The 57,671-nt window shown below is 37.4% G+C and carries 53 protein-coding genes (2 of these 53 cut by a window edge); 43 read left to right on the forward strand and 10 right to left on the reverse strand.

Annotated features, from left to right (window positions below):
- The 21 genes from Q0590_RS26145 to Q0590_RS26245 all read left to right on the forward strand — a co-directional run.
- Nucleotides 1–151, forward strand: partial view of a polysaccharide biosynthesis/export family protein gene (locus Q0590_RS26145; protein WP_302040588.1) — the 3' portion only. Its footprint begins 656 nt before the window's first position; 151 of the gene's 807 nt are visible here — the last part of the coding sequence; its start codon lies beyond the left edge, outside the window; it ends in the stop codon at nt 149–151.
- A 1-nt stretch (nt 152) separates the two neighbouring features.
- On the forward strand, nt 153–2,519 hold the full coding sequence (locus Q0590_RS26150; RefSeq protein ID WP_302040589.1) for a GumC family protein: 2,367 nt from the start codon (nt 153–155) through the stop codon (nt 2,517–2,519).
- Nucleotides 2,520–2,552: 33 nt separating this feature from the next.
- Nucleotides 2,553–4,388, forward strand: coding sequence for an asparagine synthase (glutamine-hydrolyzing) (gene asnB, locus Q0590_RS26155; RefSeq protein ID WP_302040590.1), 1,836 nt, complete (start codon nt 2,553–2,555; stop codon nt 4,386–4,388).
- A gap of 100 nt (nt 4,389–4,488) precedes the next feature.
- Entirely contained in the window at nt 4,489–5,631 is a 1,143-nt protein-coding gene (locus Q0590_RS26160) for a glycosyltransferase family 4 protein (protein ID WP_302040591.1), read from the forward strand.
- A gap of 70 nt (nt 5,632–5,701) precedes the next feature.
- On the forward strand, nt 5,702–6,532 hold the full coding sequence (locus Q0590_RS26165) for an ABC transporter permease (RefSeq protein ID WP_302040592.1): 831 nt from the start codon (nt 5,702–5,704) through the stop codon (nt 6,530–6,532).
- A 73-nt stretch (nt 6,533–6,605) separates the two neighbouring features.
- Nucleotides 6,606–7,460, forward strand: coding sequence for a glycosyltransferase (locus Q0590_RS26170; protein WP_302040593.1), 855 nt, complete (start codon nt 6,606–6,608; stop codon nt 7,458–7,460).
- Nucleotides 7,438–8,748, forward strand: a complete 1,311-nt coding sequence (locus Q0590_RS26175; RefSeq protein WP_302040594.1) for an ABC transporter ATP-binding protein — start codon at nt 7,438–7,440, stop codon at nt 8,746–8,748. The genes Q0590_RS26170 and Q0590_RS26175 overlap by 23 nt, the downstream gene beginning before the upstream one ends.
- 30 nt (nt 8,749–8,778) lie before the next feature.
- Nucleotides 8,779–9,489 (forward strand): hypothetical protein, encoded by a 711-nt coding sequence (locus Q0590_RS26180; protein ID WP_302040595.1) that lies wholly within the window; start codon nt 8,779–8,781, stop codon nt 9,487–9,489.
- Nucleotides 9,490–9,500: 11 nt separating this feature from the next.
- On the forward strand, nt 9,501–10,646 hold the full coding sequence (locus tag Q0590_RS26185) for a glycosyltransferase family protein (protein WP_302040596.1): 1,146 nt from the start codon (nt 9,501–9,503) through the stop codon (nt 10,644–10,646).
- 6 nt (nt 10,647–10,652) lie between these two features.
- Entirely contained in the window at nt 10,653–11,540 is an 888-nt protein-coding gene (locus Q0590_RS26190; RefSeq protein WP_302040597.1) for an FkbM family methyltransferase, read from the forward strand.
- Nucleotides 11,541–12,533 carry a hypothetical protein gene (locus tag Q0590_RS26195; protein ID WP_302040598.1) on the forward strand — a complete coding sequence of 331 codons (993 nt, stop codon included), beginning with the start codon at nt 11,541–11,543 and terminating at the stop codon, nt 12,531–12,533.
- Entirely contained in the window at nt 12,530–13,762 is a 1,233-nt protein-coding gene (locus Q0590_RS26200) for a glycosyltransferase (protein ID WP_302040599.1), read from the forward strand. The genes Q0590_RS26195 and Q0590_RS26200 overlap by 4 nt, the downstream gene beginning before the upstream one ends.
- Before the next feature lie 35 nt (nt 13,763–13,797).
- The gene (locus Q0590_RS26205; protein WP_302040600.1) at nt 13,798–14,769 is read left to right on the forward strand and encodes a glycosyltransferase family A protein; all 972 of its coding nucleotides are present in this window, start codon (nt 13,798–13,800) and stop codon (nt 14,767–14,769) included.
- Between the two features lie 12 nt (nt 14,770–14,781).
- Nucleotides 14,782–16,107 (forward strand): glycosyltransferase, encoded by a 1,326-nt coding sequence (locus Q0590_RS26210; RefSeq protein WP_302040601.1) that lies wholly within the window; start codon nt 14,782–14,784, stop codon nt 16,105–16,107.
- An 807-nt stretch (nt 16,108–16,914) separates the two neighbouring features.
- A complete protein-coding gene (locus tag Q0590_RS26215) occupies nt 16,915–18,072 on the forward strand; it encodes a glycosyltransferase family 4 protein (protein WP_302040602.1) in 1,158 nt (385 codons plus the stop codon).
- 47 nt (nt 18,073–18,119) lie between these two features.
- On the forward strand, nt 18,120–19,118 hold the full coding sequence (locus Q0590_RS26220; protein WP_302040603.1) for an acyltransferase family protein: 999 nt from the start codon (nt 18,120–18,122) through the stop codon (nt 19,116–19,118).
- A gap of 11 nt (nt 19,119–19,129) precedes the next feature.
- A complete protein-coding gene (locus Q0590_RS26225; protein WP_302040604.1) occupies nt 19,130–20,548 on the forward strand; it encodes an exosortase Y-associated Wzy-like protein in 1,419 nt (472 codons plus the stop codon).
- A gap of 12 nt (nt 20,549–20,560) precedes the next feature.
- Nucleotides 20,561–21,766, forward strand: coding sequence for a glycosyltransferase (locus tag Q0590_RS26230; protein WP_302040605.1), 1,206 nt, complete (start codon nt 20,561–20,563; stop codon nt 21,764–21,766).
- The gene (locus Q0590_RS26235; protein ID WP_302040606.1) at nt 21,738–22,778 is read left to right on the forward strand and encodes an acyltransferase family protein; all 1,041 of its coding nucleotides are present in this window, start codon (nt 21,738–21,740) and stop codon (nt 22,776–22,778) included. Before Q0590_RS26230 ends, Q0590_RS26235 begins: the two co-directional genes overlap by 29 nt.
- 130 nt (nt 22,779–22,908) lie before the next feature.
- Nucleotides 22,909–23,784 carry a glycosyltransferase family 2 protein gene (locus Q0590_RS26240; RefSeq protein WP_302040607.1) on the forward strand — a complete coding sequence of 292 codons (876 nt, stop codon included), beginning with the start codon at nt 22,909–22,911 and terminating at the stop codon, nt 23,782–23,784.
- Between the two features lie 2 nt (nt 23,785–23,786).
- Nucleotides 23,787–25,514 (forward strand): carbamoyltransferase family protein, encoded by a 1,728-nt coding sequence (locus Q0590_RS26245; RefSeq protein WP_302040608.1) that lies wholly within the window; start codon nt 23,787–23,789, stop codon nt 25,512–25,514.
- 89 nt (nt 25,515–25,603) lie between these two features.
- Here Q0590_RS26245 and Q0590_RS26250 read toward each other — a convergent pair whose 3' ends face one another.
- The 6 genes from Q0590_RS26250 to Q0590_RS26275 form a co-directional block, all read right to left on the reverse strand.
- The gene (locus Q0590_RS26250; protein ID WP_302040609.1) at nt 25,604–28,981 is read right to left on the reverse strand and encodes a glycosyl hydrolase family 28-related protein; all 3,378 of its coding nucleotides are present in this window, start codon (nt 28,979–28,981) and stop codon (nt 25,604–25,606) included.
- 339 nt (nt 28,982–29,320) lie between these two features.
- A complete protein-coding gene (locus tag Q0590_RS26255) occupies nt 29,321–30,628 on the reverse strand; it encodes an LruC domain-containing protein (RefSeq protein ID WP_302040610.1) in 1,308 nt (435 codons plus the stop codon).
- A 133-nt stretch (nt 30,629–30,761) separates the two neighbouring features.
- Nucleotides 30,762–32,111, reverse strand: a complete 1,350-nt coding sequence (locus Q0590_RS26260; protein WP_302040611.1) for an LruC domain-containing protein — start codon at nt 32,109–32,111, stop codon at nt 30,762–30,764.
- A gap of 64 nt (nt 32,112–32,175) precedes the next feature.
- Nucleotides 32,176–33,192, reverse strand: coding sequence for an MraY family glycosyltransferase (locus tag Q0590_RS26265; protein ID WP_302040612.1), 1,017 nt, complete (start codon nt 33,190–33,192; stop codon nt 32,176–32,178).
- A gap of 66 nt (nt 33,193–33,258) precedes the next feature.
- Entirely contained in the window at nt 33,259–34,095 is an 837-nt protein-coding gene (locus Q0590_RS26270) for a glycosyltransferase family 2 protein (protein WP_302040613.1), read from the reverse strand.
- Nucleotides 34,096–34,651: 556 nt separating this feature from the next.
- Nucleotides 34,652–36,307, reverse strand: a complete 1,656-nt coding sequence (locus Q0590_RS26275; RefSeq protein WP_302040614.1) for an alkaline phosphatase D family protein — start codon at nt 36,305–36,307, stop codon at nt 34,652–34,654.
- 88 nt (nt 36,308–36,395) lie between these two features.
- On the opposite strand from Q0590_RS26275, the gene Q0590_RS26280 reads away from it, so the two are divergent.
- The 6 genes from Q0590_RS26280 (at nt 36,396) to Q0590_RS26305 (ending at nt 42,613) form a co-directional block, all read left to right on the forward strand.
- Nucleotides 36,396–37,076, forward strand: coding sequence for a GDSL-type esterase/lipase family protein (locus Q0590_RS26280; protein ID WP_302040615.1), 681 nt, complete (start codon nt 36,396–36,398; stop codon nt 37,074–37,076).
- 818 nt (nt 37,077–37,894) lie between these two features.
- Nucleotides 37,895–38,464, forward strand: a complete 570-nt coding sequence (locus Q0590_RS26285) for a Crp/Fnr family transcriptional regulator (protein WP_302040616.1) — start codon at nt 37,895–37,897, stop codon at nt 38,462–38,464.
- Nucleotides 38,465–38,574: 110 nt separating this feature from the next.
- On the forward strand, nt 38,575–40,020 hold the full coding sequence (locus Q0590_RS26290; protein ID WP_302040617.1) for a hypothetical protein: 1,446 nt from the start codon (nt 38,575–38,577) through the stop codon (nt 40,018–40,020).
- 27 nt (nt 40,021–40,047) lie between these two features.
- Nucleotides 40,048–40,398, forward strand: coding sequence for a hypothetical protein (locus Q0590_RS26295; protein ID WP_302040618.1), 351 nt, complete (start codon nt 40,048–40,050; stop codon nt 40,396–40,398).
- Between the two features lie 41 nt (nt 40,399–40,439).
- Complete coding sequence (locus tag Q0590_RS26300; RefSeq protein ID WP_302040619.1) at nt 40,440–41,030, forward strand: hypothetical protein; 591 nt, start codon at nt 40,440–40,442, stop codon at nt 41,028–41,030.
- An 80-nt stretch (nt 41,031–41,110) separates the two neighbouring features.
- The gene (locus Q0590_RS26305) at nt 41,111–42,613 is read left to right on the forward strand and encodes a hypothetical protein (protein ID WP_302040620.1); all 1,503 of its coding nucleotides are present in this window, start codon (nt 41,111–41,113) and stop codon (nt 42,611–42,613) included.
- 17 nt (nt 42,614–42,630) lie between these two features.
- Here Q0590_RS26305 and Q0590_RS26310 read toward each other — a convergent pair whose 3' ends face one another.
- Nucleotides 42,631–42,870 (reverse strand): hypothetical protein, encoded by a 240-nt coding sequence (locus tag Q0590_RS26310; RefSeq protein WP_302040621.1) that lies wholly within the window; start codon nt 42,868–42,870, stop codon nt 42,631–42,633.
- 317 nt (nt 42,871–43,187) lie between these two features.
- Here Q0590_RS26310 and Q0590_RS26315 point away from each other — a divergent pair, with 317 nt between their 5' ends.
- The 4 genes from Q0590_RS26315 (at nt 43,188) to Q0590_RS26330 (ending at nt 46,206) form a co-directional block, all read left to right on the forward strand.
- Nucleotides 43,188–43,511: a helix-turn-helix domain-containing protein gene (locus Q0590_RS26315; RefSeq protein WP_302040622.1), complete on the forward strand. Its 324-nt coding sequence runs from the start codon at nt 43,188–43,190 to the stop codon at nt 43,509–43,511.
- On the forward strand, nt 43,508–44,851 hold the full coding sequence (locus Q0590_RS26320) for a hypothetical protein (protein ID WP_302040623.1): 1,344 nt from the start codon (nt 43,508–43,510) through the stop codon (nt 44,849–44,851). Before Q0590_RS26315 ends, Q0590_RS26320 begins: the two co-directional genes overlap by 4 nt.
- Nucleotides 44,829–45,428, forward strand: a complete 600-nt coding sequence (locus tag Q0590_RS26325; RefSeq protein WP_302040624.1) for a hypothetical protein — start codon at nt 44,829–44,831, stop codon at nt 45,426–45,428. The genes Q0590_RS26320 and Q0590_RS26325 overlap by 23 nt, the downstream gene beginning before the upstream one ends.
- 286 nt (nt 45,429–45,714) lie before the next feature.
- On the forward strand, nt 45,715–46,206 hold the full coding sequence (locus Q0590_RS26330; protein ID WP_302040625.1) for an Xre family toxin-antitoxin system antitoxin: 492 nt from the start codon (nt 45,715–45,717) through the stop codon (nt 46,204–46,206).
- 534 nt (nt 46,207–46,740) lie between these two features.
- Here the strand turns inward: Q0590_RS26330 and Q0590_RS26335 are convergent.
- Nucleotides 46,741–47,172: an Xre family toxin-antitoxin system antitoxin gene (locus Q0590_RS26335; protein ID WP_302040626.1), complete on the reverse strand. Its 432-nt coding sequence runs from the start codon at nt 47,170–47,172 to the stop codon at nt 46,741–46,743.
- 338 nt (nt 47,173–47,510) lie between these two features.
- Here Q0590_RS26335 and Q0590_RS26340 point away from each other — a divergent pair, with 338 nt between their 5' ends.
- Nucleotides 47,511–48,113: a type IV toxin-antitoxin system AbiEi family antitoxin domain-containing protein gene (locus Q0590_RS26340; RefSeq protein WP_302040627.1), complete on the forward strand. Its 603-nt coding sequence runs from the start codon at nt 47,511–47,513 to the stop codon at nt 48,111–48,113.
- Nucleotides 48,110–48,964 (forward strand): nucleotidyl transferase AbiEii/AbiGii toxin family protein, encoded by an 855-nt coding sequence (locus Q0590_RS26345; RefSeq protein ID WP_302040628.1) that lies wholly within the window; start codon nt 48,110–48,112, stop codon nt 48,962–48,964. Before Q0590_RS26340 ends, Q0590_RS26345 begins: the two co-directional genes overlap by 4 nt.
- A gap of 135 nt (nt 48,965–49,099) precedes the next feature.
- Here the strand turns inward: Q0590_RS26345 and Q0590_RS26350 are convergent, their stop codons facing one another.
- Nucleotides 49,100–49,492 (reverse strand): hypothetical protein, encoded by a 393-nt coding sequence (locus Q0590_RS26350; protein WP_302040629.1) that lies wholly within the window; start codon nt 49,490–49,492, stop codon nt 49,100–49,102.
- A 762-nt stretch (nt 49,493–50,254) separates the two neighbouring features.
- Between Q0590_RS26350 and Q0590_RS26355 the strand changes: the two genes are divergently transcribed.
- The 3 genes from Q0590_RS26355 (at nt 50,255) to Q0590_RS26365 (ending at nt 51,629) form a co-directional block, all read left to right on the forward strand.
- Nucleotides 50,255–50,521 carry a hypothetical protein gene (locus Q0590_RS26355; protein WP_302040630.1) on the forward strand — a complete coding sequence of 89 codons (267 nt, stop codon included), beginning with the start codon at nt 50,255–50,257 and terminating at the stop codon, nt 50,519–50,521.
- A gap of 95 nt (nt 50,522–50,616) precedes the next feature.
- Nucleotides 50,617–50,853, forward strand: a complete 237-nt coding sequence (locus Q0590_RS26360) for a hypothetical protein (protein WP_302040631.1) — start codon at nt 50,617–50,619, stop codon at nt 50,851–50,853.
- A gap of 95 nt (nt 50,854–50,948) precedes the next feature.
- On the forward strand, nt 50,949–51,629 hold the full coding sequence (locus tag Q0590_RS26365; RefSeq protein WP_302040632.1) for a hypothetical protein: 681 nt from the start codon (nt 50,949–50,951) through the stop codon (nt 51,627–51,629).
- Here Q0590_RS26365 and Q0590_RS26370 read toward each other — a convergent pair.
- Complete coding sequence (locus tag Q0590_RS26370) at nt 51,626–51,805, reverse strand: hypothetical protein (RefSeq protein WP_302040633.1); 180 nt, start codon at nt 51,803–51,805, stop codon at nt 51,626–51,628. The genes Q0590_RS26365 and Q0590_RS26370 overlap by 4 nt on opposite strands.
- Nucleotides 51,806–51,981: 176 nt before the next feature.
- Between Q0590_RS26370 and Q0590_RS26375 the strand changes: the two genes are divergently transcribed.
- The 7 genes from Q0590_RS26375 to Q0590_RS26405 form a co-directional block, all read left to right on the forward strand.
- On the forward strand, nt 51,982–52,581 hold the full coding sequence (locus Q0590_RS26375; RefSeq protein ID WP_302040634.1) for a PD-(D/E)XK nuclease-like domain-containing protein: 600 nt from the start codon (nt 51,982–51,984) through the stop codon (nt 52,579–52,581).
- 230 nt (nt 52,582–52,811) lie between these two features.
- Complete coding sequence (locus tag Q0590_RS26380) at nt 52,812–53,321, forward strand: JAB domain-containing protein (RefSeq protein WP_302040635.1); 510 nt, start codon at nt 52,812–52,814, stop codon at nt 53,319–53,321.
- Nucleotides 53,322–53,646: 325 nt separating this feature from the next.
- Nucleotides 53,647–53,940, forward strand: coding sequence for a hypothetical protein (locus tag Q0590_RS26385; RefSeq protein ID WP_302040636.1), 294 nt, complete (start codon nt 53,647–53,649; stop codon nt 53,938–53,940).
- 75 nt (nt 53,941–54,015) lie between these two features.
- Nucleotides 54,016–54,273 (forward strand): hypothetical protein, encoded by a 258-nt coding sequence (locus tag Q0590_RS26390; RefSeq protein WP_302040637.1) that lies wholly within the window; start codon nt 54,016–54,018, stop codon nt 54,271–54,273.
- Nucleotides 54,274–54,284: 11 nt separating this feature from the next.
- Entirely contained in the window at nt 54,285–54,590 is a 306-nt protein-coding gene (locus tag Q0590_RS26395; RefSeq protein ID WP_302040638.1) for a hypothetical protein, read from the forward strand.
- On the forward strand, nt 54,574–57,195 hold the full coding sequence (locus tag Q0590_RS26400) for a TraG/VirB4 family ATPase (RefSeq protein WP_302040639.1): 2,622 nt from the start codon (nt 54,574–54,576) through the stop codon (nt 57,193–57,195). The genes Q0590_RS26395 and Q0590_RS26400 overlap by 17 nt, the downstream gene beginning before the upstream one ends.
- Nucleotides 57,188–57,671: the 5' end (the start) of a conjugal transfer protein TraG N-terminal domain-containing protein gene (locus Q0590_RS26405; protein WP_302040640.1), read on the forward strand. The gene runs 521 nt beyond the window's last position; 484 of the gene's 1,005 nt are visible here — the first part of the coding sequence; its start codon is at nt 57,188–57,190; the stop codon falls past the right edge of the window. Before Q0590_RS26400 ends, Q0590_RS26405 begins: the two co-directional genes overlap by 8 nt.

The following is a 57,671-nucleotide window of genomic DNA, read 5'->3' on the forward strand; positions in this document are numbered from 1 at the left end:
ATATTTTATTCAACCTAATGATGTAATCTTAGTAGATCCTCTAGCAAAGAAGAACGCAAGAACTACTACAAGTAACTTGACTTTAGGGCTATCTATTTTAGGAACAATCAATAGTGCTTTTATAGCCTGGCTTTTCATCTTATATCGGTAGTATGACCACTAATCAGCCTCAAGCAGATTCTCAGGATAGCCTGTTTAATGTGCAGAAGATTCTCTTTAGCCTGCTCAGTAATTGGTATCTGGTGGTGATTTGTCTTGTTTTTTTTGGAGGAGTTGCCTACTTTATTGACCGCTATACCAGGCCAGTGTATACATTGAGCTCCCTTGTATACGTCAAACCTGATAATGATAAAAGTAACATATCCAGCATATTATACGGAGAGGAGGCCTTTAGTCCATCCAGAAATCTTTCTAATGAGATCATTTTTTTGAAGTCTCATTCTTTTATAGAAAAGACGCTTACAGATTTAGATTTTGGGGTGAGTTATTTTAAGCAAGGCAAATTTGTTGTATCAGAGCTTTATAAGAATAGTTCAATAAAACTAGTGATAGATACATCCTCTACCTTTATTCCGTATTATACTCAGTTTACGTGTACCATTAAAACCGTGAGACGCTATATTCTCTCTACGGAGGATGAGCAATTATCTGGTATTTCTGAAAAGATGTATGAGTTTGGCGAAGTAGCTGAATATAAAGGGTTTAAATTCATTATTAATTTGCAAAAAGAGCACATTACGCCAGATGAAGAAGTGCTTTTTCATATTAATCATATAGATGGCCTGGCAAATCACTACAAGAATGCCCTATACATAAATCCTGTAGGTAAGGAAGCTTCAGTATTAAAGCTTTCTATAGAAGGGAATACACCTGAAAAAGAGAAAGATTTTCTTAATAAGCTTTGTGCAAATTTCATTGCTAATAACCTGTATGAAAAAAATAGCATGGCTAGCAAAACAGTGGATTTTATCAATCAAATGCTAAGCCAGAACAAAGATTCGCTATCTACTATTGAGAATAGGTTAGAGCGTTTTAAAGGCAATAATTCTGTAGTCAGTGTGCAAGAGAAAGGTAGTCAATTGATGGAGGAAATTAAGCAGTTAGAGAAAGATAAGGCCACCCTGCTAAGTGCTAACCAGTATTTTACACACTTAGAGGTCAATCTGCGGGACAATGAAGAAAGTCAGATAGTTATTCCATCCTCTTTAGGCTTAGAAGATGCTACCTTGAATAATGTAATTGGTGAGTTAATCACCTTGCAGACAGAGAACCGTATCCTGAAAGCGGATAAAAGATTGAAAAATCCCTATATAGATGTAAATAATCAGAAGATTGCAGAGTTAAAAAATAGCATCTTCCAGAGGATACGCAGCCTAAAAGCGATCAATGACTTAAAGCTAGCTGATATTAACCGCAGTGTGAATAACTATGTGAGCTCACAGAAAAAGTTACCCTCTGCTGAAAGGGAATTTAACAACATTTCTAGAAATTATACAATTAGTGAAAGCTTGGTGCAGTTTCTGATGGAGAAAAGGGCAGAGGCTGCTATTACAAGAGCTTCTAATGCCTCAGATTACCGCATGGTAGATGCAGCCAGGATTGAGAGCGGCCCGTTGAAGAAAAAAGTATTTGATTACAAACTCGCTCTACTTGCCGGCTTAGCTATTCCAATTGCTTTAATAGTGCTATTAGATCTATTAAATACGAAAATTAATTCCAGAGAGGAATTAGTAAAACTAACTCCTATCCCTTTGTTAGGGGTGGTCGTACACGGTACAGGTGAGAAGGTTCTAAGTGGAACGCGAAATTTAAAGAATGCCTTATCAGAATCGTTGCGTTCGGTGCGTTCAAATTTAAGCTATCTCACTGAAAATAATGGAGAGTCTAAGGTTGTGCTTTTTACATCTTCTATTAGTGGAGAGGGGAAATCTTTTTGTGCAATTAACTTAAGCCATATCATTGCTATATCAGGCAAGAAAACTTTACTAATCAACGCAGATATGCGCAAGCAGGATAACTACGACATAGAGCTTAATATTAAAAACAAATTTGGCCTAAGTACTTATCTATCTGGTATGTCTATCCTGTCAGCAGTTATCCAGCCAACTGAGTTAAACCACCTGTGGGTAATACCTTCTGGCGATTTACCGCCTAATCCTTCTGAACTTTTGCTTAGCGGCCGCATGAACCAATTACTTGCTGAGCTTAAAGAACAGTTTGATTATATTATCCTTGATACGCCACCTGTTGGAATTATTGCTGATGGCCTGGAACTAATGAAACAATCAGATATCAATATCATTGTCGTGAGGCAAGGCTACACGAAAAAGGCATTTCTTAATTTTATCAATGAATTATATGCCCAGCAAAAGTACCGGAATATGGCACTTGTGTTCAATGATGTAGATATAAAAAAATCAGGGCACGGATATGGGGTAGGCAATTACGGATATGGCTATGGATACTATATAGAAGATAAGCAGAAAGCTAAATGGTGGAAGAAAACAGTTACTGCCTAAAACAGTATTTAATAATAGTATACATAGATATATATGTGTAGAGTTGCAGGTACTATACTCTCTAAAAGACTTTCTTTTCAGGATAGCTTATCAATAGATAATCCTTTTAAAAATACTGTTTATCGGATGATAAGCAGTATGGCGCATGGTGGACCTGATGATGAAGGGTTATATGTAAGCAGCGAATCCACGGTTATATTTGGGCACCGTCGGCTTTCTTTGCTTGATCTAAGCCCTGCCGGCCATCAACCTATGAGCACAGCCGATGCAACAGTAGTGATTAGTTTCAACGGAGAGATTTACAATTATCAGCAGTTACGTAGTGAATTAATAGAAAAAGGCTATACATTCAAAAATAATACAGATACGGAAGTCATTTTAAATGCCTATAAAGAATGGGGAGAGGGAGCTTTTTTACGTTTTAATGGCATGTTTGCCTTCGCCTTACATGATATACAGACAAAACAAGTCTACTTGGTAAGGGATCACTCTGGAATAAAGCCTTTATATTATACTACCCAAGGGGAAAGACTAACATTCGCTTCGGAAGTGAGGGCATTTGCGCAGACAGACCTTGTTATAGAGGAACAGCCCGAATGGAAGATTTACTTTTTATCTTTAGGCTTTATTCCAGAACCTTATACCACCTATAAGAATGTATTTATGCTTCCTAAAGGACACTTTCTGAAGTGGGATGTAGACAGTGGAGAGTACAAAGTCAAACAATATTTTAGGTATACTTTTTCATCTACTATTCTTTCAGAGAAAGAAGCCACACAATTAATAAGGGAAAAACTGGAGGCTTCTGTTAGAAGACACTTGATCTCTGATGCACCAATAGGCCTATTTTTAAGTGGAGGTATTGATTCAAGCTTATTAACGCTGTTGGCTAATAAAGACATAAAAGATAAGCTACACACGCTTTCCATTGTGTTTGATGAAGAACGATATACTGAAAAAAAATATCAGCAGCTAATCATCGACAAAATTAAAGGTAATCATTCATTTTACAGAATAACCAAAGAAGATTTTGAAAGGAGCTTAGTAGATATTTTGCAAGCGATGGATCAGCCTTCTATGGATGGAATCAATACGTATTTTATCTCTCGGTGCGCTAAAGAAGAAGGCTTAAAGGCTGTCCTCTCAGGCTTGGGTGCAGATGAACTATTAGGTGGTTATCCTTCTTTTAAAAGGGCTCATACATTTACTTATACTCAATATTTACCATCCTTCTCTTATCGGTTAGGTAATTTTTTTATTAATGATAAGCTTAAGAAAACGCCTTTTTTGTCTTTAGAAGGCGATATGGGAAAATATCTATTCTTACGAGGGTTAATTAACCCGGATACTGTAGCAGATATTTTGGAGATAACAGAAAGAGAAGTACTTTGGAGCTTGCAGAAATTAAATACTACTAATCGTTTTAATGAATTAGGACCTGGAAATTTTGCCAGCTGGATAGAGACTAATTTTTATATGCAGAATCAGCTTTTGAAAGATTCAGATGTGATGAGTATGTGGCATGGAGTAGAGATTAGGGTACCTTTTTTAGATAAAGAATTAATAGAATTAGCCTTCCAAATTCATCCTAAAATAAAGTTTGGAAAACCGCAGGCAAAATGGCTTTTAATTTCTGCTTTCAAAGATATATTGCCTGAGCCAATATGGAACAGGCCAAAGCAAGGATTTGAGCTTCCTTTTAATAAATGGATGAAAAAAAACGAGTTGATGCTGCAAATGCTTCATAGCCCAAATAAGACTGTTCGCAAACTAACCATAGATTTTGAGCAAGAGAGATTGCAGTGGTCACGTTTATGGGCTATGGTTCTAAGTGAAAAATGGCATCACCAATCAGCAGTGAGTGTGTAATAGACTGATTAAGTAAGCGATACGAAGAACCTTTATGGATGCATGCTTATTTAGAAGTAAACAAAATATATTGAGCAATTAACTGAATTAACAATTGATCTTGCAGACGCTGTTTTTATATCTTAGTGCTTTTAAAGGAATGGGTGGAATTGAAAAATTCAACAGAGCTTTTATGAAAGCACTCCATGAGGAGATAGTGACTCTAGAGGGTAATGCAGAGGTGCTCTCTTGTTATGACGATCTTGCAGACCCTGCATACATTCCTCATTCGCAATTCAGTGGATATGGTGGAAATAGGTCACTTTTTACACTACATGCCTTAATTAAAGCAGAAAAAGCAGATCTTATTATTTTAGGACATATTAACCTGGCTATTGTTGGTTTGCTAATAAAACTGCTATTTCCATCAAAAAAGGTTTTTTTAATTGCTCATGGTATTGAGGTATGGACGATTCATTCTTATATTAAGAAAGCACTGATCACGAGAGTTGATAAAATTCTAGCTGTAAGTGAGTTCACAGCAAATAAGATATTAGAGGGTAATCCTTATATAAATGAAGAGAAGATTAGTGTTTTTTATAATACCTTAGATCCATTTTTTTTGCCACCCCTTGATTTTGTAAAGCCTGTTTATCTTAAAAATCGGTATGGATTATCTGATAAAAGCAAAGTCATTTTAACGGTAGCAAGGCTTGTAAATACCGAGCAGTATAAGGGATATGATAAAGTAATTCAAGTAATGCCTCAGGTGTTACAAGCAGTTCCGGAGGCAGTATATCTACTTTGCGGGAAATACGACAGTGAAGAAAAAGCACGTATAGGAAAATTGATTCATGACAATAAGCTAGATGGGAAAGTAATCATGCCAGGATTTATTGCCAATGAGGAGCTAATAGATCATTACCTACTAGCAGATGTATTTGTTATGCCTAGTAAGAAAGAGGGATTTGGTATTGTGTTTATAGAAGCTATGGCTTGTGGGGCAGAAGTTATTGCTGGTAATCAGGATGGAAGTACAGAAGCACTGTTGCATGGAAAGCTTGGTAGGCTAATAGATCCGGATAACGAATTCGAGATACAGCTTGCGCTAATAAATAGCTTATATTTCAACAATACAAATAAAAGATCTCTCCAGCAGGAAGTTCTATTACATTTTGGTTTTGCAGCTTATAAAAGGAGACTTAGACAGATACTAAAAAATAAAACTATTAACAAAGAAAGTATCTCCTCGATGAGGAACTAGTAAATTCAATAAGCCTATTATAATTATTGTTAAAATAAAGTTGTTATTAAATTAGATTTCAAATCTCTTTATGGAGCAAGCATTTGATTTGATCATTGAACCAGGCCGTAGCGAAAAGAATTACTGGAAAGACTTATGGCGTTACCGGGAATTGTTTTACATTCTTTCGTGGCGAGATATAAAAGTTCGCTATAAGCAAACTACCATAGGTGCTGCCTGGAGTATTATTCGCCCATTATTAACCATGCTGATTTTTAGTGTTATTTTCGGTAGAGTAGCCAAATTGCCTACTGAGGGAAATGCACCTTATATGATCATGGTATTTGCCGCTATGCTGCCCTGGCAATTTTTTGCTAATGCCTTATCTGAAAGCAGTAACAGCCTAATAGGCAATGCTAACCTGATATCCAAGGTATATTTTCCCAGGCTGATTGTGCCGGCAAGTTCTGTAATTGTGAGTCTGGTGGACTTTGCTATTTCATTTATTATTCTGCTTGGTTTATTTGTGGTATATCAGTTTGTTCCTAGTTGGCATATTTTGTTATTACCAGTATTCATTCTGCTTGCCTTCTTTACTGCCTTTGGTACAGGTTTATACTTAACTGCTCTAAATGTGAAGTATCGGGACTTTCGGTATATCATTCCTTTTATTGTTCAATTTGGTTTGTATATCTCACCAGTAGGCTTTAGTAGCTCAGTGGTACCTGAAAAATGGCGTTTGCTATATTATTTGAATCCCATGGTAGGAGTGATTGATGGATTCCGATGGGCAATTTTAGGAGGTGAAAGCCAATTGAATCTAATAAGTCTTATGTCTTCCTTAATAGTTACTATATTATTTACTGCTTTAGGAATACAATACTTTCGTAAAATGGAAAAAACATTTGCTGATGTAATTTGATATAAAATCCAATATGTTTAGTTGCTCAACAAGTATGTAAGCTACCTATGAATTTTTATAAGGAGAGAGTTAATTGAGGAATCTCGAAAATGTAGTTGTACAAAGTCTATGGATTGGTGAAGAATTAACAAGACTTCATCAAACATGTATTCAATCCTTTATAAATAATGGACACGTTTTTCATTTATATGTGTACGGAGTCGTAAACAATATACCTGCTGGGGTTATTTTAAAAGATGCCAATGAAATACTGTCTTATGAAAGAATATTCATTTTTGATCAGCCACCATATAAAGGTAAATATGCTCCATTCTCAGATTTATTCCGTTATCATCTGCTTTATTTGAAAGGTGGTTGGTGGGTAGATGTTGATGTCTTCTGCTTAAAATTTTTTGATATCCAAGAGACACGAATAGTATGCACCACTTATAATTCAGGAAATGACAAAGAAAATCCTTCAAATTTTATCTTAAAATTTCCAAAAGAGGATTCATTTGTAAAAGAATTGATTCAGAAAGCAGAAGGAAAAATAAGCTCACTCTCTGATTATGTAGAGATAGGTCCCTCTCTGATAGATAATCAAACCGGACTTAAATCTAAAAATAGACCTTTATTTGTGCCATATTTTTACTTCGCTCCTGTGAGCCATTATCATACCAGACAATACATTGTCTATTCTCACCGAAACTTTTTAGAGAAATTAAAAGAGTGGATAAGACCATTCTTTAGACCTAGAACTGCAAAGGCTAGAACTATTCATCCAAGAAGTTTTGGAATTCACTTGTGGAATGAGGTATGGCGGCAGGGTGGCTTGGATGAAAATAGAAAGTACCATACCAGTTGCTTATATGAAAAGTTAATAAAACAGTATAAAATTAATCATAACCTACCTGTATCTAATAATTATGAGTACAGCAATACGCGTTGAAAGTCTAAATAAAAAATATATCATTGGCCATGAAAAAGCTGAACAGTATACAGCTTTGCGTGATGTAGTATCAAATCGTGTTAAAAATATATTTAAACCTAATACCAAAAGAGCGAGGGTTTATAGTGAAGATTTTTTTGCTCTAAAAGACATTTCTTTTGAAATAGAACAAGGTGACCGAATAGGAATTATTGGAAGAAATGGTGCAGGTAAAAGTACCTTATTGAAGATACTAAGCCGCATTACAGAACCTACAAGTGGTAAAATAAGTATTAAAGGAAAGGTAGCAAGTTTGCTCGAAGTAGGTACAGGTTTTCACCCTGAGCTCACAGGACGTGAAAATATTTTTCTAAACGGAGCTATACTAGGTATGAGCCGATTAGATATAAAAAAGAAATTTGATGAAATAGTTTCGTTTTCAGAAGTAGAAAAGTTTTTGGATACTCCTGTGAAGAGGTACTCTTCTGGGATGTATGTCCGGTTAGCTTTTGCAGTTGCAGCCCACCTTGAACCTGAAATATTGATTGTAGATGAGGTTTTAGCAGTTGGAGATGCACAATTTCAAAAAAAGTGCTTAGGAAAAATGGAAGATGTTAGTAGAAATGGAGGAAGAACGGTATTATTTGTTAGCCATAATTTAAATGTAATCAAAACTTTGTGTTCAAAAACTATTTTCTTAAAAAACGGTAAAATGCAAAGTTTCGGTGAAACAAATTCAATAATTAAAGATTATTTAAATAGCGGTTTTGAATCAAACAGATTTATTACTTTTAACGATGATAATTTTAAATTACATAATGAAGTTAGATTACTTTCCATGGCTATTCGTAGTGGAGAAAATATAGAAACACCTTTAAATAATATAAATCCAATATCGATAGAAATTTACTTTCAACTTTTACGGCAAATTAAAAATTTAAGAATAGTAATTTCTGTGATGGATGATGTTGAAAATGAATTATTTAGTAGTAGTAGCTTCGAAGTAAATAGTATAATGTATGATGTTGGTGAATATTGCAGTGTATGCAAAATACCAGGCAAGCTATTAAATAGAGGAAGATATAAAATTAAAATGAGGATAGATATTCCTGGCGATAGAGAAGTCTTACCTGCAAGGGAGTATTTATCATTTGATGTTACTGATCTACTTTTTCATCAAATGGGAATTATTTTTCCAGATGAACCAAAAGGGCTACTACATCCTGAGTTGTTCTGGACAACAAAAAAAGTAGAGCAAAATATAACAGATATAAATATAATTGATAAATTCAATAAAGTCATATCATAAAAAGACTCTAAATCTGAAAAATGGTAAGCTATGATAGCTATAATTACCTCTACACTTTACCCTCCTTCTAAGCCCATTTTTAATCAGCCTAGGTCTTCTTTCACTCCAAATGAAAGAATAACTCAAACGAAACAAACTATTCTTTCATTGAAAGAAAAAGGTATAAAAGATATTTGGCTTTTAGATAATTCTGATTCTTGTAAATATTATATAATTAAAGATATTTTTAAAGAAATTAATGTATTGCTTTTTGATAATTATCAATTCGATAACAGAGGTCTAAGTGAAATATTCTTAATTCTTAATTCTCTAAAGTATCTACCTGAAGATACCACAATTTTAAAACTAAGTGGCCGCTATAAGCTAAATGAGAATTTTGTAATTAATGATGTATATGATAACTGGTCTGTAGTTGTAAGGGGATACAATATCGGAAAAAATAATGAAATGATATCGACTAGATGCTATGTTGTTAAAAATAAATTAATATATGAAGAATTGCTTCTAAAAACTTTAACTGAAATGTATAGATATCCTATGCGTATGGTAGGCTTACTAAGTATATTAAAATATTTTCAAAAGCTGTATAACCCAATATATGAAAAAGAAACTTCTTGTTCTGTTGAATTTGCATTCTCTAAAGTATTAAAAGATAATTCATATTCTACAAGATTTGTCAAAGAAATAGGATTAGAAGGCTTCATTGCAGGCTCAGTTGATAAAACATTCATTAAAGAATAATATAATTAATAATGAGAATTTACCTCTCCTGTTTACAATCTACAATTGTACATCCTATACCTGCTTACCAATTTTGGCAATTTTATTTTAAAAAAGGAATTGAAGAAGCAGGACATGAATGGATAGAAACTCCAGAAATAGATTGGGCGAAAGCTTTAGTTTGTAATAATAGATTTATGCTTGATGAGTGGAAGTCTGAAACATGGGAAAAAGTAATTAAAGACATAGAAAGTAAGCACACAAAAAGAGCTATTGATATATTTCTTAGTTATTTTTATCCAGTTCATGTAGATATCCAAGCAATAAAATATATTCAAAAATTAGGGATTCCTTGCGTAAACTTTTTTTGTGATAATGTAAGAGAATTCAAAAAAGTGCCTAAAGAGTATCATTGTTTTGATTTGAATTGGGTACCAGAATATAAAGCTCTAGAAATGTATAAAAATGCTAAATTGTCATACTTACATTTACCAATGCCGGTTTGGGTTAATAGATTCAATAGGGATTCAACTTATAAAGAAATATATAAACCTACCTTTATTGGATCATATGATAAACAAAGAGGGCAATTATTTTATAAAGTAATTCAAAATTATAAAGATATTGAATTAAGGGGACCTGGCTGGAATGAAAAAATTATTGAGAAGAACAATTATAAAAATATTAGTTCTAAACTATATAATCAATTGGATTTTATCAAAAAGCATAGTATAAAGGCTTATTTTAACAAAATAAGATGTTCATTTGAAAAACCAATCGATAAAGCTATTTTTAATGATTTTTTGAAAGAATCCGTTTATAATGAAGAGTATTTTTCTGTTTCTAAAAATGCTATAATTACAATAGGTGTAAATAGATATCCAAGTTTCTATTTTCCCTCTAATAAACCAGATACATACTCTCGATTACGTGATATAGAAGCACCTATGCTGGGGGCTTGTTATTTGACCGAATGGACAGAAGGACTCGACCAAATGTATGAAATTGGAAAAGAGATTGAGACATTCACATCAGCAGAGGAATTGATAGAGAAAATAGAAGATTTATTAAAACACCCTAATAAAAGAGAAAAGCTACGTAAAAATGGACAAATAAAAGCATTAGCTAATCATTCAATTCCTATGTCATTAAATAAAATTAAAGATGCATTAAAGTAAATAGTTATGATAAATGCTACTACATACGAAAAATTTATACAACGGTATCATATAAATCAAAAAGGAGGGATTCGAGCTCTCTGGCAGAGGAGGAATGTATTAGTTGGCAAATTATTTCAACAACTAAATATAAATAGAATTTATAATGTGCCTCTTTTTTGGGGAGATTATATGAATATAGTTACTAACGAATCTACCTCGAATCAAATAATGAACTTTGGTTATACTGAGGTAGCTATAACTATATTTATGTTACATTATTTGCAAGAGGGAGATACTGTTATTGATGTTGGTACTCATTTTGGATATGAAGCTATGTTAGTTGCTCATTTATTAGGTAATAAGGGAAAAATTATATGCTTCGAGCCTAACCCAAGCTCTTATAAACTGGCTGAATCAAATCTAAAAAAAATACACAGTGTAAAATTATACCAAGCTGCGGTTGCTGATAAGCCAGGAAGAATGTTTATACAAAATAAAGATATAAGTGAATCAGCTTTCAATACTATAACAGATAAAAGTGATAACGACTCTGTCGAAGTTGATGTTAAAACATTAGACGGCCTTCTAAATAGTTATAATAAAATTGATTTAATCAAATGTGATGTAGAAGGGTTTGAAATAGAGGTAATAAAAGGAGCAGCTAATTTATTAGAAAGGGACAGACCTACATTAATTCTTGAGGCTGATATGCCTTCTAGCGAAGGATATGTTTCTGAAAGAGCATGTAAACTAGCTGCTCATCTCAAAAAATATGATTATAAACCTTTGATCTTTGATTTTAAAGACAAACTTCAAATTGGAGGATTTAACACGTTTCCTGTGTTTCACGCTAATATTTTGTTTGTTCATGAATCTAATTTTGATAGATTACTCCCCTTTTATAAAACTTAATTGACTGAAGCAATAATGAGTCAACTTTGCTTATATTATATACCTGAACCTGAAACTGATCGCTGGATTAAGGGAGATCGGTTTCTGAGACCAATGGTTCGTAGAATTATCCGTGGAAAACAAAAGCCGGGAGGAATTAACAAAGTTTTTATAAACCTTTGCAAAGGTTTAGATTTATTAAATGTTTCTTACACTGTCAATCTACCATTTTATAAGTTAAAATCAACTGATCAAGTTGGTATATTAGGTCGAGGAAAAACCTGCTTACATGGATATAATAACAAAAATTCTATTGTAGCAGGAATTGGTCTAATGACGCATCCCTCTGAATGGCCAGATTTATGTGAACAATATCCTGTAGTTAAATACTTGCAACATTCTGAATGGGCAAATAATATCTATAAACCTTATTTTGGCAACCGATGTGAATTATGGCCAGTAGGTATAGATACCCAATATTGGAAACCTAAAAATAATCCCATTTTTTATGATGTACTTATATATAATAAAATTATGTGGAATTACGCAGACACTGAGGAGAGTTTATTGAAGCCAATACGAAGTTACTTAACCAAAGCAGGTTTAAAATACACAGAAATTCGCTACGGAAATTATTCGAGTGAAGTTTATCGGCAAGTTATACACCAAAGTAAATCTTTGATTTTTTTATGTGAGCATGAAAGTCAGGGGATTGCCTATAATGAAGCTTTATCTACTGGCATCCCTATTTTGGCTTGGGATCAAGGTTGGTGTTTGGATCCTAATAGATTAAAATGGGGCCAACCTGATATTCCTGCTACATCTGTTCCTTTCTTCGATGAACGATGCGGTATGAAATTCAAAAATTTGTATGAATTTAGTGTTAAATTTAACGATTTTTGGGAAAAAGTAAAATTAGCCTCATTTGCCCCAAGAGATTATATTCTCGAAAATCTAACACTTGAAAAATGTGCTAAACGATATATAGATATAATTAATGAAGTAAATTTGTGAAGCGCATTTGTATTCTTACCCAATCTCATCTCTGTAAAAATCCCAGGGTTGTAAAAGAAGCTAAGACTCTTTCAAAAGCAGGATACAACGTAATTATACTTACTACTTTTACTTCCGAAGCTTTATTGAAAGAAGATTTGGAAGTAATTGACACATCTTGTATTCAATATTTTGGTGCCACTAATATTATTGTTTCACAATCTAATTTCTTTCGTAGAACTTATATTCGATTTCAAAGGAGATTAGCTGGGGAATTGGTGTACAGAACTGGGATTCAACTTCCTCAAGCCTTAGGGTATAATGCTTATGGATTTTTAAAAGCGGCTTTACAAATCAAAGCAGATTTGTATATTTCTCATCAAGAAATGCCCACATGGGTGGGTTGCGAGTTAATTAGAAAAGGATACAAGGTAGGTTTTGACTTTGAAGACTGGTATTCACACGATTTATTACCTCAAGCACGGCGGCAAAGGCCCATTAAATTGTTACGTAAGATTGAACATTTTGCTCTAATTAAGGGTATATTTATATATACTACATCTGATAGTATGGCCGCTGAAATGGCTAAAGCCTACAGTGTAGTCATGCCAGCAACAATTTATAATGTATTTCCCTATTCAGAAAGAGAACGTTTAGATGGTATTCATAAGGACCGTAAGGATCTATCAAAGGTTTCTATGATTTGGTTTTCACAAACTGTAGGGCCAGGTAGAGGGTTAGAGTTATTAATTAGAGCGCTTGAGCTTGTGGCTATTCCTATAGAATTACATATAAGAGGAAATATCAATTTACAATACAAAACCTATTTGTTAGATAGGTTCCCAAATAGTTTAGGACATGCGATATATTTTCATGATATAGTTTCTAACTATGAACTTATTTCACGTTTGGCTGAACATGATATAGGTTTGGCACTTGAGCAGGCTACTCCTGAAAGCAGAAACCTTACTGTAACTAATAAGTTTTTTCAGTATTTGCAAGCTGGCCTTGCTGTAATTGCATCAGATACTTTAGGTCAAACCGAAATAGCAAATAAAGCTATTAATGCTATATTTACTTACAAAAATGATTCAAGAGAAGATCTTGCTAAGCAACTCACAAGATTAATAAGTAAAAAGTATATGTTAAAGCAATCAAAAAAAAATGCATTAACAATAGTTCAAGAGCGGTACTCATGGGAATATGAAGAGAAAAGGTTAATACTTGCCATAAGTAAAGCGAATTTGTAACAGAAACTTATTCTATACAACTAATATTATAGAATATGAATCCTGTGACACTTCAAATTAGTTTAACTCCAAATGATTATAAACACAGCTTTTATTTATTGGAGCATCAACTACAAACATGGTCTACCCAAGTAAGTGAGATTCTATTAATCTATGATTCTAATAAAAGTAACGGTAGATTTGGCAAGAATTGGGAAGAGACAAATCTCAGTATGTTAGAGCTTATTCAATTAATTAAAAAGAAATATCCTAATATTGTATATAGTGAGGTAGATTATTCACCTGAATGTCGAGAAATAGTAAGTAAATTTTTTTTTAAAGGCCTTTGTCCTAAAAAGGATTTTAGGGGAGGTCCTTTCTATGCTTATTTTTATGGAATATATAAAGCTAAATATGATTATGTATTTCATATTGATTCAGATACTTTTTTTGGAGGGCAAAGTTCTACATGGTTGTCTGAGGCTTTAGAGTTAATGCAGAAGTATCCTAAAATATTAATTACTAGTCCTTTACCTGGTCCACCTCATCCTGATCATATATTAATAGATCAATTTTGTATAAAGTCATCACTTACACAATATGCATTTGAATTCACACACATGAGTACACGACTTTTTCTAATTGATCGCAGAAAGTTGTACAATAATTTAAAGATTATGTTTCCCAATATACGCTCAATTCTTAAAGCTATATTTGAGGACAACCCACCCTATGCGTTACCGGAGGAAGTAATATCAAGGTTTATGTTGGCAGAAAAATTTATACGCATTGATTTGAAAGGTGCTTCTCCAGGCATGTGGTCGGTGCATCCACCATTCCGTACAGCTACTTTCTATACAACTTTACCACAATTGATTGTAAGAATAACAAAAAACGATGTTACACCAGATCAAATGGGTTTCTATGATATAACAGACTCAATGTGTGACTGGACAGAAGCGAGAAATAAATTAAAGAAAGAACGGTGGTGGAAAAAACTATTTAATAAATTAATTTTAGTTACTTAGCTTTAATTGTTATTGAAAAACCTGCTTATCATTTCTCCTAACTTTCCACCCATCAATGCAGCAGACATGCACCGGGTAAGACAAAGTTTAATGTATTTCCAGGAGTTGGACTGGAATCCTATTGTGCTTACAGTGAAGCCAGAGCAAATCGAAGGAAATATAGATGAAAATTTATTGCAGACTATCTCTCCTAAAATAGAAATAATTCATGTGTCAGCATTTTCTCCACGTTGGACTCGTAAAATAGGTTTAGGTAGTCTCGGGTTACGTTCCTTATGGTTTTATAAAAATGCTGGTAATAAAATACTTAAAACACGTAAGATTGATTTAATATATTTTTCTACAACCATGTTTCCAGTAATGATTTTAGGTACTTACTGGGAGAAAAAATTCAGTATACCATTCGTAATTGATATGCAGGATCCCTGGCATAGCGAACATTATTTGAAAGTACCTAAACACCAACGGCCTCCTAAATTCTGGTTCTCCTATAGACTCAATAAATATTTGGAGCCTATTGCAATGAAGAAAGTAAGTGGAATTATTTCTGTATCACAAGGGTATTGTGATATCTTGCAGCAGCGTTATACTAATATCCGCCCTGAAAATTGTACAGTTATTCCTTTTGGTGCATTCAGAACAGATTTTGAAGTACTTGAGCAACAGAAAATTTTAAACTCTTTTTTTTCACCAGGGACAGACACAATTAATATAGCTTACATTGGTAGAGGAGGCCATGATATGGAGTTGCCTATTTCTGCTATATGCAAGGCTTTTAAGAGGGGCTTAGTAGAATCTCCCGAACTCTTTAAAAGAATAAAGATGTATTTTATAGGTACTTCTTATGCAAAGGATGGCAAAGGTAAAGCTACTATCGAGCCATTAGCTCAAAAATTTGGTGTAGACCAATATATAAAAGAATTTACTGACCGTGTTTCTTATTTTGAAGCTTTACAAATATTACGGGAGGCCGATATGCTGCTGATACCTGGTTCTGTGGATCCTAATTATACAGCATCTAAGTTATATCCGTACATAATGGCACAAAAACCATTATTGGCAGTATTTAATGAGCAGAGTAGCGTAGTAGAAATACTTAAAAGAACAAATGCAGGTGAAGCAATTGTCTTTAATGGAGCAACAACAACTGAAACGCTAGCGACAAACATATATGAATCCTGGCAGAATATATTATTAAGGCTTCCATTTATACCTGATATAAATTGGACAGCATTTGAGCCTTATACAGCTAAGAAAATGACAGAAAAACAGGTAAATTTTTTTGATATGATTCTTAAGGCTAAATCCGCTTTACACGAACATAGCGAATGTATTTAATTTGTATATATTTTCTTTCCAATAGAAATAGATTTATGGCGTTTTAAGAGTTGTTTTATGTTAGTTTGCATAGAGGAAGATTCATCCTATTTTTTATACTATTTATTATGAATATTAAATTGCTTGTTTCGAAAGGAACAGTATATATACAAAGAATCTTAATACTGAATTCAATAATTTATCTAAAATTGAATTTTATGAATAAATGACCTTTTGATTAACGATGGTGCAAATAGTAAATTTTCGTATCATTCTCGCCTCAACCTTTTCTATTGGAGTAGAACCTTTATTCTTTTGCACATTTGTAAATATTTTCAATAAATAATATTACTATTCTTGTGAAATATCAACTTGGATTTAAATGATTCTTATCCAAAATTTACTATCATTTTTAGAGACAATCAATTATGAGCTTTGTATTCTGATATAAAACAATAAAACTACTCATATGTTTTTGATATCTTAAATCGGATAGTTGAAAATATTAAATATATACAATCATAATTGATATAAAAGTATATGAACAAGAAGTTTTAGAGCATACACTATGTGTTCAACAATCATTTATTGAAGGTAATTATTGAAAGAATTAAATTACGAATTATAAGAATTTCTGCGGGTTATACACATCAAATTTTTAAAGTATTACAATTTTACTCCTTATACATATTTATTTCTTGATATGAACCTTATTCCTGTTGAAAAATCAATCTCGACAGATATTACTATTTATATCAACGATAATAATATACTAATATCTAATTTAGGCTAATTCATTTACTATAGTGAGACATTCTGTTTAATTTTTTGAAAAAACTAGCTATTATTACTACCCACCCAATACAATACTATGCTCCTCTTTTCCGGATATTGAGCCAAAGTTCCAAACTGTGTATAAAAGTTTTTTATACCTGGAACATATCTGCCACTGGTACTCAAGACCCTGGATTTGGAAAATTAATTGAATGGGATATTCCATTATTAGATGGATACAATTATACATTTGTAACAAATATATCAAATAAACCGGGTTCACATCATTTTAGAGGTATTGTAAATCCAACACTTAATGATGAGATAAAAGATTGGGGAGCCAATGCTCTGTTGGTATTTGGTTGGAATTATCAAAGTCATTTACAAGCAATTCGATATTTTAAAGGTTTGATACCTATTTATTTTCGTGGGGATTCACACCTATTAGATGAAAAGTTTGGAATAAAAACTTTTGCTCGTCGGATGTTTCTACGATGGGTTTATAGCCATATTGATATTGCTTTTTATGTAGGGCAAAATAATAAACAATATTACTTAGCTCATGGGCTTAGCGATGATCAATTAAAATATACTCCTCATGCTATTGACAATAAAAGATTTTCTAATACTTCATTTGAGTATTCCAACCAAGCCCTAATTTGGCGTAAGAGTTTAGGAATTGAGCTTTCGGATACTGTTTTCTTATTTGCTGGGAAATTAGAGCCAAAGAAAAATCCTAATCTGTTATTAGAATCATTCATCGGATTAAAAGAGCAAAATATACATTTAATCTTTGTTGGAAATGGTATATTAGAGAGGTCTCTAAAAAAGCAGTCAAAACCTTACAACAATATACATTTTTTAGATTTTCAAAACCAGACGATAATGCCAATTGTGTATCGTCTGGGTAATGTTTTTGTGCTGCCTTCTCAGGGGCCCGGCGAAACTTGGGGACTAGCAGTGAATGAAGCTATGGCGTGTAGTATACCTGTATTGATAAGCGATAAAGTAGGATGCGCTGTAGACCTAGTAAAACCTGGTTGTAATGGCTATGTTTTTAAATCCGGTAATCACAACGATCTTATGAACAAAATGCGGACGTTTATTCATTCGAAAGATAAATTAAATGAAATGAGTAAGCATTCAGCTCAGATCATCAAACATTGGTCTTATGAAAATATTTCAAATAATATTGTGCAACAATTAGGATAAAGTTGCACAATATTAAATTAAAAAATTTCCATATTTAATATAAAAAAATGCGTTTTAATCATATTGATGCTCTGAGGGGAGTAGCAGGTTTGTGTGTTACTTATTTTCATTTATCAGGCAGTTCTGGATTGGCTAAAGATATTGCTGCTACGGGTCAATATGGATATCTTGGTGTTGAAGTTTTTTTTGTTATTAGCGGTTTTATTCTACCTTATAGTTTATATAAACGTAATTATCATATTTCCTATTATAGCGTTTTTTTACTAAAACGTATTTTAAGATTAGATCCACCGTATTTATTTGCTATAGCAATTGGCTTGTCTTTAAGTACTTTAGCCGGCCATGCTTTACCCTCTTGGCAGAGGCTTCTTGCTCATATAGGTTATGCAAATGCTATATTAGGTTTTGAATGGATATCACCTGTATTTTGGACATTGGCGATAGAATTTCAATTTTATTTATTTTTAGGGATTACATATTCTGGTTTTACAACAAAGTCTCATTTAAAAGCTCTAATATTCATTATATTGATTGTTTTTAGCTCCTTTTTTGTAAAAGACGAAACATTTCTACCACATTGGTTTGGCCTTTTTGCACTTGGAATTCTTGCATTTCGGTATATGCAGTTGGGTATGTCTAGTATAAAATTATGGTCAGCTGTTATAGTAATCACAGTGGTAGTAGCGTTAAACAATGGCATACTCGAAGCTATAGTTGGGTTATTATCTTTGCTATATATTATTTTTGTGAGAATAAGTCAAAATACATTAGTGAGCAAAGTTTTATTGTGGCTTGGTATGATTAGCTATTCGTTGTATCTTACTCATTGGGAGTTTGGTCGCACAGGTGTTGCTGTTTTCAGACATGTTCCTATTCTTGGAGAATTTGAAGTTTGTCGTTTAATCTTTGGTATGTGTGTTGCGCTCCTTATTGGATGGATTCTATTCAAATTGATAGAGAATCAAGCAATACGTTTAAGTAATAAAATCAGTTACCCCTCTGACTTAAACAATAAGAAGATACAACCCCATGTAAATATTTCTTGAATCATCATTAAATGTCTGCACAACACACCCTTCAATCAAGTAGAGTAAATTATCTGCTACTATACATTCCATGGTTTATTGCGTTACTGTTAGAAGTTCATCCAATTATTTCCTATACAATTGCATGGCTTGGCTCTTTCATGATTTTTTATATTTCCATGTCTGGTAAAGTGCAACCATTACCTAATGATTTACCAATAATAGGGCAGCTTATGCGTCCTGTTTTTATTACACAATTAGTTTTTATTGGTTATTTAGCTATTACTTCAGTTTTCTTTTTTTTAGAATTAAATGGTTACTACTACTTCGAAAAGCAGCCACATTCTGATATTGATAAATCTAAAATTGCACTAGCATCTCTGTGTCAAAGATATTATTGTTTAGCTCATGCTTCTTTTACTTATGGTATTTTATTAGGTATGAAGTATAATTTGAAGCCTAAATGGACAATAAAATCTTTTAGCTATTCTAGCTTAATGTTAAAACTAAGTGCTGGTTTTACTACTCTAGCATTTATTAGCCATCTTATTCCTGGTTTTGTACAATTTGCTATCAAGCTTGAGGAACTTAGTTTTGTAAGTGCAGTATTAAGCCTAGCGTTAGCTATTCCAGAAGGTAAAAAGATTAGTACACTTATTTCTTCTGGGATTTTTGCTGTCAATATGGTTAATGCATTTTTATCTGGGTGGAAAGAACAGATTATTGTTCCTCTTATAATGTTAGGAGTTTATTTATATCCCTATTATAAGCAAACTGTAACATTAACTTTACCAGTCTTACTTGCACTATTTTTTATTTTTATTCCTACTTATAACAATATATTCAGAGGTATTGCTAGATCTGGGGAAACCGATTCAGAAATGGCTGCCAAAATTGCTATAGAAGCCATTCGTTCTGGGGAAGAGGACTTAGGTTCAAATAACTGGAAGTTCTTAACTGGAAGACTTTCAGAGATAGGGATGTTTGTCGATTATGTAGAACGTGTTCCACGTGATGTAGACTTTTATGGACTTCTCATAATAAAACAGTCTATAGAAAGTATGATACCTAGAGCATTATGGTCTGGCAAACCTATAACAGAAGAACTTGTGATGCAGCGGGTATGGGATATTGGTATTGTAGATAGAAACTCTATAGTATCTGCTAAACCTCCATTGATTACAGATGGATATCTTTCAGGCGGGGCAATAGGTATTGTCTTACTTGCAGTACTGCTTGGTTATACCGCTTCAAAAATTTCTGTTTTATGCGAAAATTTATTTGGTGGTTATCTCATAGGTACAGGTTTAATGTATACTGGCTTGTTCCAGATATTCTGGCGGGGCAATTGCTTCGAATTTATGTTAAATTCAGTTTTTTGGAGTTATGTCTTGTTGCATTTTCTCTTTTTTGCTGGTAGATACTTTGGTTTAATTACACGCAATATATAGTTTATTGTATTTATGAAGATTCTCCATGTAACGCCTTCTTATTTTCCGGCAGTACAATTTGGTGGACCTATACAATCTGTACATCTACTAAATAAAACTTTAGTAACAGAAGGTGTATTGGTGGATGTATTTACTACTAATGCTGGATTAGAAAATTTTCCAGAGTTTTGTAGCAGAAAGTGGAAAAACATAGATGGAGTGAAGGTAAAATACTTCTCTTATTATGGGTATATTCATTACAATCTATCACCACAATTACTAATTTCTTTATTAAAAGCAGTAAGTGAATATGACTTAGTACACATTACTGCTATATGGAATTTTCCTGTATGGGCTGCCGCTACTGCTTGTAAAAGAGCGGGAGTACCTTATATTATTTCACCTAGAGGTACAATTTATCCAGAAACTGTTGACATTAGATCTACACTTTTAAAAAAAATATATTATAAAGTTTTAGCCAAACGTTGCTTACAAAATGCATCCGCTATACACTATACAGCGATTGATGAACAAAGCAAGGTTACTAATTTTTTACAACTACCTACAGCAAGTTTTGTAATACCAAATGGAATAGATTTAAATGAGTATAGAAATTTGGAAGAAATACCTCCTTTTGTTTCATTTTATCCAGAATTGACAGGCAAAACATATATACTATTTCTCTCTCGGATTAATGTCAAAAAAGGCTTGGACATACTGGTTAAAGCTTTTTTCAAGGTTTCTGTTCATTTTCCTGAGTTGATGCTGGTAATAGCTGGCCCTGATAACGAGGGGTATGGCACTATAATCAGAGAAGAATTGAATGAGAGAGGTATGTTAAATAAAACTTTGTTTACTGGTATGTTGAGTGGGGAAACAAAGTTAGCAGCATATAGAGATGCTGAAGTTTTTGTTCTACCTTCTTATTCAGAAAACTTTGGAATGAGTGTAGTTGAGGCTATGGCCAGTGCTACTCCTGTAATCATTTCTGACAAAGTAGGAATAGCTGAGGATATTAAAAAGGAAGAAGCTGGAATCATAGTAAACACTAATGTTGAAAATGTACAAGAAGCTATTATAGCCTTATTGGCTGACAATCATAAAAAGAAAGAAATTGCTGAGAATGGTAAAAAAATGGCAAAAACTTTTTACGATATAAATGCAGTAGTAAAAAAAATTATTTTGCATTATAAGAAAACTATTTGCTCCTATGAAAAAGAAAATAGCAGGGTTGGATAGCCTTCGATTTTTATTGGCCCTTTGGGTTTTATTTAGCCATTTTGGGGGCCCTCCAATTTCAGATTATGTTGGCAGCAACAACATAATTTCTAAAACAGCTGTAGCTTTCTATAATAATGCTTTCGTTGGAGTTGCAGCTGTTATTGCTTTTTTTATTATTTCAGGTTTAGTAATTCATCTCCCTTACAGGAGTGGGCGAAAAATGAATCTTTTAGAGTTTTATAGTAAGAGATATATCAGAATCGGTATACCAATGTTATTAATAAGTGTATTGGCTTATTATTTCAATTCATTTGGAGAATTACCCTTTTGGAGTCTTTATGCTGAACTTATTTATTATACAATATATCCCATAATTTTATGGGGAATGAATAAAATAAATATAAGAATAATAATAATGGTTGCATTCATTATATCTTATATATTAGCCATTAGTATGTCACACGATCTACTACATTTTTTAAATATAGCAGTAGATATACAAAAAAAATATGAAGGTAATTACTGGCAGCTGGGTGTTGGTCTAACTTGGTTATTAGGATTACCATGCTGGCTACTTGGAGTGTTATTAGCAGAAAATCTTGATAATATTGCAAAGGCTGAAATTTCATATAAGAATGTATTGTTTAGCAGATTGATAATAATAATTATTTCAATCTTTTGCTCAGTAGCAAGATTCCATTTACATTTAAGCTACATTCTCTCGTTGAATATTTTTTCTATTGTTGCCTATTTCTGGATATCTAAAGAGATAATATATTATAATAAACATCAACCTTCTAAATTATTTGAATGGGCAGGTCAATGGAGTTACTCTATATATATATGTCATAGCTTAATTCCAATAGTGTTTGCCTTAATGAGTATACATCAGAAAAATGGATTTCTGTTTTGGTTTTACGAAGTATCTGCAGCATTAATATTTTCATATGTATTTTACCTCGCTATTGAAAGTCCATCTCACTACTTAGCTAGAAAGGTAAATTTGACACCTAAAAAGGTAAAAATTTAATTATTTTGCCATCTTTCCTGACGACGCCATTTTATTAAAGAATACTATTCTATAACTAGTTTAAGCTTAAGTAGTCTAATAAGTTCTACTAATAAATCTTTTTAGATAATAAAATTTAAATTTATATAGTTTGAAAATCCCTCTTACTGTTATTATACTCACTTATAATGAAGCCAAAAATTTACCTACTGTATTACAAAGTTTGAATGAGTTTGTAGACGAGATATTTATAGTCGATTCTTATTCTACCGATCAAACCGTAGAGATAGCCAAATCATATGGTTCCAATGTTGTTCAGCACAAGTTTGAAACCCACACTAAACAATGGATTTTCGCTTTAAATAATCTGACAATTGCAAATAACTGGATTTTGGGCCTTGATGCTGATCAACAGATTACTACAGAATTAGTAAAAGAATTGATGAATTTATTCCAAACAGGCAATCCTTCGCATAGTGGATATTATATCAAGAGAAGAATGTATTTTCTGGGAAAGTGGATCAGACATGGAGGGTACTATCCAAGATATCTACTCAAGCTTTTTAGAAAAGATAGTGTGTATTTAGATGAAGGTGAATTGATGGATCATCATTTTTATGTAAACGGGAGTACCGCTAAATTACAATATGATCTAATTGAAGATAACAAAAATGAGACATTAAGTTTTTGGCTAGCCAAACATATCAGATATGCTTCTTTACAGGCAAAAGAGGAAATTGACAAAGCTAGACAATTACAAACAGCTAATGCTGATTTGTTTGGAAACCAGGATGAGCGCAGGCAATGGTTAAAAAAACTATGGGAACGATTTCCTCTTTTTATTAGACCCTTATTATACTTTTTCTACCGTTATTTTATTCAGTTAGGTTTCTTGGATGGAAAGCAAGGTCTAATTTTTCACTTCTTACAAGCTTGCTGGTACCGTTTCATAGTAGATGCGATGATCTACGAACAAGAGAAAAGCAAAATTAAAGATAAAATTAAGTCCGCACCAAAACAATTGTAGTTATGTATATTCTTGGATTAAATGCCTTTCATGGCGACTCCTCCGCGTGTATCTATAAAAATGGAGAATTAATAGTTGCTTCTGAAGAAGAAAGATTTAGAAGAATTAAACACTGGGCTGGGTTTCCTTCGGAAGCAATTAAGTTTTGTTTGAACGAAGCACAAATTAGCATTAAAGATGTAGTACATATAACTCTCTCCAGAGATCCAAATGCCAATGTTACAAGAAAGATGCTACATCTTGTAAAAAAAGGCGTAAGCCTAGGTAATTTGATAGATAGAATACAGAACCGAAATAAGATATCTTCAGTCAAATTACAGTTAGCTGAAGCTTTAGGTGTAGAGGAGAAGGAGATAAAAGCGGAAATACATAATATAGAACATCACCGAAGCCACATGGCAAGTGCTTTTTTTGCTTCTCCTTTTGAAGAATCCGCTATATTGTCTGTGGATGGCTTTGGTGATTTTACTTCTACTATGATAGGAGTAGGTAAAGGGAATAAAATAGAAGTATTGGATAGTGTAACATATCCTCATTCGCTAGGAATATTTTACACTACTTTTACACAATTTTTAGGCTTTCCTTATTATGGGGATGAATATAAAGTAATGGGTCTGGCACCGTATGGAAAACCATTATATGTTGATAAACTGAAAGATGTAATTAAGTTTACTGAAAATGGCTTTTTTTCTTTAAATGAGAAGTATTTTTTACATCCTACACAGGGTGTAAAAATGAGCTGGGAGGATGGTATTCCAGATATTGATAAACTTTATTCTCCTTATTTAATTGCGAAATTTGGAAATCCCAGACATAAAGAAGACTCATTAACAGATGAGCACAGAAATCTAGCTGCCTCTGTACAAAAGATAACGGAAGACGTGATCTTTTATATGCTTGATCATCTTCATAAACAAACTAGTATAGATAATATATGTATTACCGGAGGCGTAGCTCAAAACTCTGTTGCAAATGGTAAGATACTGTCAAGCACTCCTTTTAAAAAAATATATATACCCCCTGCTGGTCATGACGCAGGTACTTCAATTGGTTCTGCCCTATATTTATATAACCATTTATTAGATCAACCGCGGACACTACCAATGTATAATCCTTATACTGGAAGTAAGTACACTGTAGATGTGATAGAGCAACTTCTGCTTAAGCATAAGATAGTATATAAACGTTTAAACGATGCTGAGCTCTATGACCAAGTAACTAATTGCTTAATTGAAGGTGGGGTTGTAGGATGGTTTCAGGGCAGAGCTGAGTTTGGACCCCGTGCACTTGGCCATCGTTCGATATTGGCCGATCCACGAAGGAACGATGTAAAAGAGATATTGAATTTAAAGATCAAAAGGCGGGAGAGCTTTCGCCCATTTGCCCCTTCTATATTAAAAGAATATGTAAGTGAGTATTTTGAACAGGTAGATGATGTTCCTTTTATGGAGAAAGTGTTTTTGATAAAGCAGGACAAAAGAAAAGATATACCTGCTGTGACGCATGTAGATGGTACAGGTAGATTGCAAAGTGTAGATAAAAACGTGGAACCCAAATATTATAACTTAATAAATGAGTTCAAAAATAAAACTGGAATACCGGTTTTAGTGAATACTTCATTTAATGAAAACGAGCCTATAGTAAATAGTCCACAACAGGCTTTAGATTGTTTTCTTCGAACAAAGATGGACATGTTGGTAATGGAGAATATATTGATTAAGCGAGATTAGTTTATATCTGTTAACTTTAACAGGTAATATGTTAATTTCTCGTTGCAGTGATGACTAAAAATTTCTAGGAAGTAATATTTACAAAAACTCTATAATACTTTTGTAAATATTACTTTTTGAATGAATTTTTTATTTCTGCTTTCCATTACAAGTACAAAAACACCAGTAAAATTTTCTTTAGAAAAATCTAAGTATTTTTTTAATTCTCCTATTGTATTACTTTTATCAATTTGATAATAGAGTAATATCCCTAGACTATTATATAATGAAATAGTTACATCTTCATTTTTTTCTAAGCCTTTAGCATTTAATATAACTTTTCCTTCAGGAGTAGGATTAGGATAGATTATTAGTTTAATCTGATTTTTACTTTCTATTATGTTGTCGTTTTTTCTAGTTGAACTTGACATATAGGGCGAAAGGTATTCACTATCAATCACAGCAATAGTTGATGCATTAGGTAATAGCCATCCCACAGCTAATCTATCTCCACCTTCTCTTTCTTTATGCAGGGCTTCAATGTAGTATTTTTTGCCTGCCTGCAAATAAATAGTCACTGATCTTTGCGCTGGATATTTTGTCCATTCTCTTGAGAGTGTCCATCTAGGCACAGAAGCAATCAGTTGCTTATTAATGGGGTTTTCATCTGTGCTTATATACAATCCACTGTTATCATCTCCGGCAATATAAAAAATATAATTACCACTAATAGGTGTGCACAAATAACCTCGGATTCGCTGCCCATAGTTGTCACCTATATTGGTGGGCGCTTCAAAAGAAGAAAGCTGGGAAGTAGAAGTAGGTATAGTATTGACAGGTATCGCAGATACCTCTACACCTGGTATGTTAGCCCAATATTCTCTTAAAATGGTGCCTGTGGCTGTACAAGTAGGAGTAGATATTACAGTAACCTTAAAAGTTGCAGATATTGATACAGCGCCAAGATTATCAGTAGCGACTGCTGTGATTGAATAACTGCCAGTTGCTACTTTGCTCCAAATAATATTCCATCCATCTGCTCCATTCGTATCTTCGCCTAACTTAGTATTTCCTTGAAAAAACTCTACCTTGTTTATCTTTCCATCTGGATCAGTGGCTGATGCAGAAAAGGAAATTGTAGCTGGGGCTGTAAAACTTGAATTTTGATTAGGTGTTGTAAGAGTAACAATGGGTTTTTGGTTTTGAGAAGTTTGTGTAGGGATTATTCTGATTCCTATTTGTGTCTGTGAGACCTGGACTCTGTGCAAAATGAGGCCATTTACAGAAGTTTTATAAATAGGCCGATTTTTCCTTACCTGCTCTAACATGTTGCGTATAAAAGCCGGATCTATTGTACCTATATTATCTAATGGGTATGAACCATTATTATAAATACGGCTATTTAGCATAGCAGATTTAGCTAAGGGTGAAGTGTTACTATATGCTCCTTGTGTATTAAATTGATTACCTAAAGCTACAGCGTTTGTAGTACTGCCTTCTCCTTTCACTACAAACTTCCCATTCATATGGACACCTAAAAAGGTTGCTTTTCCATTGAAATTATCTACAGCAATAGTGACATCAGGAGTATTAGAGGCAAATATTTGTGCGCCATTCAGCGAAAATGTCCCTGTGCCTTTGAGATTTAAAAATGTGTTAGTGCCAGTTGAATAATGACTCTCATACCAAATATCCTGTGCCATTAGGTTTCCTCCATTATCAACATCATAGCTTAACATATTATTACTTGATGAGCCTCCATAAATAGTAAACCTTCCTGTTGTAGAAGGGCCTTCTCCAATGAGTTTTACGCTGATACCAGGATTATCTCTATGATTAAAATCATGTAATTCTGCATTAGTGTGAGAAAATCCTTCCATAGAGACTCCCAATTCTTTACCATCCCACACAGTTACTCCCTGCATAAATATTTGCTTTCCTACTTGGTCGCTGTGTTTCACAGTCAGGCCTATTCCCCGTTGGTTGTAATTTCCGCGAATGGTGAATTCTTCTAGTACTAAATGATCAGCTCCCTCTAAGCGCATCACATCCTCTCCTGCCGGACCAAACCAGGAAATATGAGAGTGAAAACCATCTCCAATGAATTGAATATCTGTACCTGATGGTACTACAATTGTTTTAGAAATAGCAAAACCTGTAGGTTTTAGATGAATTACTGGGCGTTGTCCAACTAATGCTGCTGCTGAGTCAACTATTTTTTGAAATATACCATCTACCCAGCCAGCAGGTAATTCAAAAATTTTTCTATTCTTTTTGACTGGAGTAGCCTGTAAAGCTGGCTCAGCAGGGTTAATCACATTGCGAGTTTGGACTATATCATCAATAGTTATCCATTTCTCTTTTCCAAAAATAGGATTTGGAACAGTAAAAGTATTTCCAAGTGTCATTAAATCTCCTTCAGAAGTTACTACTGGCCCTATTTGGCCTTCGCGGCTTCTAACAATATTATCAAGTAATGTAATAGGACCTTTATTATAAAATCGTATAGGTGTTTGATCTAAGGGATCTAAGATGATATTATTTTGTAATGTAATAGGGCCTCCGTTTTGACCAATGGGTTCACCCACAAAAAAAGCCTTTGAGCCAATGGAGTAGTTATCCCTAATGGAAAAAAACATTGTGTTACGCATGCTGATATCAGCGTAAGTAGAACGTTTGAAGATGCTTTGAAATACATGAAAATTACCTGCTCCGCCGGTAGGTGGATCATTTGTAACACCTACTCTACAATCCTCAAAATAGGAGTCCCATATGTACCAATCTAGTGCATTGAAGCTTTCAATGCTCACTCCTGCAATAGAGTTGCGGATAAAACGACATCGCAGAACAGAGGTTTCTGCATCCATCATGTGTGGTTTGCCCCCCCTTATACCATGCCCTACATTCATGAATGTCTCATCTGCATGTTCATTATGTGTTACTGCAAAACCAGTAGAACCATCCCATTTATGTGCAATGGCTGTATTAGCTTTACTTGAGCCGTCCCAAGTAATTCTAGTGAAGCGTGAATATGATACACCATTTAAATACAGCATAGTGCCTTCAACAGCACCAACCCACTTAATTTTGGTAGTAGCTGGATCTTCTCCAATAATTGAAATATAGTGTCTATTTGACATGGTTAGGCCTGCGCTAATTAGGTAGGTACCAGGTGGTATATAAAGTACCTGTGGATTATTTTCTCCGCCTATGCCAATTTCATTAAGAGCCTTTTGAAGAGCTTGGGTGTCGTCTGTTGTGCCATCACCTTTGGCACCATATTTTGTTTTTACATTAACCCAACTTGAAAATGGCCCAACGAATTCCTGAGGGTTAGGAACATATGATTGCCCACTAACAGGATAATATAAAATAATAAGAGAGACAATATATAGTAAAGTAATGTATACATTGGACCATGTTTGAAAAACAAGAATTCTTCTCTTAAAAATTTTTCTGCAATTTATTATCGTGTATTTGCTTACCATGGCATTTTAGTTTTTGAAGAGTAAAGTAGACATTAGATGTGCTATAACAATTCAATGTCATATTAGTTAAAAAATAAATAATTCACCCATTTTCATAAATGCTTTCATTCTTTTATAAAAATAAGTGAAGTTTTAAGTAAAACAACTTTCATTAGTCGGATAATACAATAAAATAAGTTTCATTAATAATAGTTACCTAAAAGTATAGATTTATCATAGAGATATTTATAAGATTTTGATTATTTAATTTTAGAAAAGTAAAGAGAGTGTTTTGATAAATTTTACTTAAAACAAAAAAGCGGACATGTGTCCGCTTTTTTCAATCATCAAATAAATCAGTTAATTATTGCAAGGAACAATTGTTTTAGAATCTATAAAATTTTGATACCATAAGGGTTGTTCACCTCCGGATGATCTGCCCCATTCATCAAATTTAGGAAAGGCCACATACATAGGCACCTGTTCTAAGGCATAGCGGACAGTAAAATCAAATTGATCTCCTTTTAAATCATATTTTACAGGAACAAGCATCGCAAAAGGCATTCCGGTGTCCATGCTATTCTCCTTGTCATATCTGTAATTGGCATTCTTATCATTGGTGCTGGCAATGCCTGCAAATGGGGAAGAATCTATCGAAGCATTCTTTCGGGATAAGTGGACTTCTCTATCCTTTTTACCTTGTACCCTGATGAAGGGATTATAAGGAAAATCAGAGGTTACGACACTGGTGCTATTTACAGATATAGGAGTCTTGAATTCAATGGTAAGCTCTGCTTTGGGCAAGCCAGTGCAATTAGTGCTCTTATTTTTTGTATTAATGAAATCTGTACCTAATTGAGATGTTGTGAAAATATCAAAGACAGCTGATTTTGCTGCATTTGCGCCAAATTTCACCCCGCTTGGAGCGGTTCCCTGATAAATAATATTTCCATTCCCACCCTTGAGGGTAATCAGATTGATATTTGATGCATCTATATTATCTAGCTCTAGATGAAAACTGTTATCAAAGGTGGCCCCCAGGGCTTTTACATCAAATTTACACACTAATTTTGACATGGTATTGGCAGGATCAGGATAGATGCCATTAGTTAAAAATGTGTATTTGATTACTACATCATTCAGATCAAAATCGCCAGCGAAAGGCCAGTTATCCTCATACATGAGCAGGCCTTCAGTTTTATTGATATAAGGATAATATTCTTGTGAAATGCTTTCACCACCACCTGCAGCAATCCGTCCATTTTTACTGCCTGCTTTTACCTGATGTGTAATAGTGCTATTTGTTATAGGTAGGACAGCATCGCTTATGCCAGTATAATTATATTGAATATATACTTTTTCTTCACTCACTGGTATTGGTAGATGAACAGCTAATTTGCCTTCAACATCCGTTGCTCCGTGATACAGCAAATTGCCACCCTCAGCAGGATTGCCATCATAAATTCTTATATTAGGTAGCACTAAGGGAGCATTATCAGAGCCTAGTGCAGTTAAGTGGACGGAGCTAGATTTAACAGTAGCAAAGTCAAAATCAGCCGGGTAAGTTACTTCGGTTGTTTTTGGCCGGATTCGGTCTTCAAGGGCTTGACAAGAAAAGAGTGCAGCAGAAAAGCTACATGCAAGGGCAAAAGGATAGAGTTTTTTCATGTTAATAGTACCAGTTTTTAAGAGTTTTTAAGAGTTTTTAAGAGTGTTTAAGAGTGTTTAAGCTACACGATAACACCAGTAACTTTCTTTACTGGTGTTAAGTTTTGGTAAAGGAGGGCCGTAAATTTTTTATTTATTTACAAGGTATGACTGTATTATTCTTCGGCTCATAATACCAATTTGGATTACTTCCTCCCCCACTACTAGCCCAAGTAGCAAATGAAGGATATACATCATTTTGGTAAATAGCAGATCTTTCTTGAGGTATTAAAAATTTGAATCCAAGGGGAGTATTACCACTAGTCTTAACTGCAGGTACTAGTATGGCGAAAGGCATATTTTGTTCAGTTGATGCATTTCTTACAACTTTATAAACAGGTGTACCAATATTATCATTACTATTGTCAGGAATAGTATACGGATAAAGATTGTTGGCTCTTTGCGTTCTGGTCCTGTTTACTAGATGTACTTCTCTGCCTTTATTCCCATTAACGTAGATGAATGGATCGTAAGGGTGGTTTCCTAATCTCAAATTACTGATACCTAACCCTTTATCAACAGCATCATCATTAAAGGTAATTTCTAATTTTGCTGTAGGCAGTGAATTGCAATTTGTTTGTTTGTTTTTATCTGTACCTTGAAGATCAGCCGCTAAGTTAGTTGGAGAAAAAATATCAAAGAGTACTCCTTCACCATCCTCTTGTGAAACAGCTGAGCTATTTTTATAATTGGAAATAGGAGTGCCATTAACAGTTAATTCTATGTTTGCAATATCATCTAGTGTCAATGCGCGTTGATTTTTTGCTTTAGTTATTTTGATAGAGAAACCATTATCAAACTGCCCACCTATTGCAACTACATCAAATATAAGTTCTAATTTTCTTGTCCTTCCTTGGGGTAACCCTTCAGCTTTGAAATTATAATTATACTTTACAGCTAAGTCATTGAGATCAAAATCTCCTTTATAAGGCCAGTTATCTTCATACAAAAGATATCCTTTAAGCGTATTATCGAAACCATAGTAGGGGTCTGCCTCAGTAGCACTTAACCTTCCAGTTTTTGTACCTTCTGGTATAATAAAAGATTGAGAAATTCTTTCATTTACAATAGGTGTTTCTACATTACTTACTCCTGGAATATTAGTTTCTAGATAAACATTTTTAATGTGGGAAGGAAATGAATAAGCATCTGTACCTATCCCTTGTGTATCTGTGCCAGTAACATACAATAATGTACCTCCCATAGAAGGATCTTTATCATAAATTCCTATATACGGTATACTTACCGCATTACCTTTATCGTCTTTGGATGATAAATCGATAGTTACGTTTTGTATGGTGGCAAAATCAAAAGTTTCAGGAATGTTTAATTCTACCTCCTTTTTAGGACGTATTCTTTCCTCAAGTGCCTGGCAGGAGAACATTCCGAAGGTTAATAGCAAACCAAGAATGGGTAGTTTCAATTTTTGTGTAATTATATTCATATTCGAAATTAGTTGCATGGATTTAATTTAAGAACATTAATACTTTGATAACCTAGAAACTGAGTTAAGCAGCATCCATGATGACTTCCTCTTTGCTGCTTAATTTTTTATTTTTGCTGCTTAAAACATAAGGTATCTGGCTTAAAATGGTAGCTAGAGTTATCGTCATAAAAAATAGGAAGTTAAGCTCGGCATCAATAAAAGTGAAGCAAAAAATGATAAAGAAAATGTTTGTGCCATACAAAACCCCAGCAGCTTTCCTGTGATTGAAACCTAAATTGAGCAGCTGATGATGCAGATGATTCCGATCTGCATGAAAAGGAGATTTTCCTTGCCAGATTCTAATGATAAAAACGCGCAAAGTATCAGCAAGGGGTATAATTAATATGGATAAAGCAATGGCAGGTGTAGGCAAAATTACTTGTCCAAATAAGGGGATCACCTCAATATTTAGCAAGCGGACAGTTAAGATAGATAGAACTAAGCCTACAACCAGCGATCCGCCATCTCCCATAAATATCTGTGCCGGGGAGAAATTATAGCGTAAGAAAGCAAGTAAGGCGCCTGTCAGGGAAAAAGCTATCAGTGACAAGATGGGATGATCAGCGAGCAAAAAGAAGATACCAAATATAAGGGAAGCAATTACTCCAATACCACCTGCGAGGCCATCTATGCCATCAATTAGATTAAATGCATTTACAATGACAATAATAACAAAGATGGTCAACCCTACACTCACGGCTGGCAGTAATTCATACAGACCAAATAATCCATGTAGATTATTGATCTGGATCTCTCCCCATACGACCAATAAAAGGGAAGCTACAATCTGACCAAAGAGCTTCTTGTAAGGATCTATAGAGACTATATCATCTTTCAAACCCAGCAAAAACATGATCACTAGAGATAAAATCACCCACCGCAGGTGTATGAACAACTCTGGCTGGCTCCAAAAAATAATTGAAAAAAATAAGCCAGAAAATATAGCTACTCCACCAAGTGCCGGGATAGTTTTTTTATGAATTTTCCTACTGTCGGGTTCATCAAAAAGATTGCGGATACGAGCAACCCGTAATACCATAGGTATGGCAAAGTAAGTGATTAAAAAAGAGCTGATAAAGCTAGTGAAAAGGGTAAGCATATGAAATCAATTAACAGAAGTGGATACTGCTTTATAATCAACTTTTATAGGAGTGGAATAGGTATTGAGTTGTTTGGTTAGCTCAGTTTTATAGGAATTAAACAAGAATTGTTCAACTTTTCGTAACGGTTTTAAAATTAGTGTTAGTAGATTCGGGTTTATGTTGTTTAATTGCCAGGCTAAATGATCTTCTCGGTTGGCTTTTAACCGGTTTGATAGGCTCTGATTGCTTTTGCCTCCAGCCCGCATGAAGACTAAGACTTCAGGCAGGTAGGCGACAGAGATTTTATGTTTATGGATCAAACGCAGCATCAACTCGTAATCCGCTGCTGATTTAAGCCTGGTATCAAACCCATTGTATTTGTTGTATACCTCCCGCCGAACAAAAAACGTAGGATGCGGTGGCATCCATCCGTGAAGGAAACTTCCTTCTTTGTACTGGCCAGATTTCCAGTAGCGGAGGATTTTAGATGTATCCCTTGCCTCCACATAAGCCAGATCTCCATAAACACTATCAGCATTTGTCTTTAGAAAAGCTTTAGCAACGTGGGAAAGCACCTGAGAATCTCTGTAAAAGTCATCGGAGTTGAGTATTCCTATCACATCCCCTGTGGCCATAGCAATGCCTTTGTTCATCGCATCATAGATACCCTTATCTGGTTCTGAAATCCACCGGATAGATGGATGCCCATACGAAGCAATAATATCTTGGGTGCCATCACTAGAGTTGCCATCTATGAGGATATATTCTATGTCATTGTACGTTTGAGAGAGTACTGAGCGGATCGTTGCATCAATAGTTAGGGCACTATTATAGGCAACAGTGATGATAGAGATTTTCATAATAGCTAAAGTGCTTAGGTCAAAATAGGCAATACAAATTATGTTCAGTAATAGATATACTGAATTAAAGAACAAATAGTAAAATTCTATGATTAGCTAAAATTGTTACATAATAAATTCAAGTTTGTTTAATACTAAAATAACAAGCAATACCTATAAGTCACACTTTTTTGAAGAGTCTGACAGGTACTGATTAAAATTAAGAGCTGGAAAGTTTTTATGAAGAGCTGATCTGTAATATTAGGAATAAAACTAGATTTTACAATAATACAAAACAACAATTTTTAAAATTACTATAAATTTTATGTGCTGGTGATCGTAGGATAAATGCTAAACAGAAAGAAAAAAAGCATACTTGGTCAAATCTTTTTTGACCCTTATCTTAAAATAATCTTTATGTAAGGATTGTCTTACTACTATCAAAAATATGGGTTAGATTTTGAAAAAAAAATACCTAATTCTAGGTATTTTTTTATTAATTATTTTGCCTTTACTTCTTAAAATTCAATAAAATAACGAATAAATCATACGAAAGCAAAGAATGGTTATTTTGACTTCATTTACTGAAATGATTTTGTTTATCAAGCGTATGAAGCGATTCAATAAGTGTTTCTTTTGAATTTTTCTTAAACTTATCCTCAATAAAATACCAGCTTGCCTGCGTTTTAGATTTTGACACTTCTAGCAGTAGATAACCATGTTCGGTTAGGTCCACAAATTTTAAATGCGGGTTGGGATTAAAATTAAAGGGAGGAGGAAGAGGCTTATTCACTCTTTCCTCAAAAGCTTTTGTCATCACACTTCCAATTTGCTCATCAAAGTTAGCAGAGGTGATACTTGGGGTGGCAAATTCAACGGCAAGAGATCCTTTCCCATCACTTGATTGATAGGTTGCTTTTTCGCCCATTCGGCTCTCATCTGTTGGCCGCAGCGATACATCAAAAGCTAGCGAGCAATGCATACTGGCAGAAAGAATTACTACATTGTCAATACGATTGGATGAGATAAACTCTAGAATGCTGTCACGCTCAAGTGGATACCCTTGCCAGTAATCAAGCAGGTTATTTTCAAGCCCTGTGACCTGAGAGGCAAAAGGCCCAATCTTAGCCCAGCTTACATAAAAAGGAGAGAAGATCACCTGGTTTCCGATAACTTTCCATTGAGCCGTAGAGCTTTTAAGTTTAGTAAGCAGCCACTGTTTTTGCCTGCTACCTAGAAGGGTTCTATCAGGATCATACAAGGCACTACTGGACGCATCGTAGATTTGCTTATCCCGGCCTTCAAGCCTTGTATCGAGCATAAAAAGCTCCATGAGATTTCCATAGCTGATGGACCGGTAGATAGAAGGACCATTTCCCCGGATAGGCATCCACTCAAAATAGGCTTGACGGGCCGCTTCTTTACGTTCTTGCCAGGATCCATCTGTTAGTGGGTTATGGGCTTTTGCCCCATCTCGATGCGCATTATCGGCTGTTTCATGATCATCCCAGACTGAGATAAAGGGATGCACCTGGTGGGCCCGGTTTAAAGCCGAATCAAGGTGACTGATCGCATACCGCTCGCGATAATAAGAAAGCCACCAGGCTTTGTTTTTTTTTCTGCCGGGATTATCTATGCTCTTTATATCCTTCCGACCCCTTTGATCAAAATCCCGTTCCGTACCTTCATAAATATAATCTCCTAGGTGAATAACTGCATCCAGGTTCTTTCTATCAGCAATGCGGTCCAGAGCACTGAAATAGCCTTCAGCGTAATTGCTGCAGGAGACGACAGCAAACTTTAGGTTAGCTACATTTTGCAAGGGTGTTGTTTTTGTACGTCCTATAGGCGAATAGCTGCCCATGGTAGAAAAGCGGTAGTAATAGGTTTGCCCAGGAGAGAGTTTTGCAGCATCTATTTTAATTGTATAGTCTTTTAAAGAGTCAGTTACTACTTGCCCGCTTTGCAAGATTGTGCGTATAAGGCTATCCCGGCTAATCTCCCATTTAACTGATATTTTGCCTGCTAGCTGGGAAGAAATCCTTGTCCAAAGAATTACCCGGTCTGCTGCAGGATCTCCGGAAGCTACACCATGTTGAAAAAGTGGGACTGTCTTAGCTTCTTGCCCATAGCTTAAGAAAGGATGAATGATAAATAAATTAAAGCAAATACTTAATTTTAGCAATAGCTCATTTGAGAAGAGGAGAATGGAGAAATTTTTTGCCTGATACATGACCTATCCTTTAACTTGAAAAAAGTAAACCCGGGCCAAAGATTATTATGTAATTAAGCCAACAATAAATAAGTGTAAATTAAAGTATATGAAAATAAATAAACAAAAATTCATTCTTCTTTTATTTTGTGGGTCTATTCTGTTAAATGTCATCTTGCTATCTGTTGTTGGGTATAAATTGTACTGGCGTTACTATACACGCACTCATGGGGATAGAAATTTTATGAGAGCAGAAGTATTTGAGAAGATGCCAAACAGCATAGGCAAAATTATTTTCTTAGGAGATTCTCACACAGATCATTTTGAAGTCTCAGAACTTTTTGAAAATGCTACAATCTTGAACCGAGGGATTTCAGGTAATACTTCCTCAGACGTTATGGATAGGCTCGCTGAAGTTATTAACAAAAGACCTGCAAAATTATTTATAATGGTAGGAATTAACGATTTCACGTATAGTCTTACAGAAGAAGTTATAGTTAATAATTATAGGCAAATAATCCACTCAATCAAAGAATATAGCCCAGCCACAAAAATATATTTTCAGAGTATTTTACCTCATTATTGGACGAATAGCAAGATCAAAAGTATTAATAAGGCATTAGAACTCCTATGCAAACAGGAGCAAATTGCATATATTGATTTGTATACTGCTTTTGAAGCAAATGGTGCATTAAATAAAAAATATGATTGTGGAGATGGAGTTCATCTAAACGGAGATGGCTATTTACTCTGGCGTGATATGATAATTACATATGTAAAGGAAAGATAGTATTTTTTACGTTAATTTATAGCAAAATCAAATGCTGACTTGATTCATATACTATTATTACTTTTATTCCATTATAAAAAGATAACATCTAAGATTATTTGAGTGTAGATTAATGGATCAGCCATATTAATGGATATAAAGCTACAAGGGTACGACAGATTTATATAAAGAACTATTGTCTAAAGCTGATAGAGAAATTTATGATACTTCTACAAGCTTTGTAGAAAAAAGCTATAATAAAGCTAACATAGGCGTTAGTTGTCAGCAGGATAGGTATGTTAATAATGCAATTGGTATTAGTCTAGAGTGTTCGAGCTGGAAAAGCCCGTAAGACCTGGCAGTACTCGAAAATGTAAACAGAGGAGTATGCTGCATCCTCTTTGATTCTGCAATTGGTTTATTATAAAGAGGGTTAGTGAATCAAAATAGATTGGAGCTAAGTAAAGTTGTCAGTGCACACAGCATATGGTAGGTTAAATAAATCCAAAGCATAACTTTAATCTTTGTAGGCTTTAACTTAAGGTAGTTTTCATCGGAAGGTAATAGATAATAGGGTAAATAATAAGTTGTTGCTGCACAAATATGTGAGCAGAGAGCATACTATGATTACAGATTGGCATGAAATATTTCTACTTTCTTAAGCAGTACAGCTAACTAGTACTAGTAATAGCAACAAAGTAAGTACACGTATATACTTAAAATGTAATAAGAGAGTTCTTAAATTAGAACTCTATACGATCGTTGTAGGATGAAATAGATTCCGATTTTTTGTATAGCTGCACCAATGTCGTATTTATGCAGAAAAAAAGAGTATGCATATGTACGATTCTTTGTTTGTATTTCTTTCTCAGTTAAATACCGTATCCGGTGAATTAAAAGAGGCTATTACTCGTTGCCTGACTAAACAAGAATTAAAAAAGAAAACCCTTCTTTTACAAGAGGGCAAAGTATGTGATCGGGTATATTTTATAGAAAAAGGACTGGCCAGGGCCTATTATTTTATGGATGGGCAAGAAATCACCTCCTGGTTTATGAAAGAGAATGACATGATTATCTCGGTCTACAGCTTTTTCTCCCAGCGGATCAGTTATGAAAATATGGAGCTTGAAGAAGATTCCATTCTGATTTCTATTACCAATAAAGATCTGCAAATGCTCTACAGGCAGTTTCCAGAGTTCAACTTTTTTGGACGTGTACTTACCGAGGATTATTATGTTCGCAGCGAAGAGCGCATTATATCCCACCGCATGCAAACAGCGGAACAACGCTATGAGGCCTTATTTAAATCGAGCCCTTCTTTATTTAACCGGGTATTGAACAAGCATATTGCTTCGTATCTGGGTATGTCAGCAGAAACGCTGAGCCGGATCAGAAAAAAGAGAAAATAACCTGATATTTTCCTAGCCCTATTTCTTGATATATATCAAGCAGTTTTGGTTAGTGAGTGGCTAGTTTTACAAAAAAATTAATCATTCTCTAACAAATCCAAACAACTGCTATGAACAAGCGTATTACTTTACTCTCTTATTTGCTATCTCTGCTTCTTGTTTTTCTAAATGCCTGCAAAGAAAAAGAAGCTATAACACCCCAGTCAACTAAATCCCCAATTAGCCTACCAGAGGCGAGGCAATGGTATGAGGAGCACTATGCGAGTATAACAGAAATCCCAGATCCGGTAGGCAAAATAAATTATTCTATTAAACGTAAGCTCTTATGGGAGTTTGCCCAGAATTTTCGCTTGCCCAATGGTCTGGAAGCCCTCAGCATTCCACTGGAGTACGATAGTAAACATCACCTAGGCAAAGGCAATCAAACCAAACTCATTCTATTCATAGATAAAGAGGGAAGGTTCAATTTGCAGATCATGAAAGTGATTGGCAGCACGAAATTCTTTAGAGAAAATACTCAATTGCAATCACTATCACATTTTACTGGCATGGTAATGATGTATGACTGGCAGGAAAACTTTTTAAGCGGGGTGAAATATACGGAAGGGCACATAACAGGAGAGGTAACACCAGCATCCCATTTAAAAAATAGCCGGGTGAGTGGGGTATGCCAGGAGGTACGTATCGAATATTATGTGGATGTATGTATCAATAAAAATTGTTCCGGGCAACGGCTAGATTATGCAGAAACAGTATATGTTTGTGCAGGTGGCTCTAGTGGTAGCGATTTGGGGCTTTCAGCCGCTAACGCTGGAACAGGGGTAAGTTACGGAAATGGCGTTGAGAATACAGCCGGGTATGAAAACGAACATACCAGGTCGGAAGAAACCAAAAGACAGGCAGTTGTCCGGGATGGAGAAAGCGATTTGTTCATACCTGGAATTGACAACCCAGCTATTGATTTAAAGGCTTTTTTGGCATGCTTTGGCACAGTTCAATCCGAGGATTATATCTATAGCATTACCATATATGTTGAAGAGCCAGAGCCAGGAAGTAGTTCTTCTTCAACATTTACAGGGAATGTTGGCCACACATGCATAGGTTTCACAAAGGTTAATAAAAACGATCCCTCTTCTTCTATTAATCAAATAATTGGCTTTTACCCCCAAATAGGTAAGAAATCACTAACATTTTTACCTACAGCTTCTGAAATACATAACAATGGAGATAGTAATCCTGAGAGAAGAACTCAATATACTATAAGTAGTACCTATGATGTTAGTCCAACGGGTTTTCAAGCTGCTATCCAAACAGCAGATGAACTATCTTCATTACCTTACGATCTAAATGAGAATAATTGTACAGACTATGTATTCAATATAATGAATAGCGCAGGTGTGAATGTTCCACAAAATAAAGGTGCAATGGTTACTACTACAGGACATAATCCAGGACAGTTAGGATATGACTTAAGAAAATTCAAAGAGGCAAATCCAGATGCCAAAGTAAATCTTACTGCTGGTCTTACAATGCAAAGCAAAGGAAGTTGTTACTAAGAAATAGGATTATAAACATTAAAGAATATGACAAGGAAAACAATAATAAAAATACTTATTGCGACTTTGATTTTAGCATTAATAACCAATTATACGCCTATCAAAGGAATTTTAGAACTTGAAAAAGTATACTTTTATTCGACCTTTAATGGAGAGCTACAAACAGCTGAAAGACCTTTCAAAGGATGTAATTATAGTTGTGTAGAAATGGTGCTACAAGAGTTTAAGCACAACCATCCAGGTGCTAGTGATACAATACTCTATCGTACGTTTAAAAGAAACCCACTTCTTATCTGGCGTTGGCATGACTACCTGTTTCATCCCAGGTATAAACTGCCTTATCTCCATCCTGAGCAGGTAAAAAGAACTGCCTCCTAACGATTCTCAAAAAGTGAATTTATACTAATTCATCTACGGCTATGTTAAAAATACTGTTTTTTAAACTAACGCTATGTCTGTTAGTTTACGGGGAAGCTTATTGCCAAAAAAGTAGCCTCTCTCAACGGGAAAGGCAATTAGAAAACAAGTTCTGGCGCTTATGCAAGTATGTTAAAAGGACGCCTTTTGAAGACTTAAGCGAAGAAAAGCTCTTTGGTAGCTATCTAGCTTATTATTTCTCCCCAACTGATACGCTACAGGCAGTTGATACCTTGCGCAGGGAATATGACTGGCAGATCTTAGAGGCTTTTGATGCTATACTCGATACAGTTAATTTAAAAGAATACACGGCGGTTCCCTGGAATAGCTATGTGCATACAGACCACTTGCCGAAAATGATTTGGGAAGCAAAGCCCCTGACCCATATTTTTGGCAAAGCACTCGAAAGAAAGCCCCAAAGTCAAGCCCAAAGAGTGGCTAAAGGGAAAAAGGAATTGGAAAGTACGCTGGTTATTTACCGGAAAAGTGATCCCCAAACGCCACGTCACTTCATCCTGTTCAATGAGGAAAAGAAAATCATTTCCTTAGTGCTCATAAGGCAAGGGGGGTTACATTATTTCTTAACTTTCTAACAGGCAGACGCACGGGGGCGCACCTGCTGGAAAGGGTAGTAGAAAATTTTATTTCAATTCATACCCAAACTTATAAAGAGTTGAAATACGAGTTTGCCGCATTAGATCAGTTCTTATCACAAGGTCTAAGCTCTTTTACTGATAGAGTAGAGGTTGCTAGCTTCATTAGGTACTTAAAACAACGGTTTTCCTATTGTGGAAGGCAACATCTGCTCTATTTCAAATTATCTTCTAATGGCAGCTATGGGCTTACCCAACGAAGAAGCCGAATTATTTTCGAGGCTGCCATGACCGTACCACCTGCTGGGGCAAGCCCTGCAAATGTAGCCTTGAAAGCTAGGCTACTCAAGGAGGCTTCTCTACATATTCCTTCGCTAAAAGCATCCACTCAAAGCTCACTGATAGATTTAGCTAAGGATGCCTTCCTGCTTGATTTGCTTGAGCCTATAGAATTTGAAGAGCTCACCCCTGCAGAGGCTAGCTATTATTTTTATCATACCTATATTCAAAGTCAAATAAGCGAAATTAAAAAGAATCTAACCGGCCATGTATTCACGCTAGGTGAAGAGAAGCAAATAAAGTTGTATCTGCATACGCATCAAGCAGCCCTTGAGACATTGTTGCAGACTGTTAGCATGCAGCTAGATGAAAAAAGCAGAAAAAGTATCTATGACTATCCCCTGGATTACTCGCTATCAGATATCTACAAAATGCTCTATACGGGCCTTGAATCTATACAATCCTACCTGGAAACCCATTTTACTTCCTACATCAATACAGTTCTGCTCCTTCCCTATAACAAGCGGCTATTCAGTGCAGCTGGGCTGACAAAGACCGCGCAAAGCGTGTATACCCATTTAGTGAAGAGCCCCGTAGATACTACGCTGCGTAGACTCCTGGAGATACCTCTGAAAAAGATGCTTTCTGTAATAGAGCAAGAGCAGTGGAGCTATGAAGATCTTTTTTACCATAAAAAACTCCTCACAACCCTTGAGCAGGCTTTCAAAGCGAAAGAGGTCTTATCCGAAGATACACTCCTGGATATTTTATTTACCATGAATTTTAATTCCTTAGATTTTTTTGACTACCTGACTACAAGAATTGAAAAATCAATAGAAGGCTATCAAGGCACGAGTAAAATTGCACAGCTCTATTACCTCAACAAAGTGTACAAGCAAAAAAGCATGCATACCCAGATGCGGTATAAGAAAACAATGCCACCAATTAAAGAGCAAGTGCTGGACTACCTGGCAGAAGAAATTATTTACCAGGAAAAAATGCTGCATATACAAGCCGATGAGCTAAAAATATCCTATGCAGAAATCAGTAAGCTAACCACAGGGCTTTCTGTTGGGCAATTAGCCTACCTGTTTAGAATCCTACAGGAAACAGAGGTAATTGGGGTTAAAAGTGGAAATGAACTTTTTAGGTTCTTGCAAAGCAGTTTTAGCAGTAAGCGGCAGGAAACCATATCAATTCATACACTAAGCAACAAATATTATAATGTGGAGGAGTCAACTAGAAAAGTGGTAAAGGAAGTGGTGATTAAATTACTCAACCATATCAATAAAACAAAAGGATGAACCTTTCCCAAAATAGGTTACTCTTCTTTGAGCAGGTGCTCACAGCCGTTAGCTTCTAGCAGCGTGTATAGGCTTTTTAAACAGCGGTAGCCGAATCCTTCCATGTTAAGTAATTCCGGAGCGCTATAGACAAGCAGCTGCTCAAGGTTAGCTATCTGCCATGCGTGCATAAAACTAATAAGCTCGTCAATGACAGGCAGGTGGGCCGCAGGCATACTCAGTATATCTAGTTGCCTCTTCTTTACGTTCGCAGACATGTCTTCAGGTGTAATAACTATAACTTTAGCAATAAGAGCAATAAGGGCATGTAATTTTAGTGTCAATGCATCCAGATAGGAAGGCCGAACCTGCACTAACTACCTCAAACGTATGCTTGGTAAACGTTTGGTTTTGCTTTCTTTTGCTAGATAAATATACCAATAATTCTTCGGTAAGTAAACTATTTTATAACTAAAATTTAGCTTTAATTAGCTATATTTCAAAGTTTTACAAAAAGGTTGTACAACCCCTCTAACTGTTTTTAGTAAAGAGTTTTTCCTCTCTTTGTAGCCATCATCAAAACCCATTAAATGCTATGGCTGCACAAATCATCACCACCGAAGACCTTTACCTGTTTAAGCTGGAACTGCTTGAAGAACTGAAGTGTCTACTCATCCAAAACCCGCTTCAGACTAAAAAATGGCTCAAGTCGCCAGAGGTACGCGCCCTGCTTTCCATTTCCCCGGGTACCCTGCAACACCTTCGCGTTAATGGCACCCTGCCTTATACCAAAGTAGGGGGCGTGATCTATTATGCCTATGAGGATATTGAACGCATGCTTGAAAAGCATAAGCAGAACACGCAGGATAAAGGAGAAGAGAAGCCCAATAACAAACAAACTAAATCTAAAAAGCTATGAACAGTTATTTGCTGACCCGCTTTTTTTATGAGCAGATGGCCACCTGTGAGCCCATGCAACGAGGGTGCCGGACAGCCCACCAGGCGCTGTTTTTTCGCATCATCGAGCTGCAAAACCAGGTAGGCTGGAGCGTAGAAACCTTTGGTTTGCCGACTGAGAATACGATGTTTTTTTCTGCCATCGGCAGCTATAAGACTTATATTAACTCCCTCAAGGACCTGGAGGCTTGGGGACTGATTAAGCAGAGGAGCCTTGCTAAAAACCAGTATCAATCCCGCCAGATCAGCCTGTATACAGAGAAGTGGACTGCCTTTTTTGCCAAAGCAAACTGCTTGCAGCTACCAAAGCAAGAGCAAAGCACTGTCATGGCAATGGATAGTGCAGAGACCCATGCAGATACTTCTGCAGGTCTAATCCACGGCCCAGGCACAAACCCAGGCACTGCCGGCGCAGATGCCCCATATAAAACTTATAAACTAATAAAAGAACAAACTTCTAAACCAGTAAATGAGCAAACTATTAAAGAAGAGTATATAGTAAGGCAAGCAAAATCAAGGGAAGAGAATAGAATTGAAGATCAACTAGTGGATGATACAGTTATTCATTTTTCTACTAATAAAGAACTAGTAAGTGACTCCTCAGACGAACAGGTATCTTCTAGTGAAAAGAAAAATGTTGCGCCAAAAAGAAAAGAATATTGGACACAACCAATGGGTAATTTGGTGCAGCCACAGGAGAGTTCTCAGCTGCCAATTGATCTTACAGCAGAGCCAAGTATAGCTAAGCAAACAGAAAACCTCTCCATGCTTACCGGTGATTCATCACCGTCTACCAATAAACAGGCAAACAGTGGCAAACAGGCAGGACCACGCACGGTCTGCGTGGCAGCATCCCCAGAAAACCTTTTGGGAGTGGATAGATCAGGTGAAGATAGAGTAGGCGAGGATAGAAGAGAAGCAAGACCTGTAGGAAAGGGAAAGCAACAAAGGGCAGCCCTCAAGCCTGACCGGCTGTTTAGCGATTCGCTTTATAATGACAAATCCTTGTTTGTGCAAGCCTTTGCCGGCAGTGACTATGAGGGAGCCAACCTGGAATACTACTATGAGATTGTCAAAAACTGGTCAGAAAGTAAGCAGGCTAGGAAAAAAGACTGGATTGCGACGGTGAAAAACTGGATGCTGCGTGATTTTAAAGAAGGAAAACTTGTCACTTATTCCCAACCTACCCATGAACCTGCAAGCTATGGAAAATCAACCTCCCGCCACGCTTCCGCTCAAAACAGTTACTCCGTGCTTGGAGCGGCAGTTGATGCATATTTTGAAAGAAAATACGGTAAGTGAACTGCTCAAAAGCAGCCATCAGGAGCTTGAGATGCTGCTCTCAGAAATATCGCTGGAGGTAACGATGGAAAAAGCCCTGGCTGCCCCCAAGATTTTTCAGCTCAGGCAAACGCTGGGAGAAAAAGATCTGCTTAAACTGCTCTGCTTTATTTTGAAAGCCTTTGTTGATTCACTTAAAATCAAAGAGCGCTTATCCTATGCCGAGATTATTGAAACAGCCGGCCTGATCTTAGAGAAATATACCCATGAAAGCATCAAGGATATCATCTTAGCTTTTAAAGAGGCAAAGCTTTCCGGCCGCAAGTTTTATGGCAGTTTATCTATAGGCGTAATCTTTGAGATTTTAGGCGAATACTTTCTAAGGAAAGCAAAGTACCTGGAGGCAAGACAAGCAGATCTGCGGATGCAGGAGGCAAGTAACGAGGCCGCCTGGCTCTCTAGGATGCCTGACTATATGCGGCAGAAATATGCAAAGCTGCTGCCGGAGAATCATCCTAACCGGCAAGCGCTGCGCTTAAAACTTACCATTGATAAAAAGATACGCTTACCAGATATCGAAGAAGGTCCTGCTACATAAAATATGCTGCTAGATAAGACATGCTGCTAGATAAGACATGCTGCTAGATGATGGATGATTTTACATAAGACACGCTTTTACATAAAATATGATTTTACATAGGGCATGTTGCCACATAGGGTAGCAATTGAGAAATAGTAGTCGTACTTCCTTTTTACGAACCCTTTTTGCTAAGTAGCGGTCTTCGTTATATATTACAATGCTATATAGTACATTCAACGTTATATGTACTAGTTGTATGTACTATTAAATAGCTAGAAACATTTAGTTGAACAAAAGGAGGATTATGCTACTACAAACAATGGTTGAGCTAATGGGTGGCAGGCAGGTAATCAAAGAGCCTATTGGCAACAGCCTGGATTTTATGGAGCTCTGTCGTTGCGAGCAAATACCAGTTGATGCCCTGCGTTCTATTGGGCGCTTAATGAACTTCACAAACAAACAGATGAGTGATATGCTTGGTATCTGTGAACGTACACTGCAAAGGCGTTTCCAGGCTCAGGGAACACTTTCTAACGATGAGGCAGAAAAAACATTTCATATTGCCAAAGTAATTGCCAGAGGCATGGAGGTATATGGAAATTTAGAGGATTTTTCCTCTTTTCTGCACTCAGCTAGCCGGGCTTTGGGAGAAAGAAAACCAATAGAGCTGATGTGTTCTTCTATTGGAAGGGATGAACTGCTTCATCATCTGGGAAGAATCGAGTGTATTCCTAGCCTATATAAGCCTGAGACGAGTGAACTGCCTGCTAGCTGGCTACCTGGCTACCTGGAATAAAACCCCATATACAGCTAATATGTAGACATGATAGAGAATAGAACTATAGAAACTTTCTACTCAGCTTGGAAGATTCTTCCACATGCGTTTATCGAAATGAAAGGGAACAACTTTCAAGACCCTTAACCGGCTACTATCCTTGTGGTGCGGATTAATTAAGATGTTATAATCGTCTCCAACTACGGACGAAGCAGCCCGCAAACCAATAGACTCCCGGGATGAAGTCTAGTCCTGGCCAGCCTGCCGGGTAATATCTTCTTTAGCTCGCCAGTCTTTGCTTACTTGTGCTTCTCTTAGGTCAAGCATGCGGCCGATCGGCAAATAGAAATGAACCATAGAAAATATAGCTAGCCAGGTGGCAATCGTTACATGGACGGAAGGCTTCAGCTACCGCGAGTGAAGGATTGCTGGCCCTATAAAGCAGATGTGTCCCCTGCCGGTTCGGGTGGCCACCATACAGGTAAGCACCTGTACCACTTTTATCTTCCGCATATATAGGTTTAGTGAGACGGTATAGATTCATTAAAAAGGGGATCAGGCAAAAATTCCATGTTCTATCCGGCCCAGTTGTTTGAGCAACAAATCAATACCGGCGTGTGTTTTCAAAAGCTCTATGGGCCGTATAGTGCCAAGACCTGCATTTTCTACATGCAGCCAGCTAGCGAACCGCTTTTGACTGCCAAAAACTTCTTGTCCACGCTCAACTACTTTGGCGATCGCAATAAGACGGTCGCTTACAATAGCACTTAACAGGTCTTCATCCTTGTATCGCTGGATGTTGCGCAGGGTTACTGGCAGAAAGTTTACCAGTTCTTTTACTTCCATATCTACAGCCCCTGCCAGATGCAGGAGCGCGGATTTACGGATACCCATCAAGGCTGCCATAGCCAGGTCCTGCTCACTTGTAAAGGGTTTATCAAATACTTGCCTGCCTCCCAAAAGGGCATACACCTTAGTTAAGTTCAAATGCTCTGAATTTTATCTTTTAATTTAATGACATTTTTTGTGTTTTTATCAGATGGACTAGTAAAATGGATGCCCTTTTAAACAGCGCTTTACCTAGGACTTTTCAACGAAGCTAAACAACGAAGAATAGGCAATAGGTAAAACGTTGTATTCTTTTATTCGCTTTCACCCATAGAATCATAGGGAAAGTTCTACTTGTGACAAGCGCTTCCCATAAAGCATATGATCTGTCTTTATAGGCGTTGAATAGGTAGTAGATAAGTAACTTGTCTGTCCTATCTATTTTAGTTAATTTTACTGCACTTATTAATAAGTGCAGTAAAATTAACTAAAATAATATGCATACATTAATAGAATCGATTTTCAAAAAGGGAAAAGGCTATGCCAGGCTAAGGGAAGTGAAAAAGGCAGGCATTAATCCTTACCAGCTTCAAAAATTGGAAGAGGAGGGGAAGGTAATAAAAATCAGCCGCGGGCTCTACCGGTGGCAAGAAGACATACTGGCAGAGGAGATGACAGAAGTAGGGCAAATGGTGCCTAAAGGCGTATTCTGTCTCTACTCTGCCTTAGCTTTTTATGAATTAACAACCTATATTCCTCACCAGTACCATGTAGCCATCGAGCGAAGCCGAAAAATAACGCTTCCTGCTTATCCACCCATCAAACTCTACTATTGGAGCCCGAAAGCCTACCAAATTGGAATATCTCAATTGCCTTTGGATCAAAAAGCTGTTAGTCCCAATCATATAGCTATTTATGAGATGGAAAAAACCCTCTGTGATGTGATCAAATACCGCAGTAAGATGGGAGCAGATCTGGTAAGAGAGACATTGATAAGCTATCTAAAAAGAAAAGACCGGGATCTAGAAAAACTGCTGACCTATGCAAAACTGCTACGGGTGGAGAAGATTCTGCATGATTACTTAGCCTTGCTTTTATGAGTAAGAATCCTGCTGCCGCCATCCGGGCAAAGTTGCTCACGCTCTCAAAAAAAGAAGGGCAGACCTTTCAGTTGGTACTCATTCGGTATTTTCAGGAAAGGTTGTTATTCAGACTATCCCAATCTGAGTATCAACGCCATTTTTGCCTAAAAGGGGGTGCTTTACTGTATGCCTGGGAAGGACTCAAAAGCCGACCTACCAAAGATGTTGATTTGCTAGGAATAAATGTATCAGCTGATGCAGAAACGTTGAAGCAAATATTTGGAAGGCTGGCCGCGATTCCCTATCCAGATGATAGGGTGTTGTTTGAACAGCCCATGGAAACTGAGCAGATCAATAAAGAAGGTGGCTATCAGGGCATTCGTATTCATCTGGAGGCTAGATTAGAAAGCATTAGGCAACGCATACAAGTAGACATTGGCTTTGGAGACGCTGTAATTCCCTCACCGATGCTTATTAGCTATCCTACGTTACTGGAAATGGAACCACCTAAGGTGTGGGCCTATTCAGTAGAGTCAGTAATTGCAGAAAAGTTTGAAGCGATGCTTGATTTAGGGGCTGCTAACAGCCGCATGAAAGATTTTTATGATGTTTATCAGCTCTTGCAAAGAGCAGACTACCAGGAAGGAATAGTAGCAGCGGCAATTAGGGAAACTTGCCTGCGTAGGGGGACCACTTACCAGGACTCACACAGTTTGTTTACCAAAGCTTTTTCAGAGGATTCTAGCCGACATAAACAATGGCAGGCTTTCTTGAAAAGAGCAGGGATAAACCAGGTGGTTTCCTTTAAGGAAGTAATGGAAAAGATTACTAAGGCACTCAAGCCACACTATGAGGTGCTTAGAAAATAGGAGCGGGTAGAAATAGGAAAGAGATAATAGGTTTGGGCAGTTGCAAGAATAAATACATATGCAATGTTTTGCTAAGCTCATTATCAATAAGCAGTATTGTCTTTCTTGGGCTATTCATTCTTAGTTTGTACGTAGTTATTTAGGAATAGAAAGCATTTTTTCCAATAGATTTACCTGTTTTTCTAAAATAGCTATCATTCGCTCTTTATCTGTAAGTTGCTTGTCTTTTTCCGTCTGTAGAGACTCCAGGCTTTTAACTTTCTCTTTCAGCAACCCCACTTCAAAGGTCTGCTGGCTAACCTGCTCTTTTCTAACAAACATCTCGCCTTCTCCCCGAAAAAGCCATTCGGCTGAAAGCTCTGGGAAACGCAGCAGGATATCCATCAGGGTATCATAGCTGGGCTTGAACTTTTTATGCAGGATACCATAGATTTTCTCAGAGCGCTCATAGCCAAGCTCTTTGGCAAACTGATGCGTATTGAGCCCTAGGTAATCTAAAAATTCCTGTAACCGGTCTGCAATATCCATAAAATGTGATGATTTTTCTAAAGGTAAAAGTAGAAAGAAAGTAAAGGGATTGCAAATTTATTTGTATTTCTAGGTAATAAGGTACATAATCCCAGCAGAATCTATGGCTATAAAAGTAAGTTTGTCTACCGCTAGCCTATAGATGCGCATGCGTAGCTACCCTATCCTGAAGGCTACTTTTCTTGCACTACTTGCATCTTAGGTGAGAGAATCCTTTCGCAACACATTCATATAGGAACCATTTTGTATAAGAACCCTTTCCTGCATAAGTAAGTAATTCCCCACACGAAAGACTCACTCGATAGAGAGCCTACCGGCAGTAAGGCTCCTTGCCCCGCTGCCGCTACACACCCAAGATATGCTTTTCTATCAGGGTATGCAAGGATTCGCCTGGCCGAACGCTTACCAAAGCGTTTCGTCCTTGCATAGCCTGATAGAAAAGCCATGGTATCCCCTGTGAGGGTGGGTGTAGCAGTGGCAGCGGGGCAAGGAAAAAGTTAAAAGCATGAGGGTGGAATGTATGCTTGGTTGTTACTACAAAAAAAAATGTAATAAAAATCATTAAAAAATATGAAAATTTAGTAATAAAGACCTAAAGAGGCAATTTTTTGCGTCAATTTATGCTAAAAAATATGAAATAATATGGATATTTTATGCAAATATATTTGTATAATTCGAGTGATTTTGCTATCTTTATATAGATCAACAAAGCACGATAGCTGATATCGTTAATAAACCGCTCAACAAAACCAAAAAACGAGTATGCACACCTTATCCATCACCGAGGCCCGCCGGCAGCTTTGCCAAACGGTCTCTACCTTTGAAGATGTCACCGCCTATAAAGTAGAATTTGGTCTATGGGACCAGGCAGAAAAGCCCTATATCCGGTTGTATGTGAATTGCTGTGTAGAAGAGCAAAACCACTTTATTCATGCCGAGGGCACCACCCTTGTAGAAGCTATCGGAGAGCTTAGAAACTGGTATGCCAAGCTATCTAAAGAGAAACTCATCCTGCTCTTACACGAGTAACTGCCGGTAGCCCATGCGGATAACCCCTAGATAAGAAGTTTCTATCCCTTTCTGTTTCTTTCTTTACTTCTCCCTCCAACCCCTCACCTTTCGTTATGATCTACTCTTTGGCATCGGGCCTGTATCAAGGCCTTACCGTCTGCTATAGCTACCTATGGGAAAAAGCAGAGATACATTACGATTCCTTTGGGACATTCAATGGCGGTACCCCGGCTATCCTCGAGATTACTATTGAAGATGTCAAAGCAGGAGATACAAGCATTATGGACTACCTGAGCGGAATGGTCTTAGAAGGCCTAGAGGAGGAAGTAGCAAGGGTGCTGGAAACGTAAGGCAGCAAGGGAGAAGCTATTTACCAGGCAACCTTTTGCTGCCAATTATTTGAATAATAACAATCCATTTTGTAAACAAGTAAACCCTTATACCCATGAACAACAAAGCTAAATCCGAAAAAGAGCAGATGGTCACCGATGGCCAGGAAACGAACCTAGAAGCAACCGGGCAGGCCATAGACCCCTCACAAGGGCAGACAGTAGCCTCCTCAGAGCAGGCCATAACAGCTGTATCCCGAGAAGATATCCGCTACCTGGAAGGCAGGCCCAAGCAATATAGGGCGGATGCCAAAGCCGGGCAATTCACTATCCACGGAACGGATCCGGTAGGGGACACGCTGCGTTTTACTCCTATTGCCTGGCGGTTTTTCGAAGATGACATCCTGCAGCTAGGGCACAAAAAATGGGTAGAGCTCTTTTTTATCGATGATAAAAACTGTTTGTCTGCTATCCTGTTTCATGGCTATAGCCGCGAAGCGCTGGAAAAGCTTGCCCAGGATCTGTTCTATGAGGACGTTACCTTATCTGGCGTAGTGCTGCTGGCAAGGTTTATCCAAAAGAAAAACGAGAAAATAAAGCCTGCCGCCACCTACCATATTGCCAGCTTTGAAATCGAAGAACTGCTTTCAGAAGACCATCGCCGGGAGCTGGAGCGATATGCGGGAAGGCAGAAGATCTACCGGCTGGAAACTCTTTCAGAAACCTGCCAGCTGCAGGCTTTCTACAACTATTACCTCCCGGAAGATTTTTCATCCACAGCCGGGCAGGTAGCCTAAAAGGGGCTTTCCCGATCTATCAAGATAAGGAAAGAGGGCTTGCTCTCTTTCCTTTCTTTCGCCACCCCTTTACCCCGATGGTTGCCTGTTCTTTCGCTCTTTTCGGCCATAGGACCTCTTCCGGCTACACTATCTCCTTTACCTGCTGATCTTCTGGCATTATTTTCTAGCGCCACCTTTAAAGGCTGCAGAAGCCAGGTAGACTATTTGTTTCCCTTTGCAAACGGTTGCCTAGAAAGCTATATAGGTGCCATCACTCATCATCGTGTCATCAATCATGATATAGTCATCCATCAGTTTATCAGTAACCTACCTTCTGTCAGTAACCTGCTTCTATCAGTCACCTCTTTCTATGTATTATCAGATAAAACGTATTTCCAATAGTGATCTCTATATTGCCAAGCACCTGATCATGGGCCTGCCTTTCCGCAAAGCGAGCAAGGCCTTTGATTTTGGAACACTGCTGCATCAGGCCTTGCTTGAGCCGCATCTGCTGCAAAGTAGCAGCTATGCCCTAAAACATCACAAGCTCCTGCAGCGTTGCCTCTACCGCATCCGGCAGGACCCGGAGTGCATGCACTTGCTGGAAGGCTCAAGGGAGCAGGAAGTGTATTGGGAGGATTTCTATACCGGGGTAGCCTGTAAAGGCAAACTGGATGTGTTAGGACAAAACCGGGTAGTGGACCTGAAAACCACCAGTGCCCGCAGTGAAAAAGAGTTCCGCGCATGCATTCTCCGCTATGAGTATGACCGGCAGATGGCTTTCTATGCCGATAGTGTCAAGGCCAGTGAGATCACGCTTATTGGCGTCTCTAAAACCGTTGACCGCTTGTTTGTTGTCCATACCGATCACCGCAGTGAGCTCATCACGCTGGGTAGAGCCAAGTACCGGTTCATTCTGACTAAAATCAAGGAGCTGGATCTGTTTGAAAAAATATACCAGAGCAGGTAGAGGTAGAAACTGCCTGCCAGAAAGGCTTCCCTCAAGTGCTCTTCTGCTAGCGGCATGTGGGCTGTTAGCGCAACCTTTGCCCGCCATATACTCTTCTACAAGAATAGTTCTCCCATCGCGGAAAACCTCTTTTTCAGGCCGTGCAGGTAATCAAGCTTGCGTCAATAACCCCATCAAGCCATGCAATACCATACGTCTATGAAAAACTATCTAGTCATACACCTATCTATATGAAAAAACATCAATCTATGAAAGAGCATTCATCTATGCGAAACCCTTATCAACGCAAGTCTTCCACCCACGGCATTGCCGAAATTGAGCTCGTTTACCGTTGTCAGGGACCTAAACGTTCCCGGCGTAAAATCACCTGCGCGCAGGATGCTTACCTGGTGCTGCGTCCTTTCTGGCCGAAAGATACCATCTGCCTCTATGAACAGTTTCGCATCCTGCTGCTGGATCGGGCAAACTACGTGTTAGGTGTTGCGCTCCTCTCCAGCGGAGGCATAGCCGGCAGTGTGATGGATCCAAAGCTTGTTTTTGTCACTGCCCTCAAAGCCAAAGCCTCCTCGCTGATCCTGGCCCACAATCACCCAAGCGGCAATAACAAGCCAAGCCGGATAGACTTTACCATCACCCGGCAGCTCAAAGAGGCTGGAACCCTGCTTGAGCTGCCTATCCTGGATCACCTGATTCTTACCACAGATGGCTATTACTCTATGGCCGATCAAGGGGTGCTGTGACCAGGGAAAGGACATCTTACCCCTATGGGCAGCCCGGATAGCTAGAAGGCAATAAAAAAAATGAAAAAATAATTTTTGATGGGCTTTGCTTTCTTTTCACTAGAAGAGAAGAAAAAAGATAAAAAAGGCTTCTATAAATAAAGTGATTACCAGGTAAATTTTATTGGAAAAATTATATTTGATACTCTAGCCATTAACACCGTTTTGTTTTACTGAAATAACACTTTATATTTGTAAATATAAGCAAATAATTCATTTATGGCTTATTGAAGAAGAGGTGATAGATAAGTAAGGTGATTGATTAAATAGTAATAAAATGCAATTTATGTATCTGCTTCTTTGCCTAGCTTTGCTTCTCTGTTGCCTCACGAGATGGCTGCTGCTTGGATACAGGTATCAGCGCGCAAAGAAAAGAGGGGAAGCCATCTCGCCGATTATTTATAAAACCTATCACCTGCCAAGGCAAGTAGGGCAAGAGCAAGTGGGACAAGAGCTAGTTGCAGCGCCTGTAGCCGCCCCTGCCCCGGTTGCGCACACCAACACGCAGCATCCGGTGCCGGAAGGGCCTGCCCCTGCAGAAAGCCGACCCCTAACGGCTGTTCTTAACTTTGACGCCTAGGGCTTGATTCTACAGGGCTGGCATTAAGTGTTTTTAGAAAACAGTTTATTCCTAATCGTTTATACCATTCATTGTATGCCTATCAGATCACTGTTCCTGCAAGCCACCACTGGGGCTTTGCAAAATTTTTCAGGCTTTGTCATCTTAGCCATCAACATCATCTTCATCATCGTGCTGGCCATCGGCCTGATTAACACTGTGCGAAAGTTCATTACCAATGACCCAGGGGCCATGGGAAGCCTGGGTCAGCTGATTGTGGGCGTGATCGTCTTTTTGGCATTCACCATTTTCAAAGAAGACCTGCAAGGCATCTTTGGCACCTTCGCCGGATAACTACTCAGCCGATGAAAACCTACAAATCCCTTGAGCGCAAAAGCCTTATTCTGGGAATGCCCCTGACAGATCTGCTGCTGCTGCTATCTCTGCTCATTGCCTTGGTGCTGCTTGGCAGCATCGGCAGCCTTTTCTTTCCCGTATCCAGGTACTATTACCTTGCTACGGTAGCCATTATTGCCGGACTCTATCTGCTGATGAAGTTCATCAACCGCAAGGGGCACCCTCATTTCCTTTTTGCTGCCCTCTCTTTTCATTTCAGGCAGCCACATGTCATTCACCCCTATACCTCTAATACCTATGTCACATCCAGGTAAACGCCCAAAAAGGGCGGTCTCTCTAGCGGCTATCTATCCACTCTATAGCATCGAGCAGAACAAGCTGATCTTAAAAGATGGCCGGGTGGCCCTTGGCTTTGAGCTGCAGGGGGCAGAGATGGAAAAATGGTCAGAGCCAGAATATGATCTGCTCAACGCCACCTTTAGCGGCGCGCTCAAAATCTTGCCTTGCGGCACGGTTGCCCAGAAAACAGATATTTACTATGATCATCCCTATAGGGAGCAGGTAGCCGATAAGCCTTATTTTCAAAGGAAAAATGCCGGGTATTTTCTCGACCGGTTAATGCTTTTTCACAAAAGCTACCTGTTTATCTCTTTTCCGGCAGAAAGACTACTTAAAACCAACTCCCTCAATACACTGCTTGCTGGCCTGGGGAAATCCATGCTGCAGGATCCTTTTGCAAACATAGATACCCGGATGGGGCAAGCAGAAACCATCGGCAGTGAGTTTGCCTCGAGCCTGCAGACCCTGCCAGATATCCGCCTGCATCGGCTCCCAGGGGAAGCCTTGGCCGGGCTATATACCCAGTATTTCAATCTTGCGTTTGATCACTCACCGGATGGGTTTGTCCGCGGGATAACTAATCATCTGTCGGGCCTTAGCGTAGGAGAAAAGAAAGTGAGGATTGCCAGCTTGAAAGGGCAAGGGGCAGCAGTGCATCCATGCCTGAAAAATGGCTATGGCGTGCTTTCTCCGTTTATTTATCCACTGACCAGCGGACTGCCTTTCCCGCATATGCTCTCGCAGCATATCCTGATCGAAGACACCGAGAAACGGCTCAAAACGCTGGATACCGAGCGCAAGATCAATAACTCGCTGAGCTTTCTTTCCACGCAGGATAATGAGCTCAAATCTGTAGAACTCGATGCCTTTACAGCCGGTATCCGGGCCAACAATAAACGGCTTGTTTCCATGAACCTCTCAGTAACCCTGTTTGAAGCGAGTGATAAGCTCCTGAAAGGCTACCTGGATCAGACCGTATCTGCTTTCCGGGAGCTCACAGGGGCTGAGTGTATGATTGAAAGCTACGATGCGGCTAGTATCTTTTTTGCCAATGCGCCAGGCAATGGCTATCAGCTGCCAGACCGGTGGCTATTAATGCCGGCAGATTATGCCGCCTGCTATGCTAACTTTACGACCAGCTACCAACCGGATAAAACCGGCGAATTTCTCTGTGACCGCTTCCGCAATCCGCTCCTGGTGAATTTGTTTAATACCTCGCTCAACAATCAGAATTGCCTCACCATTGGCCCTTCCGGATCAGGGAAGTCCTATACGATGGGCAGTTTTATCACCCAGCGCTATGAGCGGGGGGCAAGGCAGATCATTATTGATGTAGGCGGCACCTATAAAAACGTGATGGAGAGCTTAGTGGGCCTCGATGCGTATTTTGAATACGACATCATCCATCCGCTTTCCTTTAACCCCTTTCTGCTCGATAAGCAGGAGGGGAGATACCAGGTATCCGGGGATAAGATCAACTTTCTAACCGCCCTGCTTGCCATATTATGGAAAGGGGCCGGTAGCAAAACGCCCCTGACCCCTGCCGAGCGGGCCATCCTGCTGCGCATCATTCCTGCCTATTATGCCTATCTAAACGAGCATACGGGTCATGAGCATACGGGTCATGAGCATACGGGTCATGAGCATACGGGTCATGAGCATACTGGTGAACTGCCCTCCCTGAAAGGATTTTACCAGTATCTAAAGCGAATGGATGAAGAGAAGAAGGGGCAGGAGGCATACAGGCAGCAGATGCAGTTTTTTAACCTCCCGCAGTTTCTCATCGTACTCTCGCCTTTTGTCGAAGGGACCTATGAGCATGTGCTCAATGCAAGCCGCGAGATGGACATCTCCGATTATCCACTCGTCTGCTTTGATATGGCCAGAATCAAGTCAGATCCCACGCTATATCCGCTTATTTCTATGCTCATCACCGAGCTTGCCTTAGATCAGATCCGCAAATACCCAGGGGTGATTAAGTACCTTTACATGGATGAAGCCTGGAGCATGCTTTCTGATTCCATGGGCGATTGGGTAGAATCGATGTATCGCACGATCCGCAAGAACAACGGCTCGATGTGCATTATCACCCAGGGCATAGATGAGATCACCCATAGTCCGGTAGGTGCAGCCATCCTTGCCAATGCTTCCACGCAGATTATCTTAAACCATACAGACAAAAATCAGGTAGCGAAGGTAGCCAAACAGCTAGGCTTTACCACCCATGAGGTAGACAAGATCCATTCGATGCGTAAAGGGACAGACTACCGCGAGCTGTTCATCAAGCAGGGGGATATAAGTAAGGTATATTGCCTGGAGGTTTGTCCGCATTTAGATGCCGTGCTCTCTTCCAAGCCTATGGAGCGTAATTACCTTAGGGAGCTCACCAGGCGCTATGAGGGCAATATTAGCTTTGCTGTCAATCAGTATGTAGAGGACCGAGGGCTGAAGAAAGGAATCTTTGCGCAGGAGGCATCTACGGATCAAGAACGATCCGAACATCAAGAACGATCCGAACATCAAGAACGATCCGAACATCAAGAACGATCCAGTGATCAGGAAGGATTTGTCCATGAATAATATGTCAGCCAATCCCTCTTTCCTGCAAGCTGTTTTAGAGCTTTCAGGCATCATCATCCGCAGCTGTGTGTTTATTGTGCCTACCTTTGTAGCGATTGTCTTGATTGTTTCCCTGGCCAAAGGGTTTACCTCCGCAGGGGGGGTAGGGGTGGATTACTCGCCCCTGGTAAGGGGATTTATCCTGATGGTGAGCCTGTATTTCTATCAGGAGCTACTAGGTATCGTTAGCTCGGCCATTGAAGGGTTTGTAGGCATGATCGCTCAGCCGGAGAACATTTATGCCCAGTTAGATGATTTGCAGGGTGGCTTATCACCCAATGATCCCGAGAATAGTAGCTTAACCGGGTATGTGGATCAGGCCGTGGCTTTTATCGAATCCTTCGACCTGCAGGCGATGCTTCAGTCAATGGTACTCGGGGGCATTGCCTCCCTGGCCAGAAAACTCATTGAACTGCTCCGCCAGACCCTGCTAGGCT

The organism is Rhodocytophaga aerolata, assembly GCF_030503435.1.
GTDB classification, from domain to species: domain Bacteria; phylum Bacteroidota; class Bacteroidia; order Cytophagales; family 172606-1; genus Rhodocytophaga; species Rhodocytophaga aerolata.

Coding starts and splice junctions, on each gene's coding strand:
- Q0590_RS26310 (WP_302040621.1), bottom strand. CDS start 42,870: ATGTCTGCGAACGTAAAGAAGAGGCAACTAGATATACTGAGTATGCCT.
- Q0590_RS26235 (WP_302040606.1), top strand. CDS start 21,738: ATGAAAAAGAAAATAGCAGGGTTGGATAGCCTTCGATTTTTATTGGCC.
- Q0590_RS26190 (WP_302040597.1), top strand. CDS start 10,653: ATGATAAATGCTACTACATACGAAAAATTTATACAACGGTATCATATA.
- Q0590_RS26185 (WP_302040596.1), top strand. CDS start 9,501: ATGAGAATTTACCTCTCCTGTTTACAATCTACAATTGTACATCCTATA.
- Q0590_RS26315 (WP_302040622.1), top strand. CDS start 43,188: ATGGCTGCACAAATCATCACCACCGAAGACCTTTACCTGTTTAAGCTG.
- Q0590_RS26165 (WP_302040592.1), top strand. CDS start 5,702: ATGGAGCAAGCATTTGATTTGATCATTGAACCAGGCCGTAGCGAAAAG.
- Q0590_RS26225 (WP_302040604.1), top strand. CDS start 19,130: ATGTCTGCACAACACACCCTTCAATCAAGTAGAGTAAATTATCTGCTA.
- Q0590_RS26300 (WP_302040619.1), top strand. CDS start 40,440: ATGTTAAAAATACTGTTTTTTAAACTAACGCTATGTCTGTTAGTTTAC.
- Q0590_RS26320 (WP_302040623.1), top strand. CDS start 43,508: ATGAACAGTTATTTGCTGACCCGCTTTTTTTATGAGCAGATGGCCACC.
- Q0590_RS26260 (WP_302040611.1), bottom strand. CDS start 32,111: ATGAATATAATTACACAAAAATTGAAACTACCCATTCTTGGTTTGCTA.
- Q0590_RS26380 (WP_302040635.1), top strand. CDS start 52,812: ATGAAAAAACATCAATCTATGAAAGAGCATTCATCTATGCGAAACCCT.
- Q0590_RS26255 (WP_302040610.1), bottom strand. CDS start 30,628: ATGAAAAAACTCTATCCTTTTGCCCTTGCATGTAGCTTTTCTGCTGCA.
- Q0590_RS26290 (WP_302040617.1), top strand. CDS start 38,575: ATGAACAAGCGTATTACTTTACTCTCTTATTTGCTATCTCTGCTTCTT.
- Q0590_RS26330 (WP_302040625.1), top strand. CDS start 45,715: ATGCTACTACAAACAATGGTTGAGCTAATGGGTGGCAGGCAGGTAATC.
- Q0590_RS26365 (WP_302040632.1), top strand. CDS start 50,949: ATGAACAACAAAGCTAAATCCGAAAAAGAGCAGATGGTCACCGATGGC.
- Q0590_RS26220 (WP_302040603.1), top strand. CDS start 18,120: ATGCGTTTTAATCATATTGATGCTCTGAGGGGAGTAGCAGGTTTGTGT.
- Q0590_RS26175 (WP_302040594.1), top strand. CDS start 7,438: ATGAGTACAGCAATACGCGTTGAAAGTCTAAATAAAAAATATATCATT.
- Q0590_RS26275 (WP_302040614.1), bottom strand. CDS start 36,307: ATGTATCAGGCAAAAAATTTCTCCATTCTCCTCTTCTCAAATGAGCTA.
- Q0590_RS26270 (WP_302040613.1), bottom strand. CDS start 34,095: ATGAAAATCTCTATCATCACTGTTGCCTATAATAGTGCCCTAACTATT.
- Q0590_RS26285 (WP_302040616.1), top strand. CDS start 37,895: ATGTACGATTCTTTGTTTGTATTTCTTTCTCAGTTAAATACCGTATCC.
- Q0590_RS26360 (WP_302040631.1), top strand. CDS start 50,617: ATGATCTACTCTTTGGCATCGGGCCTGTATCAAGGCCTTACCGTCTGC.
- Q0590_RS26390 (WP_302040637.1), top strand. CDS start 54,016: ATGCCTATCAGATCACTGTTCCTGCAAGCCACCACTGGGGCTTTGCAA.
- Q0590_RS26265 (WP_302040612.1), bottom strand. CDS start 33,192: ATGGTATTACGGGTTGCTCGTATCCGCAATCTTTTTGATGAACCCGAC.
- Q0590_RS26250 (WP_302040609.1), bottom strand. CDS start 28,981: ATGGTAAGCAAATACACGATAATAAATTGCAGAAAAATTTTTAAGAGA.
- Q0590_RS26245 (WP_302040608.1), top strand. CDS start 23,787: ATGTATATTCTTGGATTAAATGCCTTTCATGGCGACTCCTCCGCGTGT.
- Q0590_RS26355 (WP_302040630.1), top strand. CDS start 50,255: ATGCACACCTTATCCATCACCGAGGCCCGCCGGCAGCTTTGCCAAACG.
- Q0590_RS26345 (WP_302040628.1), top strand. CDS start 48,110: ATGAGTAAGAATCCTGCTGCCGCCATCCGGGCAAAGTTGCTCACGCTC.
- Q0590_RS26350 (WP_302040629.1), bottom strand. CDS start 49,492: ATGGATATTGCAGACCGGTTACAGGAATTTTTAGATTACCTAGGGCTC.
- Q0590_RS26180 (WP_302040595.1), top strand. CDS start 8,779: ATGATAGCTATAATTACCTCTACACTTTACCCTCCTTCTAAGCCCATT.
- Q0590_RS26280 (WP_302040615.1), top strand. CDS start 36,396: ATGAAAATAAATAAACAAAAATTCATTCTTCTTTTATTTTGTGGGTCT.
- Q0590_RS26385 (WP_302040636.1), top strand. CDS start 53,647: ATGTATCTGCTTCTTTGCCTAGCTTTGCTTCTCTGTTGCCTCACGAGA.
- Q0590_RS26340 (WP_302040627.1), top strand. CDS start 47,511: ATGCATACATTAATAGAATCGATTTTCAAAAAGGGAAAAGGCTATGCC.
- Q0590_RS26375 (WP_302040634.1), top strand. CDS start 51,982: ATGTATTATCAGATAAAACGTATTTCCAATAGTGATCTCTATATTGCC.
- Q0590_RS26400 (WP_302040639.1), top strand. CDS start 54,574: ATGTCACATCCAGGTAAACGCCCAAAAAGGGCGGTCTCTCTAGCGGCT.
- Q0590_RS26395 (WP_302040638.1), top strand. CDS start 54,285: ATGAAAACCTACAAATCCCTTGAGCGCAAAAGCCTTATTCTGGGAATG.
- Q0590_RS26295 (WP_302040618.1), top strand. CDS start 40,048: ATGACAAGGAAAACAATAATAAAAATACTTATTGCGACTTTGATTTTA.
- Q0590_RS26150 (WP_302040589.1), top strand. CDS start 153: ATGACCACTAATCAGCCTCAAGCAGATTCTCAGGATAGCCTGTTTAAT.
- Q0590_RS26205 (WP_302040600.1), top strand. CDS start 13,798: ATGAATCCTGTGACACTTCAAATTAGTTTAACTCCAAATGATTATAAA.
- asnB (WP_302040590.1), top strand. CDS start 2,553: ATGTGTAGAGTTGCAGGTACTATACTCTCTAAAAGACTTTCTTTTCAG.
- Q0590_RS26230 (WP_302040605.1), top strand. CDS start 20,561: ATGAAGATTCTCCATGTAACGCCTTCTTATTTTCCGGCAGTACAATTT.